The organism is Actinophytocola sp. (assembly GCF_049647105.1).
GTDB lineage: Bacteria > Actinomycetota > Actinomycetes > Mycobacteriales > Pseudonocardiaceae > Actinophytocola.
Window position 1 is genome coordinate 1 of record NZ_JBARWZ010000059.1, and the last position, 57,671, is coordinate 57,671.

Genomic DNA, 57,671 nt, shown 5'->3' on the forward strand with positions numbered 1-57,671 from the left:
GACCGCGGCCGCGGCGGTGGCCCACGGCGGGCAGCGGACGCCGACCGTGCCGGGCAGGTGGGGTGGGAGGCTCGCGGCGAGATCCTCCGCGCCGGGGCCGCCGAGCAGCAGCGGCAGATCGGCTGGCGCGGTCTTCGCGCGGTCGATGGCCTCGACCAGCGCACGGGAGTCGCGTGGCGTCTCGTCGCGCGGCCGGACCGGCACCTGCGCGACAAGGCGAAGGCTCGTCGGCACACCCGCGATCGTGGTGTGGCCCGAGGTCAGCCTCGGCAGACCCGCCGTCACCGCGCAGATCGAGAGGGCGGTGCCGTCCGCGCGGGTCAGCGCCACGAGCGCGTCCTGCTCGCCCGCGAGCTGTGCCGTGCCGCGGACCGTCGCGGCCGCCGCGCCGCCGTAGAGCGCGAGCGGGTGCGTCGCGGCGTAGTCGATGGCCATGATCGTGCCGTCGTTGCGGGCGAAGAAGACCTCCGCGTGCCCGAGGCCATGTGCGGCCAGGACGTTCTGCAACCGTTCCGCGTCCCGGCTGGCCGCCGGCGTCATCACCGCCTGGAGCACCGTGGCGTTCTCGCGTTCCAGCAGCCCGGTGCCACCGATCTCGTGGGACAGCACGATCCGGACCGTGTCGCCGAGCTCCCGCTCCAGCAGCACCGCCGCGGTCTGCTCGTGGTCGGGGGTGAGCGTGGCGAACACCCCGGTGACCGCCACGGCCTCGACCTTGCCCGCGACCGTGCGGGCGAAGTCGGCGAGACCGGCCTCGTCCAGCGGCTCCAGCTCGGTCCCGTCCAGCCGCGCGCCACCGGTCACGCACGTGCTGGCGAGCACGACACGATCCCGGAACTTGGGCGGCCACAAGGCAAGCGGGGGGACCGCGGTCGTCGCCGCGCCCAGCCGCACCACCGCGACCAGCCCGTGCCCGCCGGTCCAGGCCCCCGGCGGATCCGAGTCCGCGCCAGGGTCCACCACGAGGTCGTCCACCTCGCTGATCGCGAACAGCACGCGGTCGATGTCCTCGACCGTGCGGCCGTCGTCGGCCGCCAGGTGTGCCAGCAGCGGGTCCAGCACGGCGGTCAGCGTGGCGTCGGTCGTCTGTCTGCCCGCCAGCCGCAGGGTCTTCACGGCGACGACGGTGCCCTGGGCGTCCACCAGCGCCCCGGCGACCTCGTCACCGTCCAGCGCGATCCCGAGCCGGTAGCCGGTGGCCGGTGGTGTCGGGTCAGGCATGGTCGGCCGCCACCGGGGAGTAGTCGAGGGAGAGACCGAACGCGCGCGGCCCGACGAGCCGGAGTGCCTCCGGCCCCTGCCACTCGGGCGGGCACGGCAGCGCGAGCACCACGACACGGAGGCCGTACCGCAGCTCCGGCACCGGCACCGGCTCACCGCTGTGGACATCGAACAACGTGATGACGTCCGGTGTCGCGGCCCGCAGCTCGCCGTCCTCCAGCACCGCGTGGTACTCGTGCCCGGCCTCCAGCCGCAGCCACCGGCCCTCGTCGCGGTTGACCCCCTCCAGCAGGATCGTCCTGCGGCTGTTGGTGGCGAGTGTGGCGGTGGCCCTGTTCCTGATCGGGTGCACGCCGGTCACGCGGCACTCGGCCAGCCGGATCCCGCCGAACTCCTCGGCGAGCCTGCCCACGGCGGACCGCGTGGCGGCCCCGGCGGCCGCGGCTTCCTCCAGAACGGTGCCGATGCGCAGTGCCTTGGTCATCGACCCGTCGACCACGGCGCCATCGGCCTGTTCGACCGTCATCACGTACTCACTGCTCACGCCGCGGTTGCCGAACGCGGTCGCGACGTTGCGGGCGAGCCGTTCCAGCCATTCGCCGGACTCGGCCTGCACCAGGACCACGCGATCGTGTTCGTCCGCGAGCACCGACGGGCTCGCGGTGATCCCGGCGGCCTGCATGGCGACCTGCTCGATGCCGGGGAACGCGCGGCCCATGCCGTCGGCGTCCAGCAGGGGCAGGCCGGCGTGGGCCGCGAACGCGACCGAGATCGGACCGTTGCTGCCGCCGACCTCGGTGCACATCAGTGCCGCGACCGGGCGCTGGAAGTGGGCCTCGACCTGGTGGCGGATGACCACCGACTCGCGGCCGGTGCCGATGCGCTCCACGTACACGTCCGGCGCGCCGATCAGCGCGCACGGCATCACCAGTTCGCCGGCGGGAAGGTCGGACAGCGAGACCACTCGCACCGGTCCGTGTTCGGCCACCGCGTGCAGTGCCACCGGTAACGTCTGCCCGGCCGGGCCCCCTCCGCCTGCTCCCAGTACGTCGCATCCCCGAGCGAACGCGGCAAGGTCGGCGGTATCGAAAATCACCAAGCCATGCTAGTAGGCTGTCACGCAGCGTGTTTAGCTTCACACAACAGGAAATAGGCCGTGTTTATCGCGCAACCACAAACCGAAGGTCAGGCCGGTGCGACGAGCGTCCGCGAACTGCTGGCGGAGCCCGATCTCTCCTCGCTGACGCTGCTCGGCGGTGACGTGGCCAGGGTCGTGAGCTCGGTCCGGGTGGTCGCCGAGCTGAACGAACTACGCCTCCTCGGCGCCGGCGAGCTGGCGGTGGTGATGCCCTCGGCGTCCGCCAGGGCACAGGGGCACCTGTTCGACGTGGCGCTCCGGGACACGGCCGTCACCGGGGCGGCGGCGGTGGTCCTCACCGCTGTCGACGCCGACTCGGTCGAACCGACCGCGCGGCGCATCGCCGACCGCTGCACGCTCGCCCTCCTCACCGCGCCCTCCGCTGACCCGACCCGGCTGGTGATCGCCGTGGCGCGGGTGCTCAGCGGGGACACGGACAGTGCCCTGGCCAGGGTCGATGCCGCCCGCGGCCTCATCGCCTCGGCGGACACCGCCGACGCCGTTCTGGCCGCCGCCGCCGAGGCCCTCGCCACCGTGGTCACGGTCCGCGAGCCCGGCCACGCCGAACCCGCCGCCATCGTGGAGGTGGACGGTGTCGCCGACGGCTACGTCACGGCCGCCGTGCCCGAGGGGGCGCGGGGGGCGTGGATCGTCGCGGCACGGACCGTGGTGCGGCTCGCCGCGGACGCGTACGCACGGGTCGTCGCGGGGAACCGGCGGACCGACCTCGCGCCGATCCACGACCGGGGCCGCCTGCTCGGCGAACTGCTCCTCGCGCCGGAGCCGGAACGTGCGCCGCTCGTGGCACGGGCCAGGGCACTCGGTCTCGCGGTGGATGGCTGGCACCAGGTCCTGCGGTTCGAGCTGTCCTCGTCGCTGACCGAACCCGCAGGCGCGGCACCGGCGGGCATGGGCCAGACCGAGGCCGTCGCGAGCGTCGCGCTCGACGCGATCCTGGCCGGTGGCGGCGCCGATGCCGTCGACAGCTGGCACGGCACCCGGATCGGGGGCGACGTGCTCCTCGTGCGCACCACCGGTGCGAAACCGGAAGCGTCCGCCGCTCGCGTCGCACGCCGGGCGGCGACCACCGCGCTGGCCGCGGCCCGTGACCGGTTTCCCCGGCTCGTGATCCGGTGCGGGATCGGCGGGGTGTACCGGCGCGCGGAGGGTCTGCGCACCTCCGCCACCGATGCCAGGGCGGCACTCGCGGCCACCCGCCAGTCAACGCCACCACGCGACATCATCGCGATCGACGCACTCGGCCTGAACCGCATGCTGGTCGAGTGGTACGCCTCGGACACCACCCGCGCCTCGGTGGACGACATGCTCGCTCCGCTGGCCGACCTCGGCAGCCAGGCCGCCGAGGACGCGATCCGCACCCTTCAGGCCTACCTGGACCACCAGAGCTCACCCGCCAAGGCCGCGAAGGACCTCAACGTCCACCCGCAGACGATCGCCTACCGGCTACGCAAGATCACCGCGCTCCTGCACGTCGACCTCGACGACGCCGAGCAGCGGCTCGCGCTGCAACTCGCCTGCCGCGCCTGGCTGATGCGCTGACCGGGACACCGTGGATCAGGAGACGGTCTCCAGGTCCGGCAGGTCCGGCGCGGGCGGGATGTGGAACAGGTCGACGAAGGTGGCGAGCCGGGCGGGGTCGCCCTGTGGCTCGATCAGGCCGAGCCACAGCGCGTCGGTCGGGCTGAGCTCGGCGGCCATCAGGTGTTTGAGCACCGGGGTGTCGACGATCAGGTCGGCGCCGGGAAGCTCCCCTTCCTCGACGGTGAGGGCACCGTCGTCGACGCGGACGCTGACCACCAGGTCACCGAACCGCACCTCGAAGCTCGTGTGGACGCCGCGTGCGCGTTCCGGGCGGAACGTGGCGCGCAGCGCGAGGATCGCCATGTCCAGGGTGAACAGGTCGCCGAGGCGCGGGTCGCCCAGCGACCGGGCACCCCACCGGCCGAGCTGGAGCAGGATCGGCTCGAGGTCCTTGCCGTAGTCGGTCAGCTCGTAGACGGGCGAGGAGTCCGCGCCGCTCCGCGCGACCACGCCGGCGGCCGCCAGCTCGCCGAGCCGCTCGTCCAGGTCGGCGAAGGAGAGTCTGGGCAGCAGCTCCGCCAGGTCGGCGCGTGGTTTCGGACCCAGGAGCAGGTCACGGACGATGAGCGCCGACCACGGCGAGCCGATGATCTCGAAAGCCCGCGCGATGCCACAGAACTGCCGGTAGGACCGGCCGGGCGTGTCTGCGTCCTCTGTGCCCGGGTAGTCGTCGACCCGCATCGTCAGCTCACCTTCCGCCGTGTGTTCGCGACCGCGTCGGCCATGCGGTCGAGGATCTTGTGCAGCAGCGGTGCCGGGGTGGCGAAGTTGAGCCGCACGAAACCGTCGCCGCCTGGGTTGTAGCCGCTGCCGGGGTTGAGCTCGACCCGCGCGTGGTCCCGGAAGAACGACGCCGGATCGGGGCCGTAGCCAAGGCCACGGCAGTCGAGCCAGGACAGGTAGGTCGCCTCCGGCATGTGGTGGTGGACCTCCGGCAGGTGTTCCGCGACGAACTCGGTGACGATCCGCCGGTTGGCGTCGAGGTAGTCGACGACGGTGTCCAGCCAGCCGGCCCCCTCGGTCCACGCGGCGAGGCAGGCCAGCATGCCGAGGACGTTGACGCTCGGCCCGGAGGGCAGCTCGGCCAGCCTGTCCCGCAGCGCCGCGACGCCGATGTGGCCGACCGCGCAGCGGAGACCGGCCAGGCCGAACGCCTTGCTCGCCGAGTACATGGTCACGGTGCGTGCCTCGATGGCGGGATCGAGCGAGGCGAACGGCAGGTGGCGATGCGGTGCGTAGGTGAGGTCCGCGTGCAGGTCGTCCGAGATCACGACCAGGTCGTGGCGCTCGGCGGCCTCGGCGAGCGACAGCAGCTCGTCGCGGGTGAAGGCCCGGCCGGTCGGGTTGTGCGGGTTGACGATGATCAGCGCCCGGCAGCCGCCCTCGGCCACCCGGCGGGCGCAGTCGTCGGCGTCGAACGCCCAGCCGTCCGGGGTGTCGATCATCGGCAGCGGTACCACGCGCAGGCCCAGCTGCTCGATCGTCGCGGTGAGCGGACCGTGGGCGGGGGTGTGGATCGCGACGCCGTCACCGGGTTTCGTGCTCAGCTCCAGCATGGTGCGCACGGCGTGCACGACGTCGGTGAACTCCCGGACGTGCTCCGGGTCGGGCCACCAGCCGTTGCGCTCCTTCATGCGGTAGGCGAAGGCCGCGCGCAGCGGGCTCACGCCGTCCGGCCAGTCCGGGTAGCCGAAGTCGCCCATGTCGATGTACCGCCGCAGCGAGGACACCACCGGCTCCGCGACCGGGAAGTCCATGTCGGCAACCCATGCCGGCAGCACCCCGGGGGCGGGGGCGCGCCACTTCCGTCCCGGGCGGAACCGCAGCACGCGCTCGTCGAGCTGGTCGAAGACCACGTACCTGGGCCGGTCGGTCCGTGCGGCGGTCATGTCCGACCCGCTCTGGAGGCTGCGCGCATGGTGCCCAGCACAACGCACCGGCTCGATCGCTGTCTTCTCCGTGAGTGCTCATTCGCCGCATGGCACGTGGCCTGAGCGGGCAGACGTTTGATCTGCCCGCCATCCGGAAAACCCTGAGTAGTCGCCCTGGACCCGGTGATGTCGATTTCGACTGTTACCGGAGGTGTTGCGGCAAATGACCAGTACTCTCGAACGTCCTGTCAGAGAGCGGCGTGAAGCGCCGGAGCCGATGCTGGCGGGGGAGAAGTCCCGGACCCAGCTCAACCTGGTGAGGCTCTTCGCGATCGTGCCGTTGCTGGCGCTGGCCGCGGCTGTGCCGTTCGCGTGGGGGTGGGGCCTCGGGTGGGTCGATGCCGGGCTCGCCGCGCTCTTCTACACGGTGACCTGTCTCGGTGTGACGGTTGGTTTCCACCGTTACTTCACCCACGGGGCATTCAAGGCGAAACGTGGCCTGCGGATCGCGCTGGCCGTGGTGGGCAGCATGGCGATGCAGGGCCCGGTCGTGGGCTGGGTTGCTGACCACCGCCGTCACCATGCCTTTGCCGACCGGGAGGGCGACCCGCATTCGCCGTGGCGTTTCGGTACCACCCCGGCCGCGTTGGCCAAGGGTTTCTGGTACGCGCACATGGGTTGGATGTTCGAGCGCGAGCAGACCAACGCCGCCAGGTTCGCGCCCGACCTGCTGGCCGATCGGGACATCCAGCGGGTGGACCGGCTGTTCCCGGTGTTGACGGTGGTGACCCTGCTGGCGCCTGCGGTGCTCGGCGGGTTGATCACCATGTCGTGGTGGGGTGCGCTGACCGCGTTCTTCTGGGCGAGTCTGGTCCGGGTCGCGTTGCTGCACCACGTCACGTGGTCGGTGAACTCGATCTGTCACCTGATCGGTGACCGGCCCTATGAGGCCAGGGACAGGTCCGCGAACTTCTGGCCGCTGGCCATCGCCTCGATGGGCGAGTCGTGGCACAACTCCCACCACGCCGACCCGACCTGCGCGCGTCATGGTGTCCGCCGTGGACAGCTCGACATCTCCGCCCGTGTGATCTGGGTCTTCGAAAGGCTCGGCTGGGTGTCGAAGGTCCGCTGGCCGAAGCCGGAACGCTTCGCCGGCAAACTGAAGACCGCCCCCGCGCACGGAGGAGCACCGAGATGAACAACGAACAATCGGACGAGCCGCGCGTGGAGATGAAACCGGCGGGCGCCGCCACCGGTTACGTGGACGGCGGCTGGTGGCCGCGGTCCACCGACCCGGCAGAGGAGTTTCCCGGCCTGGTCGGTGCGCTCCACGGGCATGTGGGGCAGGTGAGCCGCGTGGCCTACAACCTCGACTTCTGGGCGCCGGTCCACCGCAAGCTGCTCATCGACGGCCGAGTCGTGCGATGCGAGGGCTTCCACACCATGAACCCGCACACCGTCACCGCGATCGGCACGAACTCTCAACGAGTGACGCTGCTGGTGACGCCCCCGGACACCCCCGAGGATGTCGCCAGGGCGGTACTGCGGTCCGCCGCGGACCAGGACAGCGTCGCCACCGTCGAGGACATCCTGGCGGGCAACGGCGGCCGAGCCGACTCGCCGCCGGTCACCCGGCGCCGGACGCCGGTTGCGGACGCCATACCCGGCCAGCGCTGGGAAGACGAGGGCGGCACCGTCAACAGGAACGACCAGGTCCCGACGAACTCGGTCCGATAGCCCGTGCTCGGCGACAACACATCAGAGGTTCACCATCGGAGGCAGACATGCTCGTTCTCGTCATCATCCTGCTCGTGGCGTGGCTCATCCTGTCGGTGATCGGGTTCGCCATCAAAGGGCTGCTGTGGCTCGGCCTGATCGGCGTCGTCCTCTTCATCGGAACGGTCGCGGTCGGCGCGGTCCGGCGCAGGTCCCTCCACCGTTGACCTGGCCTCGATGCGACGCCCAGGCCCCGTGGGCCTGGGTCAGGGGGCGCCGTGTGCCGTGATGGCGCTGACGTCGGCGGTGCCGGCGATGACCTGGCGGGCGAGGTCGGAGAGGCGGTGGTGGTGGGCACGAGCGTAGCCACGCAGCGCGGAGAATGCCTCGTCCGGCGTGAGGGTGCCGCTGTGTGCGGCGAGCATGCCTTTGGCCTGCTCGATGATGACCCGGGAGTTGAGGGCGGTCTGCAGCTGCTCGGTGACGACGGCGCTGTGGTCGATGCTGCGTTGTTGAAGAATGCCGATGGTGGCGACGTCGGCGAGGGCCTGACCGAGCTGTGTCGACGTCGCGTGCATGCCGTCAGGCCGGGTGTTGAGCAGCGAGAGGGCGCCGATCACGTCGCGGCGTAGCCGCATCGGCAGCGCGTGCACGGCGCGGAACCCGCAGGCGTCGGCAGCGGCGGCGTAGCGGGGCCACCGTTCGGCGTCGGCGGGCAGGTCGGTGCTGGTCACGACGTTGCCGGTGCGCACGCATTCCACACACGGTCCGCCGTCGGTCTCGGCGGCGAACACTTCGAGCAGCTGGGCCTTCTCCGAAGAGGCGGCCGCCATCCGGATCCCACCGCGCTGGTCGGAGAGCAGCACGCCAGCGGCGTCCACTTCGAGCAGGTCAACACAGTGGTCGACGAGCATGTGCAGGAACTCGGTGAGATCGAAGTCGTCGACCATCGTGTCGGCGAGGTTCACGAACGCCTGCGCGACCCTCAGCACCGCCGCGCCGCCCGTGTTGCCGGAATCGGCGGTCTCGGTGAGCCTGAGTGAAGCTCGTGAATCGCGTTCCAACCCGATCACTCCCCGCTGTCCAGCCGCAATCGGCGCTCGATGATCTCTTTCGCGACCTGGACCAGTGTCATGTGATGAGCGAACGCATGGCCGCGGATCCGCAGCAACGCCTCGGCCAAGCTCACCCGCATGTCCACTGCGACCATACCCGTCGCCTGGTGCACCTCGGCCTGGATGTCGACCAGCCCCGGCAGTGTCAACGGAGCCACCCCGTGCACGTCGTCGAAGATCGTGTCGGTGGCCGCGTCCGCGAGCAGAAACGCGTCGGTCAACTGGGATGGTGTCAGTGACCCGGCCGACCGCCGGTGCAGCTCCAGCACGCCCAGCCGTACCCCACCGACCTGCAGGGGAAACGAGAACACCGCGGCGGCCCCCTCGGTGACCGCGTCCGAGGAGAACCCGGGCCAGCGGCCACCGTCCGTGGCCAGATTCGAGACCAGCACCGGGCGCCCCAGCTCGAACGCGTCGATGCACGGCCCCGAGCCCGCGGTAGCGGCAAGATCGTCCAGTCGCGCACCGAGCTCGTCGGAGGAGTAGACCAACGCGCCGCCGTCTTCCACGCTCGTGACGCCCAGAACTCGCACTCGCGCACCGGAGACGGCCAACTGGACCACGCACAGGTCACAGATACCTCGTAGCAGATCCGCCGCGTCGGTGTGCGCCGCGAGTTGAGCTTGCAGGTGCCTGCGCCGATCTGCGCTCACGGCTCTGCCCCTTCTGCGCAGCCGACCCCGCGGCGGCGAGATCTGGCAGTCGACCGTACCCGGTTGGTGACAGGATGTCTTTGCGACGCTCGACGTGGACGGTGTCATGGCGGTCAGTGGTCGGGCTGCATGGCGGGGACCGACCGCCGGTGCGTCCTGCGCAGGGAGATGACGTCGGCGCCGTCTCGGGCGGTGGCGCCTGCGTGCCGGTAGGTGTTGAGGGTGTCGACCGCTATCTGGTTCCAGGAGTAGCGCGAGGCCGCCCGGTCGCGGGCGGTCGCGCCGTACTGCTGGAGCAGCACCGGGTGGGCAAGCAGTCTTCTCACGGCCTCGGCGAGCGCCCTCGGTCTGCGTGGCGCCACGAGCAGGCCGGTGATGCCGTCGATGACGGTGTCGGCGAGGCCGCCGATGTCGTTGGCGACGACGGTGACCCCGCATGCCGCGGCTTGGAGCGCGGTGATGCCGAAGCGGGGGCGCCATGGCGTGGCGAGCACGATGTGGGCCGATCGCAGCAACGGCGGTAGTTCGGATCTGGTGACGGAGCGGCAGATCAGCAGTCGATCGGCCACACCCAGACGACTGGCGTACCTCCGCAGGTCCTTGGCGTGCGCGCCGTGGGGTGGCGAGCCCACGATGACGAGTTCGGTGTCCGGGACGCCGGCGAGCGCGGCCACCGCGGTGGCGAAGCCGGTGCTGGGGGTCAGGTCGCCGACGGCGACCAGCCGGTGGCGGAGGCCGATCGGCGGGTGGTCGCCGTCCGGAGTGAAGTGTTCGGTGTCGACGCCGTAGGGCACGACGGAGCACCGGCTTCGCGGCACCTTCCCGGCGACCAGTTCGAGGAGTTCGGCGGGATGGCTCACGATGACGCGGTCGGAGCGCAGGGCGATGTCGCGCTCGACCGTTCCGGTCGGCGTGTCCTCGGCGCCGCGGGCGCTGTGCACGACGGGGATCGCGAGGCCGCGGGCGGCCGTGACCGCGGCGACGCCCAGGCTCCGCGACCTGTTGTGCACGACCGCTGGCCGGGTGATGCGCCACTGGTCGGCGAGCCACGTGATCGCGTCGGTCTTCCTGCGATGGCCCCCATGCGTGTTGTCGTGGACGACGACGTCGTGCCCCAGCCGGGTGAGGGCGGTCGCCAGGTCGGCGCTGTCCTGCCCGACTGTGGCGCCATCGGTGATCATCGCTATGCGCATGGGCGAGGCATCCTTGTCCGGTGCCCGTTCGGTCAGGTCCGGGTGCGGCACAGTCTCACGCTGAGAACCGCTGTGGACACACTGTGCCGTGATCGCCTGGCAGGCCGGGGAACGACGTGCGGGGATCGCATCGGTGCCGATGCGCCGGGGGGCCTTGTCGGGTTCCGTCGCTGGCGCGGGATCTGGGCACGTCCCGACGAACGTCGTCCCAGCGTATGCCCGCTCGAGCGGGCGCGCACGGCCGCGCGGGCTGCGGCCCGTCAGCCGTTACTGGGTTTCGGCTTCTGGGACATGGACTACCAGTAGCGCTATGTCGTCGGGGTGGGTCGGGTGCGTGGTTTGGCGCAGGATGGTGTCGGCGACGTGCTGGGGATCCTCGGTGGTTGGCATGTCCGCGACCAGGGCGGCAAGGGCGTTGATCATGTCGTCGATGTCGACGCGGGGGCGCTCGACGAGTCCGTCGGTGTACAGCAGGACCGTGGTGCCGGGGGCGAGATGTACGCGATGGTCGGTCCGTGGCCGGGGGAAGGTGCTCGCGAAGCCGAAGAGGTGGTTGTGCGGGTGGAGGACCTCGGTGCGGTGGCCAGGATGGATCACAATCGGTGGTGAGTGCCCGGCGTTGGTCCAGGTCATGTCCCAGCCGCTGCCGGCCGGGGTGAGGTAGGCCAGCAGAGCGGTACCGGACGCGCCGATGTCCAGTCCGCTGACGGCGTGGTCGAGTGCGCTCATCGCCGAGGCGGGGGTGGTGTCCGGCTGCCCTTGCCAGCACGCCTGACGCAACATGGCACGGAGCTGCCCCATGTCGGTGGCGGCCTGGATGTCGTGGCCGGTCACGTCGCCGACGACCACCGCGACCGTCGAGGCCTGCTCGGTGAGCGTGAACGCGTCATACCAGTCCCCGCCGACTCGTTCGTCGGTGTCGGCCGGGATGTAGCGGGCCGCGAGCCGCAGTCCCGGCAGTTCCGGCAGGTCGGTGAGCATCGCCTGCTGCAGGTCCTGCGCGACGGTGATGCGGTGCTGCACGAAACGCGCCCGCCGAAGGGCGGAGGCGACGTACCCGGCGATCGTCGCGACGACGGCCTGCTCGAACTGGTCGTGGTCGTGCGGCTGGCCCCAGGCCAGTTCCAGCACACCGAGCACGCCGGTCGAGTCCGCGATCGGCGCGCAGGTCACGGCCACCAGCCCGGCATCGAGGTACTGGGCGGCGTAGTCGTGCCCGGCCTGCGCCGAGCGCAGATCGGGCACGTGCACCAGCCGTCGTTCCCGCACCACGCGGGCGGCGAGGGTCGCGCCGTCGGCGTCGAACTCGTTCCACTGACCGTCCGCGACCTCCGGGACCTCCTCGTCGTTCCCGGTGTCGCGCCGGTCCTCGGTCCGGGTCTGTTTCCCCAGGTCCTGGGTGACGACCAGGGTGACCCGAGAGGGTTTCAGGTCCCCGGCGACCAGGTCGTGGATCTGGGTGCGCAGATCGTTGACGCTCGTGACGTCGCTGAGTGCCTGGGAGGCGGTGTGCAGCAGCTGGGAGCGGAGCAGCGACTGGGCGAGCCGGTCCTGGAGCTCCTTGGCGCGGACGCGTTCGATCCGCGCGTCGTGGAGGGCGAGTCGCAGGCGCAGTTCAGTGGCGCACGCGCGGGCCATGTCGCGCAGGATCGCCACCTCGGCGGCCGACCAGGCATGCGGCGCGGTGTCGATGGCGCACAGCGACCCGAGCACGGTGCCGTTGGCGTCGATGAGTGGCATGCCCGCGTAGCCGACGACGCCGAGGTCGTCGATCGCGAGGTTGTCGAGCAGTGCCGGGTCAGCCCGGACGTCCTCGACCACCAGCGGCTCGCCAGAACTGACGACGTGCGGGCAGAGGGAGTGGGTCAGCGGCGTCTCCCGCGCACTCGCCTACGGCTGCGCCAACCCGCACTGACCGGGGAACACCTGCCGGTCCGCCTGGACGAGGGACACCACTGCGACCGGCACACCCAGCAGGTCACGCACCCGGTGTGCGAAGTACTCCATGTCGGCGTCCGGTCGTGGCCCGAGGCCGAGGTCGGCCAACGCGCGTAACCGGTCGTCGTGTCCCGAGGTGCTGGTTCCCAACAGTCGACCCGTCCCAATCGGCTCGAGCTGAGCGTCATGTGTCAGCTGCGGCATGTCGTGCCTCAGACGTTCTGACATCGACAGATTGGTCAGGGATCCGTCGCTGGCGCGGTGTCTGGGCCCGCCCCGACGAACTCCGTGTCATCGTAGCTCGCCGGGCCGGGGGTGCGGGGTTATGGTGAGTTTCTGTTCGTCCGGTGGTGCCCAGATCCTGCGCTCGCGGCGATTCGTCCGTCCTTCCGTCCTGGTGTTCGTGGACGGAAGGTGAGGAGCCGATCGGTGTGGCTTCGAACGTCATTCACTTTCCGGGGGACGACGGTTCCTGGAGTGGGGGGTCGCATGTGCCGCCCGCCGGTGACGGGCAGTTCGTTCGCCTGCTGAGCACCCAGCGGTTGTGCCGGGGCGGGTCGGAGTTGGTCGTCCGGGTCGCGGGCAATGTCGATGTCACCACCGTGCCGACACTCGCCGAGGGGTTCGACCGCGCGCGGCACCAGGTCCGCGCTGTCGATGACGGCCTCGGCATCGTGGCCGACCTGCGTGCGGTGGGTTTCCTGGGTGTCGCGGGATTGTGGGCCCTCGTTCGTGCCCGCGAGGCGTGTCTTGGCGACGGGCTGGACCTTCGAGTCGTCGCCGAACACGCGGCGGTGGTCTCGCCGTTGACGCTGACCGGCTTGGATCGTGTCCTCAACCTGCGGTCCGGCACGGGGATGGGTCCCGGTTAGTGCTGGTTCCCTTGTCCTCCAGCGCCTCGCCGGAGGCAAACCGGCGAGGCAAACGCGACCGGTGGAGCCACGTCGAGCGTCCCGAAAGCGCCCTTCGCGGGCACTGGCTGGGATGCGGACTGCTCGCGGCGGCGCCCAATCGCGAAGGTTCGGGGTTGCCGCCGCGGTCCGGTGGGGTGTGCCGTGTCGTGGCGGCACACCGCGCGGGGTCAGTCGGAGGGGTGGAGCTCGGTGTTGCGCCGCATGGCTTCGTGGAGCTGGTCTTCGAGGGTGATGATGCGGCAGGCCGCATCGATGGGGGTGCCCTGGTCGACCAGTTCCCGCACCCGTGCGGCGAGGCGCAGTTGGTGGCGCGAGTAACGGCGGTGTCCCCCGGCGGAACGCTGTGGGTGGATCAGCCCGTTCTCGTCGAGGCTGCGCAGGAATCCCTGGGTGGCGCCCAGTATGTCCGCGGCCCGGCCCATCGTGTAGGCGGGGTAGTGCTCGTCGTCGAACTTTTCGCCCGCGTTTGGCGGGGGCAGGTTGGGTTGGTCAGGAATCACTCGACCTCCACATCACAAGGGACCCTGGTGCCGTGCACGGCACCAGGGTCCCAGGGGTTATGGGTTTACCATTGTCAACCGACCATGAGATCGGCTTCCTGTACCCGCATCGTCCGGTCGAGACTCGGATCGTGCGGGGATCGCTTAGCTGTAACCGAGAACCACCTGCCAATCTGATGGGCCTTCGGTACCCGCCCGGCCTGACACGGCCGCGACGGGCGATCCAATGATTCGCCCTCTCCCTTCTGTTCAGCGTTTCTTGACCTGGTACCGCTGCGAGCGTCACGTGCAGGCACCCTGTGCCTTGACCGGTCCCTGCGCACGTGACCTCGTTGATCAGGAGTGCCGGCACTCCACTGACACTGACCGGCTCCGGCACACCTGACCGCCTTCATTCCTGTCCGGAGCCCGCACTGCGACCCCGGTACTGCCCGGTCACCAACTGGAGTCTCGTCTGTTACCTGACTCCAGGCGGTCTGACCGTCTTGTCTCACCTCGCGGGTAGTTCGTCATCTCCCGCGCCTGCGCGACGTTGTCTCTCTCGGTACGAGGAGAACACTACACACACCCATCGGCGAATGTCTACCTCCGCCACCACAGATTTTCTCCGCCCTCAGGCGGTGGGGAGGTACCTCGGCGGGTGGCGGACGGGGTTCGCGGTCTCGTAGGCGGCGGCCAGTGCCAGCACGGTGGCGTCGGACCAGCGGCCGGCGAAGAAGGAGACGCCGATCGGCAGTTCGCCCGCGTAGCCGGCCGGTACGGCGATGTTCGGGTAGCCGGACACCGCGGCGGGGCCCGACGACTCGAGCAGGAAGCCGTCGTCGCCGTGGCCGTAGGTGGTGCGCCACGCGGGGCCGTTGGTTGGGGAGACGATCGCGTCCAGGTTGTCGGCGGCCATTGTCTCGTCGATGGAGCGGCGGGCGAGCGAGGTGGCGGTGGCCCGCCACTGCTGGTAGGCCGGGTCGTCCGTGCCGGGGGCGGTCAGCGCCTGTTCGAACAGTTCCTGGCCGAACCTGCTCAGTTCCACCGGGTCCTGGCGGTTGAACTCGACCAGCTCGGCGAGGGTCTTCTGGACACCGGGCCTGCGTGCCAGGTACGCGGGCAGGTCCCGGGTGAACTCACTGATCAGCGCGGGCAACTCGACCGCCCCGAACTCCTCCCGGTAGGGCAGGTCGACCTCGACCACGGTCGCGCCCCTGGCACGCAGTGTGGCCACCGTGCCCGCGACGACGCGGTCCACGTCCTGATCGATCCCGGCCTGCCGCCAGACGCCGATGCGGGCACCGCGCAGCGCGCCGGGCCGCAGGAGTTTCGCGTAGTCGGCAGGCTGGCTCGCCGGGTAGTTCGCGGTCGCCGGGTCGGCGGGGTCGCGGCCCTGGAGCACCGACATGGTGATCGCGACGTCCACCACGTGCCGCGCCATCGGACCCGCCGTGTCCTGCTCGGCGGAGATCGGCGCGATGCCGGTGCGGCTGACCAGCCCGAGCGACGGTTTGTGCCCCACGACGCCGTTGTTGCCCGCCGGGCAGACGATCGACCCGTCGGTCTCGGTGCCGATGGCGACCTGGGCGAGCGAGGCCGCGACGCCGGCCCCCGAACCCGACGACGAGCCGCACGGGTTGCGGTCGAGCACGTAGGGGTTGTTGGTCTGCGCACCGACCCCGGACCAGCCGGAGGTGGCGTTGGTGGAGCGGAAGTTCGCCCACTCGGACAGGTTGGTCTTGCCCAGGATGACCGCGCCCTCGGCACGGAGCCGGTGAACGATCGTGGCGTCCCTGGCGGGCGCCTTGGCGAGCAACGCCCGCGAGCCCGCGGTCGTCGCGAGCCCCCGGGTGTCGATGTTGTCCTTCAGCAGCACGGGAATTCCGTCCAGCGGACCCCGGGTATGGCCGGTCCGCCTGCGGCGGTCGCTGGCCGCGGCCTGCGCGAGCGCACTCCTGTCGACCGTGAGCACGGCGTGGATCTTGTCGTCCAGTGTGCGGATCCGGCCGAGGTAGGTTCTGGTGAGCTCGACCGACGTGAGCAGACCGCGGTCCATCAACGTCTGCAGTGTGGGGATGGTGGCCGAGTCGAGGTCGAGACCCGGCCGTCCGGTGCCCGCCGCCGAGGACGGCACCGGCACGGCCACCGCGATGGCGAACACCACCAGGACTGAGAACATTCGTGAGACGCGCACACCGCACCTAAGCGCGTACCCATCCGGCCGTCAACCGAAGTCCGGCCGGTCTCAACACAGTCAGCCGCTGACCGACGCCGTGAAGTTCTCCGCCGCCAGACCGACGCCGCCGTTCCACGGTTCGAAGCCGGCCTGGATGCTCGTCAGGTACCACGATGTCGTGATCGCGCCGCGAGCTCGCACGTCGTTGATGAAGTCCAGCACGCTGAACGACCACGAGTTGATCGGCGAGGGAGCGACGTAGGAGATGACGTTGTTGGCGCCGTTGCTGCCGCGCCACACCTGCCAGGTGCGCCCGCCGATCGTGGTGGTGCCGACGACACCGCCGATCGGCTGTATCGACCCCTGGCGGTTGAACCAGATCATGATCTCCATCTGGTTCACGCCGTTGGTCTTCGGAGTGGGGTCGAGCCAGATGTCGTACGAGGCGTTGTAGGTACCGCCGACGTACTGGTAGTTGATCGACGATGTCGCGTTGCGGATCCTGCTGACCTGCATCGGCAGGTTCGAGCCGGGTGAGCAGTTGCCGTAGTGGCAGCCGAGGAACGCCGACGGGTACGACAGCGGTGCGCCGTTGGTCGGCGCGGAACCTTGCTGTGTGGTGATTCGGAACCCGGTGGAGGTGACGTAGACGCACTGCGTCGCAGAGCTTCCCCACCGGTTGTTCTGGACGACGTAGCGACCCTGGATCGTGGTGGAGCCGTACTGGTCGCAGATGGTGACGTCCGCCTTGGCGGGCGCCACCGGCGCGACGAGGACTCCCGCGGTCACGAGCAGGGCGGCGCCAAGGGCACGGATTCGCATGGAACTTCCTTCAGTCGACGGTGACTGGGAGCGCTCCCAATTAACTGTACGTTGACGATGGCGGCAATGCGCCGTGATGTCAAGTGGGGACATGACCCGGTTCCGCCACCGGGACTCCATTGTGGACGATCAGGTCGCCTTCACCGGGGCCGAAACTTCCGCCGGTGCCTGACGCACTCCCGGATGGATGAACACGAAGACAACCAGACCCGTGAGCAGGCCACAGCCGAGGAGGTAGGGGGCGATGGGGGTGAGCTGGTACAGGCTGGTGCCGAGGAGCGGTCCGAGCATGTAGGTGATCGCCATGGTGGAGCCGATCACGCCGGCCACGGCGCCCTGTTCCTCCCGCGTGGTCAGGAGGGTCGGCGCGGACATGAAGCCGGGAGTGCCGAAGCCAAGGCCGGCCCCGAGCATGGCGACGCCCGCACCGACCCCGATCCCGTTCTGGGCGACGGTCACGACGATGGTACCGGCGGCCATGAGGGTCGCACCGGTCCGGATGAGGCGCAGCGGTGCCCACCCCAGCCGAGGGACGGCAACGGCCTGGACGACCACGATCGCGCCCGCCCCGGCCAGCATCACGAGACCGGTCGCTCGCCCGGTTTCCTGCGCGGCGAGGTGCAGCCGGTCCTGCAGGAGGAAGCCGAGCGTCATCTGGACGACCGTGAAGCCGAGGCTCATCCCGAACCCGGTGACCAGGAAGGGCAGAACGCGGTGGTCGAACGGGCTGACCTTCTTCGACGGGGGTCGCGCCAGGTGGGTCCTAGGCTTCGGCAGGCCGAACCACACCAGTACCGCGATGACGGCCAGGATGACCGGTGCGACGTAGATCGGTGCGAGCAGGCCTGCGAAGCTCAGCAGGCCGCCGAGGGCGGGCCCGACAGCGGAACCGAGCCCCGATGCCGCGCCCAGCATGGACATGCCCCGCACCCGCTCGGCCGTACCGGCGGTCACGTCCGCCACGTACGACTGCGCGGTGACCCCGATCCCGGCCCACGCGAAGCCGAACACGACGCCGCGGGTGAGCAGCACCAACGTGAACAGCAGCGGCACGGCGAGCGCGCCGGTCAACCCGATGTTGGCGACGACCGCGAACGCCAGCAGCCCGGCCATCGCCCCGGAGAGCGCGATCAGCAGGATCAGCCGGTGGCCCCAGGTTCCGTTGCGGCGCCCCCAGAACGGGCTGGCCAGCACGACACCCGCCGCACTGACGGTCCACACGATGCCCAGTGCCAGTTCGCTGAACCCGAACTCGCGGGCGAGTGGGGCGAGGATCGGGTTGACCATCTGCTGTCCGGACACCAGGCCGAAAATGGCAAGGCAGACCAGCAGAATCGGGCGCCTGGCAGCGGTGTTCTCCCCAGTGCTCACGAGTTGCCTCCATGGTCGACAGCGACGACCATAGTGGTTCTGCCCTCTTAATCGAGATGTAACTTTGCTTGCCCCACCTCTGCGATTACTGTGCGGCTGACCCACAAGGCCGGGGGGCCTGTCAGTCGGGGAGTGATCCAGTGGTATCGGTGATTGTCGCCGCGCCTCCGGTGTTCGGGGAGACGGTGCCCCTCCTGGAACTCGCGGCCAGTCTCGTGCGGCGGGGCCACTCGGTGACCGCGCTGCTCGGGTCCCGGTTCGCCGGGTCGGCACGGGCGGTCGGCGCGCACTTCGTGCGATTACCCGACGGCGCCGACTACGACGACCGTGTCCTCCTCGGCGCCAACCCCGAGCGGCTCGCACTGCCGCCAGGTCCCGAACAGTACAACTGGGACCTCGTCAACGTGTTCCTGAACGGCATGAAGGGCCAGCACGAAGCGCTGCAGCGCCTTCTCGACGAGGACCCCGGCGCCGCACTGCTCAGCAACTCGCTGTTCTGCGGCGCGTGGCCGGTCATGCTCGGCGCTCCCGGCAGGCGGCCCCGCAAGTGGGTGTCCGTGGTGGCCGCCGCCATCACCGCTGAGGACGACGCGACCACCGTGTTCGGCCCCATCCCGGGCCTGACCGGCGAGGAGGCGGTCACGGCGCACCGTGCCGCCAACGCCGAGTTCCACGCGATGCTGGAGCCGGCGAGGCGTGCGGCGCAGGACAGGCTGACCGAGATCGGTGGCACCGAACCCATGCCGCCCTTCTACACAGCGGTTTACCACCTGCCAAACACCATCGCCGCACTCACGGTGCCCGAGTTCGACTTCCCACGCGCCACCCCGCCGTCCACACTCACCTACGCGGGCATCCTGCCGCCCCACCCCGGCAACGAGTCACGGAAGCCGGACTGGTGGGACGAGCTGGATGCCGGGCGCCCGGTCGTCGTCGTCACGCAGGGCACCACCGCGAACGGCGACCTCGGCCAGCTGGTCGAACCCACCCTGCTTGCCCTCGCGGACAAGGACGTGCTGGTCATCGCCACCCTCTGCCAGGACCTGTCCGCGCTGGGCATCGTCCCACCCGGCAACGCGCGGGTGGCGGACTACATCCCCTTCGACGAACTCCTGCCAAGGGCCGACCTGCTCATCACCAACGGCGGCGCGGGCGGCACGCAGACCGCCCTCGCCGCCGGCGTGCCGGTCGTCATGTGCGGGACCACGGAAGAGAAGCCGATGAACGCCGCCCGCGTCGCGTACCACCGCGTCGGCATCGACCTGGAGACGGCGACCCCCTCCCGGGAGCAGATCGTCGACGCGGTCACCACGATCCTCGGTGACCCCTCCTACCGCGAGGCGGTGGGCCGGGTGCGCGCCTCCTACGCCGCGCACGATCCGATCGCGACGGTCGAGGCTCTCCTGAGCTGAGCGGGGTCACACCCCTCGCTCGGCGGCTTGCTCGAGTGGCCAGGTCGCCAGAATGCGTGCCAGCTCGGTCGAGTCAGGACATGGGAAGTACAGCAGTTCGCGCCGTGTCGCCACCGTCTGCACCAGCGCGCGGAGCTCCGGATCGGCCAGGTGGTCGATGATCAGCAGGTCCGTGTCCGCCGCGTGCTGCTCCACGAAGGCCACGGCGGCGTCCCGGTCGCCGTGGTCGACCTCGATCAGCCGGTACCGCACCCAGGGCAGCCGGCCGCGCACTGCCCGGACGGCGAACTCGAGACGCAGAGCGCACTCGACCCAGCTCAACTGGTCCGCGGCCGGGTCGACCGACGGCTCGATGACCCACTGCGCCGCGACGTCGGGTTCGGGATGCTTCGCGACGAACCGGGTCAGGTTGCGGCGCCACTCGGCGTGCATGCGGGCGTCGATGGCCTGGCGGTGCTGGTGGTAGATGACCGCGTCCGGCACGTACGCGAAGGCGATTCCCCGCCGGTGCAGGCGATAGCCGAGTTCCGAGTCCTCAAGTCCCCAGCCGGTGAAGTCCTCGTCGAAGCCGCCGACATGGAGCAGGTGCTCGCGCCGCACCGACGCGTTGCAGCTGAACATGTGGTGCCAGCCGGTTGCCAGGTTGTTGAAGTTGTGCGAAAGCACGGCCAGGAGCGCGTCACGTGAGTCCCGTTTCGCGACCAGCGCGTCATGGTCACCGTTGAACAGGCTCGTGAGGTCGTCCGGGCCGAGGCGCCGGCCGGCCAGGTGGTGACGCGGCCCGACGACCACCAGGTCGTCGCGCCGCCGGTGCGGCCGTGCGTGCTGGGCGAGAAACCCCGGCGGGACGATCTCGTCGGCGTCGACCATGACGATGACATCGCCGGTCGCGGCGCGGATACCGGTGTTGCGTGCCCTGGATCGCCCGGACTGCTCGGTTCTGGGCAGGTGGAGGTAGTGGACGGGGAAGCGCCAGCCGGGGTCCTCCACCACCGCACCCGTGTCATCGGTGGAACCGTCGTCCACGACGATGACGTCGTAGGAGTCCTCGGGGGACAGGACCTGCGATTCCAGTGACCTCAAACAGGTCCGGAGGCCGTCGGCGGCGTTGTAGGCGGGAATCACGACGCTGAGCCGCGTCAATTCGCTTCTCCTGCCTCCGATGCTGCCGGCCGGGTCGGCGGCGATCGTAGGGTCGAGGAGCGAAACGCGTCAACCACTCTCGGCGGTTCAGAGGCCGATGAGGGCGAACCCGCCGCCACCGGGGTTGGGCTGGGCGCAGGCGTTCTTGACCCAACTCAGCACTGGTTCGGTGATGAGCACCGCCCTGCGCAACTCCTGCGCCTCGCGGGACACGTGGATGCCGCGCTGCGCGATCTTGTCCGTCACGGAGTCGTACGTCCACACCGGTGACCCGCTGTTCCCGCTCCAGGTGTCGTGGGTGTAGACGAGGGTGTTGGTGTCGATGTGGACACCGGCCACCTGGTCGACGTCCATGTACATCTCGCCTCGATGGACGCCGGGATAGCCGGTGAGCGTCACGTCCTCGCCGACGATCTCCTCACCGGTCACGGTGGGCTGGAAGTACGCGAACGGAGGCCCGACCTGCACGGGTTGGGCCAGGCGGCACACCCCGACGTCCCAGGCGTCCTGGCCCTGGGAGAAGTTCACGTTGTAGTAGCCGGTCGACACCGCAGCGCCGCCGGGTGGCGGGCTGGCGGGACGTTGCTCGTTGTACGCGCGGTAGAAACGGACCTCTGTCGCCTGCCCCAGTGGGGGCCTGTCCGTGACGGGATCGACGAGGTTGTGGGAGCACGTGAGAATGTGGCGGTCGTCGATCAGCGCGCCGGAGCCGTAGGCCCATCCTCCTGTGCTCCAGCGCATGGCGAGATATCCGACGGCGCTACGTGGCGGTATGTCGGAGTTCTGAACACGCGTCGCGGGCATTTCCTCATGCCTTTCGTCCACGCATTCACTGACGCGGCTCGAAGCCGCGTCAGTGAATGCTTCGATGAATCAGCGTGGGCGTGTCAGCGAGGAGAGACCAGTTGCTGGATGTCGTCGTTCGACGCCTTGATGTCCGCCGCCAGCGGGTCGTACAGCATGTAGTTCTTCGACTTGGTGAACTCGCCGGACGCCGTCGCGGGAACGAAGTATCCCTTGCTCCGGCTGTACTTGAGACCGATCGTCGTGACCCCGTCGCCGTAGGTGGCGATGGCCCGTTTGCTGGTCACCGACGTGATGACCGTGCCGCTCATCAGATTGGACTCCAGCCACACCCAGACACTGGTCAGCGGGGTCATCGTCACGGCCTGCATCGTCGGGACGACGGCGGCGCTGATCGGCGCGTTCAACACCGACATGGGCCCGATCGTCGCGGACTGGGTCAGACCGAAGGTCAGGTACGGATACAGGGGGTTGTCGTTCACATTGTTGACCGCAAAGGTCCCGTTGGGGACCGGCGGGACGGGCGATGGATCGCCGAAGGTGTTCGTGGCCTTGAAGGGGTAGGTGTTGCCGTCGTCGGCAACCTCGACGTTGGCGACCTTGTAGATTTTGGCGCCCGCCTGGATGCTGCTGTTGGATGCGTAGAGACCGTAGATCTCTGACCACTCGATCGTGTTCTGCGCGAAGGGATCGATGGTCAGCCAGCTGACGTTGGGACTTCCACCTCCCACCGGCTTCGCGATGATGATGTTCTGCTGGGCCGCCTTCAGGATTTCAAGATCTGACGAGTCAATCGTGAGTTGGAGTGTGTAGTCCACTTCGGTCCCCGATCTCGTGCCGGTGCAATGTGACGGCACTGTTGTCTGCTGTCGCCTGACATTGGGGTTGACGATTTCCCGGGATCCCAGCAAAAGGATCCCTGCGCGAAGCTACAGACAATCTGAATGGGCGGGCAAGATCGCTACGTCAGCGGTACACGAAGTAGCTACGCCACCGTCACCTGAAAGTATTTCGGCTACCGCGCGTCAGATGACTTCGAATTTGTTGCGGCGCAAGCAGAAACGAACGCGTCGACAACCGGGACCACGTTGGCGGTGGTCCCGGTTGTCGTGTGCGCCGTGGGGGTCAGTGGCAGTTGGTGAGCCGGTGCGCGCCGGTCGAGTGGCGGTAGATGAAGTTCCTTGCGGAGTGGCCGGTGCCGTGACCGACGGCCCAGTTCTCGAGGGTCTCCATGCTGTCGATGCGGATCGGCTCGCCCGCCTGGACGGTGTAGCTGGGGGTGTTGTAGTCGTTGGCGTAGAACTGGATGTTCTCCATGGCGTAACAGAGCTGGCCTGCCCTCGGCACGTCGGCGTGCGCCACACCCGCGCCGAGCACCAGGCTCGTGCTCGCGAGCGCGGCGGCACCAAGGCCGACGGCCGCCCTGCGGACGACACCCCGGCTCCCCGAAATCGGCAGGCGGACTGAGGTTCGGTTCATCGACATCGCACTCTCCTCGATCTTCTCAACTGGGTTGCTACTCACAGGCCGCCACATCGGTCGGCCACCGGTTAGGCTGGGGAAAGCTGGCCGGCACCGACAGCTCGGTGGCGGCGAGGGAGGCATCGTGTTCGTCGGGGTTCTCGGTGCGTTCGAGGCGATGGTCGCCGGTGCGCCGGTGCGCCTCGAACGGCGGCAGCAGCGCCTGTTGCTGGCACTGCTCGCACTCAACGCCAACGTGCCGCTGCCCGCCGACCGCATCGCGGAACTGCTCTGGGACGACGAACCGCCGCCGACCGCCCGCAACCACGTCCAGGTGCTGGTGTCCGCGTCGCGCAAGGCGGTGCGGGCGGCGGGGGAGCCGGAGACCGTCATCGGGACCTCCGGGCTCGGCTACCGCCTCGACGCCCCGCCTGCCGAGGTGGACCTGCTCTCGTTCGAGCAGGACGTGGCACGTGGCGACCGGGCGGTGGCGGCGGGTCGCCTCGACGAGGCAGCCAACGCGCTGCGCTCGGCGCTGTCCCGGTGGCGCGGGCGTCCCCTCGGCGACCTGACGGGCCGGTTCGCCGAGTCGGAGTCGGCCCGGCTGACCGAACGGCGGCTCGCGATCAACCTGCGGTGGCTGGACGTCGAACTGGTGCGGGGACGGGCTGACCACCTCGTCGCCGACCTGACCAGGCAGTGCGCCGACTGGCCGCTGCACGAGGGCCTGCGGAGCAGGCTCGTGGCGGCGCTGTACGCCGTCGGCAGGCCCGCCGACGCGCTCCACGTCTACCGGACCGGCGCAGCCCTGCTCGTGGAGGAGCAGGGCATGGCGCAACCCGGAGAACGCCTGCGTGCCGCGCACGAGGCGGTGCTGCGCGGCGATCCGGTCGAGCAGGTGGTGGCGGCGGTGGTGGCGCTGCCGTCCGGCATCCGCGTGCCCGCGCAGGTGGCGGCCCGTCCCAGCCAGCTCCCACCGGACGTCACCGACTTCACCGGTCGCGAGGACTGCGTGGCATGGCTCGACCGGGCCGGGCCCGGGGTCAGCCTGCTGTCCGGCACCGCGGGCGTCGGCAAGACGGCGGCGGTGCTGCACTGGGCGCACCGGGCCCGTGATCGGTTCCCGGACGGCCAGCTCTACCTCGACCTGCGCGGGTTCAGCGCCGACCCGCCGATGCCGGTGGGTGAGGCGCTCGCCAGGATGCTGGTCGCGCTCGGGGTGAGCACCTCGGACCTGCCTGCCGGTGTCGATGCCCAGGCCGACCTGTTCCGGTCGCTGACCGCCGACCGGCGCGTGCTGGTGGTGCTGGACAACGCCGCGACCCCGGCGCAGGTGCGGCCTCTGTTGCCCGGCGGCGCCACCAGCCAGGTGGTGATCACCAGCCGTGGTCTCCTGTCCGGACTCGTGGTGCGCGAGGGTGCCCGTCGCCTCGGGCTCGAGCTGCTGCCAGAGCACGACGCGGTCCGCCTGCTGAGCAGGGTCATCGGTGCCGATCGGGCGCGCGGCGAGCCCGCGGCGGTGCGGGAGCTGGTCCGGCAGTGTGCCCGGCTGCCGCTGGCGCTGCGGGTGCTGGCGGAACGGATCGCCTCCCGGCCCGGCAGGCGGCTGGCGGACCTTGGCGCCGAGCTCACCGTGCAGCGGCGCAGGCTCGACGTGCTGACCGCTGCCGACGACGAGACCGCCGCGATGCGCCCGGTGTTCTCCTGGTCCTACCGCTCGCTGGCGCCCGACGCCGCGCGCCTGTTCCGGCTGCTGGGCCTGCACGTCGGCCCGCACGTGAGCGGGCCGGTGGTCGCCGCGCTCGCCGGTGTCCCCGACGCGGGCGAGCTGCTCGACCGGTTGACCGGCGCGCACCTGCTGACCGCCGTCGGCCATGACCGCTACCAGTGTCACGACCTGCTGCGCTGCTACGCGCGTGAGCTGGCCGACGCGCAGGAGCCCGACGTGCGGGAGCGCGCGGTGCGCGACATGCTCACCTGGTACCTGCTGACGGCGGACGCGGCCAACTCCGTGCTGATGCCGCAACGGATGGCCGTGCCGATCACCGCCCGGCCGGGTGCGGCCGCGCCGCTGCGGTTCGACGGCCCGGACCGCGCGCGGACCTGGTTCGAGGCCGAGCACCCCAACCTGGTCGCGGCGGTCGGACAGGCCGCCGACGCCGGTCTGCACGACATCGCGTGGCAGCTGCCCGCGACGCTGTGGTCGTTCTTCTACCTCAGCAAGCGGTGGGCGGACTGGACCAGCACCCACACCATCGGCCTCGCGTCGGCACGGCGGTGCGCCGACGAGCACGGCGAGGCGCGGATGCTGCACAGCCTCGGCACCGCCGCGTGGAACCAGGGGCTGCTCGACGAGGCACGCGGCCACTACGACCAGGCGCTCGCCATCTGGCGTCGCCACGGGGACCGGCTCGGCGAGAGCCAGACCCTCAACAACCTCGGCGCCGCCCTGTGCGCGCGGCAGGAGTTCGACGAGGCACTGGTGTGCTACCGCCGGGCGCTGCGGCTGCGCACGGAGATCGGCGACCGGCGCGGCCAGGGCCAGACACTGAACAACCTGGGTGAGGCGCATCGTGAGCTGTCCCAGTTCGGTTCGGCGATCGAGTACTTCGAGCAGGCGCTGGAGATTCACCGCGAGGTGGCCGACTCGTTCGGCCAGAGCGAGACGCTCGCCAACCTCGGCGTACTGCACCGGGAGGTCGGCAGTGCCGACGAGGCGGCCGACTACTTCAGGCGGGCGCTCGCGGTCTGCCGGGGGATGGGCGACTCACTCGGGGTGGCGGCGAACCTGATCGAACTCGGCCGCACACTCCGTGAGACCGGTGAGGCCGGTCCGGCCCGCGACAGCTGGGCCGAGGCGTCGGCCGTGCTCGCCGGGCTGCCAGGTACCGACGCCGACCGGCTGCGCGCCGACCTGGCCGACCTCACCGGGGTCCGGGCGTACGCCGGACCCCGGTGAGATACCCCTCGATCAGTACGAGACGGTGGTCGCCCGGTAGATGGTGAACCCGGTGTCGACCGTGCCGGTGGCGTGGGAGGAGTACCCGGCGTCGTTGAGCATCGCGGTGCTGCAGGAGGAGGCCTTGCCGGAGTTGCAGCGATCCGCGGCGCCGTCCTGCTCGCGGTAGATCAGGGCCGAGCCGCCCGCGTTGTCCTGGCTGCTCGGCGGCGCGCCGCTGATGTGGGCCCAGATCGTGCGGCAGCTCGGGCTGTACCGCAGCCAGATGTCCGCACTGCCCACGATCGACTTTCTCTCGATGGTCACCGCGTCGTCCGCGCAGCCGGTGATCTCCGGGTTGAGCCCTTCGAACCTGTTGACGCCTGCGTCGGCCGACGCAGGCCCCGCGCCGAGCATCAGGGTGGCGGTCACGCCGGCGACGCCGGCCATGACGGCCGCCATCCGGTGCAGTCGGGTCATCGCTGACTCCTAGTCGGGATTGGTTGAGACGGTCCCGAGCTTGCCGACGACCGCTGACCACGCCCTGAACAAACCCCTGAACACCGCCGCCCAGGGTGCCTTCAGTGCGCGGTGTCGCTGACCAGCCGGACCTTCTCCTCGCCGACCGCGATCACGTCCCCGCCTTCGAGCTGGCGGCCCCTGCGGACCTCGACGCGGCCGTTGACGGTCACGTCCTCGGCGTCGATCAGCATCTTGGCGTGCGCGCCGTGTTCGGCCAGCCCGGCGAGCTTGAGGAACTGGCCGAGCCGGATCGACTCGTCGGCGATCGGTACCTCACGGATCTGCATCCGCCCATTCTCTCCATCGCCCGGCGGGACGTGCTGGGCGGAACCTCGGCAACGCACTGAGGTGCGCAGGCGGTCACCTCCGGTCCGGCAGGGGGTGGGCGTGCCCGTCGACCTCGTACCGGCCGTGCCCGTCGTCCGCCGGACGTAGTGGAACGGTGCGGAGGGCGCCCGGGTGGGGCCGCGGTGCGTCGGTCATGGCGTGCAGCCGTCGACCGGCGGACGCCGGCCGCACGTTCGGGCCTGCGGCGGCCAGTGCACCCGGTCGGTGGGTGGCTGCTCGGATCAGGTCCTCGTCGATGCGGATGCCGATGCCGGCCGAGTCGCCGAGGATGAACTCGCCTGCCTCGACGTGCACGTCGATGACCACGCCGCGTGGTGCGGTGAGGTCCTGCAGTTCGCTCGCCAGGTGGTTGGGTGTCGCGGTGGCGGCGTGCAGCAGGCCGATGGGGGTGTTGCCGACGGGGCTGACCGGCAGGTCGTGGGCGTGAGCCAGCGTGGCGACCCGCAGGAAGTGGGTGATCCCCCAGACCGCGCTCGTCTGGACGATGTCGATCGCGCCCTCGGCGAGCAGCGGGCGGAACTGTTCGAGGCCGGTGAGGTTCTCCCCGCTGGCCACCGAGGCCCGGATTCCCCTGCCGACGACGGCCATCCCTTCCGCGTCCCATCGCCGGACCGGTTCCTCGACCCAGGTGAGGTCGAGGGTGCGTTCTAGCTCGCACACGTGGCGAACGGCCTGCTTGCGGGACCATGCCTCGTTCGCGTCGAGCATCATGGCGGGACGTGCTCCCCGGGCGGCGCCCGACAGGACCTCGCGCACCATGGTCAGCCGGTGCCGGTCCCGCTCGACGTCCATGCCGCCCTTGAGCTTGGCGGCGCTTATCCCGTGCGCCGCGTAGGTCTCATACACCGCAACGAGTTCGTCGTCGGTGAGGGCGATGTCCAAACCGGACGCGTACGCGGGCAACCGCCGGTCCCGACCGCCCAGCAGCCGCCAGAGTGGTTCCCCGGCGGCCTGGGCCTTGATGTCCCACAACGCCGTGTCGAACGCGCCGATGGTGCCGAACACCGCGCCGGCGTGCCCGGTCTTGAACGTGTGCCGCAGCATCCGGTCGTAGAGCGCCGTGACGCCGCGCGGGTCCTCGCCGTCGATGGCGGCGAAGACCGCATCGGCGCCCGCGTGCGGTCCGAGACCGACGCCGGTGATCCCCTCGTCGGTGTCCACGAGGACGATGGGTACTGGGATGCGCCCGTCGGCGAAGACACCGTTGGCGTCACCGACCGGTCGCCCCCATTCCTGGACCGTGTCGAGGGTTCGGAACCCGGTGATCCGCATGGTCAGCCCTTCGTGGAACCGGCGGTGACGCCTTCTGCGATGTGGCGCTGGAAGAACAGGTAGATCATCAGCACGGGCACGGCGGCGATCAGGACGCCGGCGGCGAAGGTCGGGATGTCGTCCGAGTACTGCCCCCGGAGCGAGGTGACCCCCACCATCAGGGTGCGGTTGTGCGCCGACGGCATCATCAGCAGGGCGATGAGCACGTCGTTCCAGCAGAACAGCGCGTTCAGGATGCCGACCGAGATCAGTGCCGGGGTGCCCAGCGGCAGCATGATCCGCCGGTAGACGCCGAACAGGGTGTTGCCGTCGATCCTGGCCGCGTCGACGATCTCGGCCGGGACGTGTGCGTAGTAGCTCGCCATGAGGAAGATCGTGAACGGGAGGAACTGCGCGACGTAGGCGAGGATCAGCCCGGGGTAGGTGTCGATCAGACCGAGGGCGGCCATCGTCCTGGCGAGCGGGACCATGATGACCTGGAACGGGACGAACAGCGCCGCGAGGCAGCCGAGGTAGAGCGCTCGCGAACCACGGAACCGCAGCCTGCCAAGGGCGAAGCCCGCCATCGAGCCGATCACCAGCAGCAGCGCGACCGAGCACGTCACGACGATGAGCGAGTTGGTGAAGTAGCGGGCCATCCCGACGCTGTGCCACGCGGTGCCGAGGTTGTCCAGCCGAGGGGAGTCCGCGGGGGAGAGGCGGTCGAGGACGTACTCGTGCCGTGTCTTCAGCGCCACGTTGGTGGTGAACACCAGCGGGTAGATCGTCGCCAGCGCGAGCGCCGCCATGGGAACGGCGACCAGCCACCTGCCCATCCTGGTCGCGGCCATCAGTCCGCCCTGCCGGACCGGCGGAGCACGCTGATCTGCAGCAGCCCCACCACCACCATGACGAGGAAGAGAACGGTGGACGCGGCCGAGGCGAGTGCGGGGCGGTTCATCTGGCCCTGCTGGATCCAGATGTAGTACTCCGGCAGGTAGGTGGCGCCACCCGGGCCGCCGCTGGTCATCACGTAGAGCAGCCCGAACATCGACGTCAGCATCCCGATCATCGTGGTCACGAAGACGAACTGGATGGTGCGCGACAGGCCCGGGATGATCACGTGCCAGATGATCCGCGGCAGAGCCGCGCCGTCGATCCGCGCGGCGTCGAGCAGTGCGGAGTCCAGGGTGGCGAACCCGGCGAGGAACACCACCAGCGCCATGCCGAACGTCGCCCACACGTGGACACCGACGACCGCGTAGATCGCGACGTCCGGATCGCCGAGCCAGTCGACCGGGCCGAGGCCGACGGTGCCGAGAAGGGAGTTGACCGGACCGTCGAAGGCCAGCAGGAGATTGAAGATCGCACCGACGATCACCGGTGACAGCACGGCGGGGAAGAAGTAGACGCCTCGGAACAACCGGTGGCCCGGCACGCGCAGGTAGATGAACGTCGCGAGCAGTCCGGGAATGGCCACCGCCACCGGGAGCAGCGCCACCAGCAGCCCGACGTTGCGCAGGGCGCCGAGGAAGAGCGGATCGCTCAGCAGCGTGACGTAGTTGTCCTGCCCGACGGCCGTTCCGTCGCGGTCCCCGTCTCCGGTGAAGGAGAAGTTGACGCCCAGCACCAGCGGGTACAGCCGCAACACGACGAGGACCAGCACGGCAGGAGCCACCAGGACGTACGGTGCGAGGCGTTCCAGGCCGGCGCGGTGGAACACCAGGTCAGCCTTCCCGGTCCGCCGCGGCGAGCTGCGTCAGCGCCTCGTCGACGGTGACAGAGCCGCTCAGCAACTGCTGGGACAGCCGCCCCATCAGGTCGAGGGTCTTCGAGGACAGTGCCACGTGCAGGGCCGGTTGCCCGGTCTCGATCCCGTCGACGATCTCGGCGACGGCCGGGCCCGCCTTCGACACGTCGATGCCGGTGTCGGCGGCGATCGCACCGGCGCCCGCGTGGAAGGCCGCCAACGCGTCCCGTGAGGTCAACGAGCGGACCAGGTCGGCGGCGAGCTCGGGATCATCGGTCCACTTGGCGACCGCGTACCCGATGCCACCGTCGTAGGGCAGGCTCGGTGTCGCCCCGGAGGTGATGACCGGCGCCCGCATCACGCCGATGTCGCCGGGGTCGAGGAACTCGCCGAAGTCCTTCCAGTGCCCGACATCCGACATCAGCCCGATGACGTGGGCGGCCCTGCCGGAGGAGAAGATGGCGAAGGAGTCGTTGAACATCGCCGTCGAGTTGGCCCCCTCGTTGTTGAGGCCCGCGCCGTCGGTCTCCTTCCACAGCTCGAAGATCCGCCGCACGTTCCGCGAGGTCCAGTTCCGCTCGCCTGCGATCCAGTCCTCGTACTCCTGGCCGGTGAGCGCGCCGGAACCAAGGCCGGAGAGGAAGAACTGGATGCCGATGCCTTCCTTGTTGCCGAGCGCCAGGCATTTCGTGCCGGTCTTCGCCATGATCGTGGCGCACCCGCTGACGAAGTCGCGCCACGTCGCGGGTGGGCGGTCCGGATCGAGGCCCGCCTGCTCGTACAGCTTCTTGTTGTAGTAGATCGGGTGGCCCTGCAACGTGACCGGCGCGGCGTAGGTCCTGCCGTCCTCGCTGAACGCGTCCCAGCCCGCCAGCCGGCCCCGGTCCCCGGCCACGTAGGAGTCCAGCGGAACGAGCGCGTCCACCCGGTCGCGGAGCTGGCCGCCGCCGTTGAACAGCATGACGTCCGGGCCTTTGCCTGCCTGGATGGCCGCGCCGAGCAGGGTGTAGTACTGGTCGAAGGGCTGGGCGACGAACTCGATGGTGATGTCCGGGTGCTTCTCCGCGAAGTCGGCCTTCGCCGCCTCGACGTAGTCGGCCGCGCCGTCGTCCCCCGACTTCCAGTCCCAGACCACCAGCGTGTCGCCGCCGCCGGACGACGATCCCGGTCCCGAGGCACTGCCACACCCGGCCGAGATCAGTACCGCGGCCAGGACGACCGTCCACAATGCACGCCTCATCGCAGGCTCCACTGCTGGTTCGTTCCTCCGTGGCACGACCAGAGGTGGATCAGGGTGCCGTTCGCGGTCCCGTTGCCGCTGGCGTCGAGGCACAGTCCGGACTGCACCCCCGTGATCGTCCCGTTGGCGCCAAGGTTCCACTGCTGGTTCGTGCCGCCGTGGCAGTCCCAGATGATCGCCGCGGTGCCGTTGGCGGTGCCCTGCCCGGACGCGTCGAGACACTTGCCGCCGTACACGACGAGCTGCCTGGCGGCGGTGTAGGTCCACCGCTGGCCGGTGCCGCCGTCGCAGTCCCACAACCGTGCCTGGGTGCCGTTGGCCGTGCTCCCGAGATCGACGCAGCGGCCCGACTGGCCACCCACGAGCGTGCCCGCCCGAGGGTCACCACCGCCGCCGGGCCCGGCGTTCGCCATCACGGCCTGGGCGCCGGATGGCCAGTTTCCGCCGGTCACCGTGACGTTGCCGGACACGACGTTGCCGCGGTCGCCGTTGGTCACATTGGTACTGCCGTTGGTCGACCAGTTGTTCGTGACCGTCCAGTTGCCCATGTTCTCCCCGCCCCAGTAGTTGGCGGTGGCCCACGTGCCGGTGGCGGAGAAGACGTTGCCGGTGGCGGTGTAGTACTTGGAGCCCTCGTCGAAGTAGAGGCCGAAGTAGCCGTTCGTCCGCAGGCAGTAGTTGCCGCTGATCGTCGCGTTCGGGTTCCACCCCAGCGTGTAGATGCAGGCACCGTCGTTCATCTGCTGCATGACGTCGTGGATGTGGTTGCCGACGAGCCGGTTGCCGGACGCGGTGGTCGGCGTCGAGTACCGCGGCTGGTAGTTGTACAGGCCACGGCCCGCGTAGTGGTTGCTGCCGCCCGCGTCGTTGCTGCCCCAGCCGTAGCCGATCGACATGCCGGAGTACGGCATGTTGTAGACCTCGTTGTGGGACACGTCGGTCGTCGTGACGTAGGTGGTCAGTACCGAGACGTTGCCCCGGTACTCCACGCCGAGGTCGTGGATGCGGTTGCCGCTGACGGTGATGTTCCTGTTGACCATCCGCTGGTCGCCAGGGTGGTGCGCGTCGGAGCGGACCCCGCCGACCACGATGCCGCCCGCGGAGCTGTGCGCGATCTCGGACCCGGTGACCGTGATGTCGCTCGCCCCGAGACCGACGCCGCTGGCATGGGCGTTGGCGTCGTTGCCGATGCCGATGGCCGTCTGCCCCAGGTTGACGAACCGGGAGTCGCCGAAGGTGATGCCGCGGGCGGCGGAGACCTGGACGGCGGCGGGCATCTGGAACCAGTGCGGTCGAGCCGCCTCGAACTGCGTGCAGCCGTTCTGACAGGACGTCAGCCGGTCGCCGGGCCAGTTCCAGGTGCCTGCGATGTAGGAGCCGGTCTGCTGGTCCACGAACCCCTGGTCGCCGCTGGGGCCGAGCCAGCTCGTGCCGGTGAAGGTGATTCCGCTGAACGTGATGTCGTGCGCGGGTGCGTCGTAGGTGCCTCCGACGTTCACCAGCGACTGCGACACCGGCAGTTCCACGCTGACGTTGTTCATGTTCTGTCCGGCGAGCGGGATGTAGTACAGCGTGCCGGTGCCGGGGTTGACGTACCACTCGCCTGCCGTGTCGAGGAACTCGTACGCGTTGGCCAGGTAGAACGGCCCGGCCCGGTGGGGGGCCGCGAGCGTGTCGTACCCGAAGGTGTTGTTGTTCCACGCGGGTTGCCGCATCGTCATGACGTTCCCGCTGATGCTCTGCACCGGCGAGTACCGGTCGGTGAACGAGTTGACGCTCTCCACCTCGACCCGGTTCTGGTTGGCCAGGTTGTTCAGGTAGCTCAGCGCGGAACTGGAGAACGTCATGCCCGAGTTGGTGAAGGTGAACGAGGAACGGTTCACCTGCGTGCGCGCGCGGGTGGCGATCGCACCGTCGACGTACAGCTGCCTGCTGTCGATCCCGGCGCCGACGTTCGCGCGCCAGATGTTCTTCCCGGAGTCGGCGACCGACCAGCCGGTGACCGCGCGGGCGCCGCTGAGTACGGGACGTGCCGACGTGGCCGCCCGCCACACGACCCGGTAACCGTTGTTGCCGGAGTCCGCCGAGGTCAGCCGCAGCGGCGCGGCAAGCCGGTACACCCCGTCGGCCAGCTCCACGACGATGTCACCGGACATGGCGCCGGTGAGCGACCGCACCGCTGCCTGTGCCGAGGACAGCGAGCACGGATCGGCGGCGGAGCAACTGGTGCCGGTACCGGACGGGGAGGCGTGCAGGGTGGTCTCCTCGGCGGAGGCGGCAGGAGCCGGAACCACGATGGCCGCGGCGGTGGCCAGTGCGACCGCGGCGGCCCGAGCCGACCGCGGTCTCCTCGGTAGGGACGCGAACACGGGATCTCCTTACGTGGGGAGGTGCCGGCGTACGCCTGCCGAGGCTCGACCGCCGACGGCACCGAGCCGGTGCGCCTTGGGGTGACGCCCCACTGGACAGTTCCCGCGCGCGCGGATCAGGTCGCGAAGATCGCGTCGTATGACTGGTGATGACAGCAGGGACACACAGCGGACATCAGTGCACCATAGGAAGGACACATGCACAAGCAGCTGAACGATGTATAGGACTCATCGGTCTGTTGTCCGCGTGTGCCAGCGAGTTCGCGTCCCGTTGTGCCTTGACCACGTGCCAACGGGCCGTTGTATGGTGTGAGCTGGCGACCCGCTTCGCGCGGGATGGATCCGATACATCTGCTGGCCGTGCACCAGACCCGGTGCGCGGTCAGGGTGGCGTACGCCCATTTCCGAGGAATGTGGATAACGACGAGAATCGTTCTTCGGCAATCGGTGGGAGCGCTCCCGATTCGAATTGCCTGCCGCCACCTGCGGCAATGTTTGCGCTCACTGTCCTGAGAAGTCGTCGACCGAAACTTTCGCCCTGTACCAGCGTCTTGCGGGGTTGTCGTAGCGTCCGGCCGCATGTTAGCGTTCACATGAATAACGGTTACGAATAGCAGGAATCAGGTGGCAGGGCCGCGTGATCTCCTGATTCCTCTGACCCGACGAAAGGGGCAACGATGCCCGCGCGATCCCGCACGCGCTCATTTCGGCTGCTCGCCGCGACGCTCATCGGGGTGACGGCGATGGCCGTGTTCGCCTCGGCGCCGCCGTCACCGGTGGCGGAAGCCGCGCCTGGCAGCCCGGCGGTCACGCCGCCACTGGGATGGAACAGCTGGAACAGCTTCGGGTGCGGTGTCACCGAGTCGGCGGTCCGTCAGGCGGCGGACGCGATGGTCAGCTCGGGGATGCGGGACGCGGGGTACCAGTACGTGGTGGTCGACGACTGCTGGTTCGACCCGCAGCGCGACGGCCAGGGCAACCTGCGCGCGCACCCGTCGAAGTTCCCGAGCGGCATGAAGGCGCTGGGGGACTACATCCACAGCCGTGGGCTGAAGTTCGGGATCTACCAGGTGCCGACCGAGCGCACCTGCGCCCAGCGGGTCGGCACGCATCCTGGTTCGACGGGCAGCATGGGGCACGAGGTCCAGGACGCGCGCGCGTTCGCGTCGTGGGGCGTGGACTACCTGAAGTACGACTGGTGCTCGCCGAACGGGACGCGGGACGAGCAGGTCGCCCGCTTCACGATCATGCGGGACGCGGTGCGGGCGACCGGTCGCCCGATCGTCTACAGCATCAACCCGAACAGCTTCCACGCGATCACCGGCGACAAGTACAACTGGGGCGAGGTCGCCGATCTGTGGCGCACCACCGAGGACCTGCTCGACATCTGGCAGAACGGCAACACCAACAGCTACCCGATGGGTGTCGGCAACGTCGTGGACGTGAACGCGCCCCTGGCCGCGCAGGCGGGGCCCGGCCACTGGAACGACCCGGACATGCTGGTGGTGGGCAGGCCGGGGCTGACGCTGACCGAGTCGCGGTCGCACTTCGCGCTCTGGGCGCTGATGGCCGCCCCGCTGATGGCGGGCAACGACATCCGCACCATGTCCACCGACGTCTCCGCGATCCTGCGCAACCCGAGACTGCTCGCGGTGAACCAGGACGGGCTCGGAGCGGGCGGGCGCCGGGTGCGCGACGACGGCAACACCGAGGTGTTCGCCAAGGCGCTGTCCGACGGCTCGGTCGCGGTCGGACTGTTCAACCGCGGCGGTGGCACCGCCACGATCAGCACGACGGCAGCCCAGATCGGGTTGTCCGGTGGGTCGTTCACACTCACCGACCTGTGGACCGGAGCCACGTCGAGCACCACCGGCCAGGTCACCGCCAGCGTCCCGGCGCACGGCGTCGCGGCCTACCGGGTCACCGGTGGTGCTCCGCTGGCAGGCACGACGGCCCGGTTGCGTGGTGAGGGGTCGGGCCGGTGCCTGGACGTGGACAACGCGTCGACCGCCGCAGGCGCGGCCGTGGTGATCTGGGACTGCCACACGGCGGCGAACCAGTCGTGGACCACGTGGGCGAGCGGCGAGATCCGCGTCTTCGGCGACAAGTGCCTCGACGCCTACAACCAGGGCACGACCAACGGCACCCAGGTGATCACCTGGTCCTGCAACGGCCAGAACAACCAGCGCTGGACCCTCGGCGCGGACGGTTCGGTCACGAATGTCCACTCCGGACTGTGCCTGGACGTCGACCAGGCCGCCACCGCCAACGGGTCGCGGCTGATCCTCTGGAGCTGCAACGGCCAGCCCAACCAGCGATGGACGCGCGCGTGAGGGAGGCAGTCGTGAGATCGGTGTTCTCGGTACTGGCACGCAAGTCCCGGCGCGTGACCGGTTGTGTCGTGGCTCTGCTGTGCGTGCTCGTGCTGGCGCCAGCCGCCGCGAGCGCGGACAACCCCATCGTGGGGCATGTCTACACCGCCGACCCGGCGCCGTTGGTGCACAACGGTCGCGTCTACCTCTACACCGGACACGACGAGGACGGCTCGACCTACTTCACCATGCGCGAGTGGCGGGTGTGGTCGTCGGCGGACATGGTCAACTGGACCGACCACGGCTCGCCCATGAACCTGTCCACTTTCAGCTGGGCCAGTGCCGACGCGTGGGCGGGCCAGACCGTGTACCGCAACGGCAGGTTCTACTGGTACGTGCCGGTGAAGAACCGCGCGACCGGCCGGATGGCGATCGGGGTGGCGGTGGCGGACAGCCCCACCGGGCCGTTCCGGGACGCCATCGGACGGCCGCTGGTGGAGAACGGCGAGATCGACCCGCACGCGTTCGTCGACGACGACGGACAGGCCTACCTGTACTGGGGAAACCCGAACCTGTGGTACGTGCGGCTCAACGCGGACATGATCTCCTACTCCGGCGGCCCCACCCAGATCCCGCTCACCACGGCCGGGTACGGCACGCGGGTCGGCAACGCGAGCAGGCCGACGCTGTACGAGGAAGGGCCGTGGGTGTTCAAGCGCGGCGGCCTGTACTACAACGTGTTCGCCGCCGAGTGCTGCTCGGAGTTCATCGCCTACTCGACCGCGCCGAGCCCGACCGGGCCCTGGACCTACCGAGGGACGGTCATGCCCCGGCAGGGCAGCAGCTTCACCAACCACGCGGGCATCGTGGACTTCAAGGGCGGCAGCTACTTCTTCTACCACAACGGCGCACTGCCGGGCGGCGGCGGCTTCACCCGCTCGGTGGCCGTGGAGCGGTTCACCTACAACGGCGACGGCACGATCCCCGCGATCACCATGTCCACCCAGGGCCCGCCCGCCGTGGACGTGCTGAACCCCTTTGTGCGCCAGGAAGCCGAGACGATCGCGTGGGGCTCGGGCATCGAGACCGAACCCGCGGGTGAGGGCGGGATGAACGTCGGCTGGATCGAGAACGGCGACTGGACCAAGGTCGAGAACGTCGCCTTCGGCTCCGGCGCCCGGTCCTTGCGCGCACGGGTCGCCTCGGCCTCGAGTGGCGGCACCGTCGAGGTCCGCCTCGGCAGCGCCACCGGCACCGTGGCCGGCCGGTGCGCGGTGCCCGGCACCGGCGGCTGGCAGACCTGGACGACCGTCTCCTGCTCGGTGAGCGGCGTGACAGGAACACAGGACCTGTATCTGCGGTTCACCGGCGGCAGCGGCTACCTGTTCAACGTGGACTGGTGGCAGTTCACCGCGTGAAGCGTCCAGTCGGGACGCGTCGATAACCCGGACCTTCAACGACGAAACGAGGGTTGCAATGTTCACACGTTCACCCGTGCGACGGCACGGTCTCGTCAGGTCGGCGGTCGCCGCCCTGACGACGACGGGCCTGGCGGCGACCGGACTCGTGCTGTCCTCGGGCATCGCCAACGCCGAGGACACGCTCGGCGCCGCGGCGGCCCAGAGCGGCCGCTACATCGGCGCCGCGGTCGTACCCAACCTCCTCAACGACTCCTCGTACTCGTCGACGCTGAGTCGCGAGTTCAACAGCGTCGTGCCCGAGAACGCGATGAAGTGGGACGCCACCGAGCCGAACCGGAACCAGTTCTCCTACGGCGGCGCCGACCAGATCGTCAGCTACGCCCGCGCCCGTGGCATGAGCGTCCGGGGGCACACCCTGTTGTGGCATGCGCAGCAGCCCGGGTGGGCGCAGGGGCTTTCCGGCAGCGATCTGCGCTCGGCGGCGCTCAACCACGTGACCCAGGTGGCCACGCACTTCCGCGGCCAGATCCATTCGTGGGACGTGGTGAACGAGGCGTTCGCCGACGGCAGCGGTGGCGGGCGGCGGGACTCGAACCTGCAACGCACGGGCAACGACTGGATCGAGGCGGCGTTCCGCGCCGCCCGCTCAGCCGACCCCAACGCCAAGCTCTGCTACAACGACTACAACACCGACGGCATCAACGCGAAGAGCACCGGCATCTACAACATGGTGGCCGACTTCAAGAGCCGTGGTGTGCCGATCGACTGCGTTGGTTTCCAGAGTCATCTCAGCTCGAACTCCAACCTCAGCAGCTACCAGGCGAACCTGCAGCGCTTCGCGGACCTCGGGGTGGACGTGCAGATCACCGAGCTGGACGTGGGTGGCTCCGGTTCCGGGCAGGCGAACGTGTACCGGCAGGTGACCCAGGCGTGCATGGCGGTCGCCAGGTGCAACGGCATCACCGTGTGGGGCGTCACCGACCGGTACACCTGGCGGCCCAACGACACCCCGCTGCTGTTCGACTCCAACTACCAGAAGAAGCAGGCGTACCAGGCCGTCCTCGACGTGTTCAACTCCGGCGGCGGTGGTGGCGACGACAGCGGCGCACTGCGGGCCGTGGGGGCGAACAAGTGCCTCGACGTGCCGAACCAGACCACCGCGACCGGGACACAGCTGCAGATCTGGGACTGTTCGAGCGGCGCCAACCAACAGTGGACCCACACCTCCTCCGGCGAGCTGGCCGTCTACTCCGGCGACTCCCGGCGCTGCCTTGACGCGTCGGGCAACGGGACCGTCAACGGCACGGCGGCGATCATCTGGACCTGTCACGGTGGCGCCAACCAGAGGTGGAACCTGAACGCGAACGGCACGATCACCAGTGCCCAGTCGGGACTCTGCCTCGACGTCAGCAACAACTCGACGGCCAACGGCGCACTGGCGCACCTGTGGGCCTGCACCGGCGGCGCCAACCAGCAGTGGTCGCTCCAGTGAGCACGCGCACCGGGGCTGACGGGGGAGCGAGATGCCGGACCTGACGCGACGGCAGGTGATGAGGCTCGGCGCGGCGGGCGCCGTACTGGCCCAGGCAGGCTGGACGGCGACCGCCCGTGCCGACTCGGCCGCGCCCCAGGAGGTGCGGGCGGCGAGCGACCTGGCGCTGTGGTACGACGAGCCCGCCGGGTCGGACTGGCTCCGCGCGTTGCCGGTCGGCAACGGCAGGCTCGCCGCCATGGTGTTCGGCAACACCGACACCGAACGCCTGCAGCTCAACGAGGACACGGTCTGGGCAGGTGGCCCGCACGACTACAGCAACCCGAGGGGCGCCGCGGCGCTGGCACAGATCCGGCAGCAGGTGTTCGCGAACCAGTGGACGCAGGCGCAGGACCTGATCAACCAGACGATGCTCGGCGTCCCCGGCGGGCAGCTGGCCTACCAGCCCGTCGGCGACCTCCGGCTCACCCTGCCATCGGCGGGCGGGGTGTCGGGCTACGAGCGATGGCTGGACCTCACCACCGCGACGACGGTCGTGACCTATGTCGCGAACAACGTGCGCTACCGGCGGGAGGTGTTCGCGAGCGCGCCGGACCAGGTGATCGCCGTGCGCCTGACGGCCGAGACGCCTGGCGCGGTCTCGTTCACGGCCGCGTTCGGCACCCCGCAGCGCGCGACGGCGTCCAGTCCCGACAGCACGACGATCGCGCTGGACGGCGTCTCCGGTGACATGCGGGGCATCGCGGGCTCGGTTCGGTTCCTCGCACTGGCCAGAGCCGTGGCACAGGGCGGCAGTGTCACCAGCTCCGGCGGCACGCTGCGGGTGTCGGGTGCCACCAGCGTCACCGTGCTGGTGTCGATCGGCACCAGCCACGTCGACTACCGGACCGTGAACGGCGATTACCATGGCATCGCCCGTACCCGCCTGAACGCGGCCCAGAGCATCACCCACGACGCCCTCCGCGCCCGGCACGTCGCCGACTACCAGGCGTTGTTCGGGCGGGTCACCATCGACCTCGGGCGCACGTCCTCGGCCGACCAGCCGACCGACGTCCGGATCGCGCAGCACAACAACGTCGACGATCCACAGTTCTCCGCGCTGCTGTTCCAGTACGGCAGGTACCTGCTGATCTCGTCCTCGCGACCCGGTACGCAGCCCGCGAACCTGCAGGGCGTCTGGAACGACCAGATGGCCCCGTCGTGGGATTCGAAGTACACCATCAACGCCAACCTGCCGATGAACTACTGGCCTGCCGACACGACCAACCTCGCCGAGTGCCTCGAGCCGGTCTTCCGCATGATCGACGACCTCACCGTGACCGGCGCACGCACCGCGAGCGTGCAGTACGGCGCAAGAGGATGGGTCACCCACCACAACACCGACGCGTGGCGCGGGTCGTCGGTCGTCGACGGCGCGTTCTGGGGGATGTGGCAGACCGGCGGCGCCTGGCTCGCCACCATGATCTGGGAGCACTACCGGTTCACCGGTGACGTCGAGTTCCTCCGGCGGAACTACGCGGCGATGAAGGGCGCGGCGCAGTTCTTCCTCGACACCCTGGTGACCGAGCCCAGCCTCGGGTACCTGGTCACCAACCCGTCCAACTCACCGGAGCTGGCCCACCACTCGGGGGTCAGCGTGTGCGCCGGGCCGACGATGGACTCACAGATCCTGCGCGACCTGTTCGACGGCTGCGCCGGTGCCTGCGCGGCGCTCGGCGTGGACGCCGGTTTCCGGGACCAGGTCCTGGCGGCCCGGCAGCGGCTTGCCCCGATGAAGGTCGGCTCGCGCGGCAACGTCCAGGAGTGGCTGTACGACTGGGTGGAGACCGAACCGAACCACCGGCACATCTCGCACCTGTACGGCCTGCATCCCAGCAACCAGATCACCAGGCGCGGCACGCCCCAGCTGTACACGGCCGCCCGCCGCACCCTGGAGCTGCGCGGGGACGCGGGCACCGGCTGGTCGCTCGCCTGGAAGATCAACTACTGGGCGCGGATGGAGGAGGGAAGCAGGGCCCACGACCTGATCCGCTCCCTCGTGACGCCGGACCGGTTGGCGCCCAACATGTTCGACCTGCACCCACCGTTCCAGATCGACGGCAACTTCGGCGCGACGTCCGGCATGGCGGAGATGCTGCTGCACAGCCACAACGGCGAGCTCCACGTGTTGCCCGCGCTGCCGTCGGCGTGGCAGGCCGGGAGCGTCGCGGGCCTGCGCGGACGCGGTGGGTACACCGTGGGCGCGGCATGGAGCGGCGGGCGGCTCACCGAGCTGTCCGTGGTTCCCGACCGCGCGGGCACCGTGCGGATCCGCGGCCGCGTGTTCACCGGCACCCACGAGCTGCGTGACACCACGAGCGGTGAGGTGGTGCGGGCCGCCAGGCCCGAGGCCGACGTCGTCGAGTTCACCGGCCAGGCCGGCCACACCTACCGCGCCACCGGTCAGGGCTCCGCGCCGGTGGTGGAGACCGGCGTGTACTACCGGCTGGTCGCCCAGCACAGCGGGAAGCTCGCCGACGTCAGCGGCGGGTCGACGGCCGCGGGCGCCCTTCTGCACCAGTGGCAGGCCACCGGTGGGCAGAACCAGCAGTTCGACTTCCTCGACTCCGGTGGCGGCCACTACCGGATCCGGGCGCGGCACAGCGGTCTGGTCCTGCAGGTCGCGAGCGCGAACAGCGGCGCGGACATCACCCAGCAGCCGGACACCAACGCGTCGAGCCAGCAGTGGCTGGTGGCCGACCACGGCGGCGGCGTGGTCAGCATGGTCAACCGGCAGAGCGGGCTGGCCATGGACGTGTGGAACGCGTCCACCGCCGACGGCGCCCGCGTCTCCCAGTGGACCCCCGGCACCGCCGCCAACCAGCGGTTCCAACTTCAACGCGGATGATGGAGGGAGTTGTGTGATGGTGAGGTATCGATCCTACTTCGGATCTGTCGCGGTCGCGGCACTTCTCGTCCTGGCCTCGGGTGGTATCGCGCAGGCCGCGCCCGCGGATGCCGGCACGGCCGCTGCATCGGCGGGGTGCGGCAAGGCCCCGACGTTGACCAGCGGCAACCACACGATCCAGAGCAGCGGCAAGAGCCGCAACTACATCCTGAGGTTGCCAGACGGCTACGACCGGAACCATCCCTACCGGTTGATCTTCGGGTACCACTGGCTGGGTGGCACCGCGAACGACGTCGACTCGGGCGGCACCGACGGGGCGAACTGGTCCTACTACGGGCTGATGCGGTTGGCGGACAACAGCGCCATCTTCGTCGCGCCCCAGGGCTTCAACAACGGCTGGGCCAACTCCGGCGGCGAGGACGTGACCTTCACCGACGACATGATCAGGCAGCTCGAGGCCGATCTCTGCGTCGACACGACACAGCGTTTCGCCCTGGGCTTCAGCTACGGCGGCGGCATGAGCAACGCGCTCGCGTGCGCGCGTGCGAACGTCTTCCGTGCGGTCGCCGTCTACTCGGGCGCACAGCTGAGCGGCTGTGCCGGTGGCTCAGACCCGATCGCGTACCTGGGGATCCACGGCATCGGTGACACGGTGCTCAACATCTCGCAGGGACGGGCCCTGCGTGACAGGTTCGTGCGGAACAACGGCTGCACGTCCCAGAACCCACCCGAGCCCTCGGCGGGCAGCCGGTCGCACATCGTCACCGCCTACTCCGGGTGCCGGTCCGGATACCCGGTCGTGTGGGCCGCGTTCGACGGCGGCCACACCCCGGGTCCGATCGATGGCGGCGGCGATGGCTGGCGGACCTGGACATCGGGTGAGGTGTGGCGGTTCTTCACCCAGTTCCAGGGCACCGACCCGGACCCGGACCCTGAGCCTGGGACGTGCCGGGTCACCGACACCGTCAGCGCCTGGAACACCGGTCTGACCTCGGAGATCACCATCGTCAACACCGGCACCGCCTCGGTCGACGGCTGGTCCCTGGTCTTCACCTTGCCTGCTGGCCAGACCATCACCTCCGGCTGGAGCGCAGGCTACTCGCCGACCTCCGGGCAGGTGACGGCCAGGAACGTCGCCTACAACCCCGGAATCGCCGCGGGTGCGTCGGTCACCATCGGGTTCCAGGCCACCCACACCGGCAACACGGGTGAGCCGACCTCGTTCACCCTCAACGGCGCGGCCTGCACGGTCGCCTGAGAAATCATCCTGTGGTGGTACCGGACGCCGGCCCGTCGACGGGCCGGCGTCCGGCCTTCTCCAGGACCCGCATGAAGGCGCGGGACCACTCGGGCAGGTCAGGCCAGCCACGGCAGGACACCATCGTGCCGTCCACGACGTCAGGCGCGTCGACGAAGACCGCGCCCGCCTGCTCCATGTCGGTCCTCAGTGGCGGGAACGCGGCCGTGGTGCGGCCGCGCAGGAGGCCGAGCGCGGCAGGCACCTGTGGGCCGTGGCAGATCGTGCCGACCGGAAGCCCTTGTTCGAAGAAGTGGCGCACGATCCGGGCGACGTCGGGGTCGGCGCGGAGGTACTCGGGTGCCCGGCCGCCGGGGATCACGAGTGCGTCGTAGCGCGATGGGTGCACGTCGGCGAAGGCCAGGTCGACGGGTAGCTGGTGGCCGGGTTTCTCGGTGTAGGCGTCCCAGCCGGGTTCGAAGTCGTGGACCACCAGCTTCACCGGCCGTGTGGTTGGGGCCGCCACGATCGCCTCGTGCCCGCCTTCCCGCAGGCGGAACACCGGGTACATCGAGTCGAGTTCCTCGGCGGCGTCGCCGGTGAGGATCAGCACTCGCGCCATTGCTCGCTCCTTCGCGCGTCAGGGCAGCGTCCATCGCTGGTTGGTGCCGCCGTGGCAGGTCCAGATGATGAGTGGGGTGCCGTCCGCGGTGCTCGCGCCGTTCGCGTCGAGGCACTTGTTCGACTGCGGGTTCACGAGTGCGCCACCAGCGCCGGTGGTCCAGTTCTGTCCCGCGCCACCGTTGCAGGTCGACAGCTGGACGGGAGCGCCGTTGGCGGTGCCCGCGACGGTCATGCACTTGCCGAGGGTGCGCCAGGTGGTGCCATCGCGGGTCCACTGCTGGTTGGTGCCGCCGTGGCAGGACCAGAGCTGGAGCTTCGTGCCGTCGGCGGAACCGGCGCCGCTGACGTCGACGCACTTGCCGCCCGCGCCAACGATGGGGCCGGTGGTGGGGGTGGAGCCGCCCAGCTCCCTGATCCGGATGTTGCGGAACGACACGTCGTCGCCGGTGCCGTGGTTCTGGATGCCGACGTGCCCGGAGACCAGGGAGCGGGCCGGGTCGGTGTTGGTGAAGTCGTTGATCTTCACTCCGTTCAGGAACACCTGGACGCGCTCGCCCTCCACCAGCACCTCGAAGGTGTTCCACTCGCCAGGTGGGTTGAGTGCCGCGTCGCGGGCGGTGGTGTCCGGCGCCTGGAAGCCGTAGATCGAACCGGTGGTCCGCTCCGGTGAGTCCGTGGCGTCGATCTGGATCTCGTGGCCCTGGCCGAGCGACGCGTTCGGATCGGAGCCGGGCGGGAAGCCGATCACCACGCCCGAGTTGTCGTCACCGGCCACCCGCCAGTCCAGCTTGAGCGAGTACGCACCGAACTCCTTGGTGCTGTACCAGAGCATGCCCAGTCCGCCGGACGAGGACAGCGTGCCGTCACCGTTGGCGAACCCGCCGGGCCCGGACTGGGACCAGCCGGTGGTCGAACCGTTGTAGAGGGTGGTGTAGCCGTTCTCCGGCCGGCAGTCCGCCTTGGTCCGGCCTGCCGTGTACCGGATGCCACCGAGCACCAGCGCCCGGAAGTTCGCCTCGGTATAGCTCGCCTGGGTGTGCCCACCGCCGGTGTAGAAAGACCGGCCGCCCTGGTAGGTCTTGCACCAGGTGTGCGGGTGGTCGGCGCCCATCGTGCCGCCGGAGTAGGTCGACTCGTCCAGTGTGGCCAGCACGCGGGCACTGGACCGGACGCCCGCGCGGAAGTTGTACCACTCGTCGGTGCGGACCCAGGCCGGGCCGAGGTGCTGGGTGGCCTGGTGCGCCCGGTTCTCCACCCGGACGGTGGCCTGCTGGATGGCCGGGTGGGAGGCGAAGTACGCGCCGGTCAGCTCGCCGTAGAACGACCAGTCGTACTCGGTGTCGGCGGCCGAGTGGATGCCGACGTAGCCGCCCCCGCCGCGGATGTAGGACTCGAACGCGCTCTGCTGGCCGGCGTCCAGCACGTCGCCGGTGGTGTTGAGGAACACCACCGTCTCGTACTGGGCCAGGTTGGCCGTCGTGAACTGGGCCGAGTCCTCGGTCGCGGTCACCGTGAAGCTGTTGGCGCCGCCCAGTTCCCGGATCAGCTGGATGCCAGAGGGGATCGCGTCGTGCCGGAAGCCCGCGGTCTTGGAGAACACCAGGACGTCGTAGGGTGCGTCGGCCGCGCCGGCCGGTGGGCTCGAACCGAAAGCGAGGACGGTGACGGCGGTGGCGATCACGCCGAGCACGCGCCGGGTGAACGAGCGCTTCATCTCTTGACCTCCTGGGACAACGTCCACTTCTGGTTGGTGCCGCCGGTGCAGGTCCAGATGATCAGCTGCGTGCCGTCGGCGGAGCCGGCTCCGTTGGCGTCCAGGCACTTGCCGCTGATGCGGATGGTGCCGTCCGCCTGCACGGACCAGTTCTGCGCGGAGGATCCGTTGCAGGCCCACAACTGCACCTGGGTGCCGTCGGTGGTGCCACCGCCTGCCGTGGCCATGCACTTGCCCAGCGCGGCCAGCGTGCTCCCGCTGACCGTCCACCGCTGGTTGGTGCCGCCGTTGCAGGTCCACAGCTGGATCTTGGCGCCGTCGGCCGAGCTGGCGCCGTTGACGTCGACGCATTTGCCGCCGATACCGGTGATCCGGGAGGTGCCGCCGCCCGTCGACGTGCCGAACGTGAAGGCGTCCAGGTCGAACAGGAAGCCACTGCCACCCGAGAACGTCAGGTACAGCGTGGTGGTACCGGACGGAACCCCGGCCAGGGTGGTGGACACCTCGGTGAAGGTCTCCCAGCCACCGGTCACCGGCACGGCGACCGAGCCGAGCACGGGCCCGGTCGGCGAACCGGTCCGCACCGACAGCGTGCCGCCCGAACCGGCGGAGGACACCCGCGCCGTGAACCTGGTCTCTCCGCCGAGTGCGTAGGGCTGGAACGCGATCCAGTCGCCGTTGTTGATGTCGCCGACGGTCCTGCCGCCCTCGGCGGCCGACTTGTCGAACAGGCCCGTGCCCGACTGTGCGGTGTGGTGCTCGGCCTGCCGGTGCCGCAGCTGGAGGGTGTGCTGGGTGTGCGTGGTCAGCGCGGGCTGGCCGCCCGCACCGAGGTCGGTGTACTCGGCGTCGAACACCGCGAACAGGTTCGCCGCGGTGTCGTGCTCGCCGTCCACCGGGATCTGCAGCGTTCCGGTGCATCCGGTGCGGGAGGTGATCGTGTGGCCGTGGTCGTCGTGGCCCAGGATGTAGGACAGCTTCACCCTGCCGCAGTCGATCGTGCCGTCCTCCGGGTCGGACACGGTGATCGTGTACGGCACGGTGTCGCCGAAGCTGAACAGGGCGCCGTCGGCCGGGGTGTTCATGCTGACCGTCGGTGCCGTGTTGCCGACCGTGATCGTCACGTTCGCGGTGGCCGTGCGGCCGCCGGTGTCGGTCACCGTGAGGGTCGCGGTGCGCTGGCCGTTGCCGGTGTAGGTGTGGCTCGGGTTGGCCGACGTGGACGTGGTCCCGTCACCGAAGCTCCACTGGTAGGTGAGCGCGCCGCCCTCCGGGTCCGATGAGCCCGCCGAGGAGAACGCGACCGTCAGCGGTGAGGTCCCGGAGGTGCGGTCGGCGCTCGCGCGAGCGGTGGGCGCCTGGTTGCCTGCCGGGTTGTACTCGATGCGGTAGAGCGCGGACTCGGCGTTGCCGCTGCCCCATCCGGTGCCGTAGTCCAGCACGTACAACGCGCCGTCCGGGCCGAACGCGGTGTCCATGACCTGGGTGCCGCCCCACGGGAAGTCGTTGACCTGTCCGGCCGACCCGTCGCTGTTGACCTCGACGGTCTTGAGCCAGCGCCGGCCGAACTCGGACACGAAGACGTGCCCGTCCAGTGCGGCCGGGAACTTGACCGTCGACGGGTTCGCGGCGTCGTAGCGATACACGACGCCGCCCATGGGCGACTCGGACCCGCAGCCGAACGCCGAGAACGAGCAGTTGTCGTAGTTGATCCACGCCGCGCGCGCGGCGGGCAGGGTGGTCAGCCCGGTGTTGCGGGGCGAGTTGTTGACCGGCGCGGCGCAGTTGAACCGGTTGCCGGACGGCCCGGACGGGAACGTGTAGTCCACATAGGTCTCGGCGGTGGTGTTCTTGCCGGTGCAGTAGGGCCAGCCGTAGTTGCCCGCCGAGGTGATCCGGTTGAACTCCACCTGCCCCGAGGGCCCTCGGCTGTTGTTGGTCGTGCCGGCGTCCGGGCCGTAGTCGCCGAGGTAGATCGCACCGTTGGCCTTGTCGACGCCGAACCGGAACGGGTTGCGGAAACCCATCGCGTAGATCTCCGGCCGCGTGCCCGCGGTGCCGGACGGGAACAGGTTGCCGGTGGGGATCGAGTACGTCCCGTTGGCGTTCACCTTGATGCGCAACACCTTGCCGCGCAGGTCGTTGGTGTTGGCCGCGCTGCGCTGGGCGTCGTAGGCGGGGTTGCGGTTGGTGCGCTCGTCGATGGGCGTGTACCCGTCGGAGGCGAACGGGTTCGAGTCGTCACCCGTGGACAGGTAGAGGTTGCCCGCCGCGTCGAAGTCGATGTCCCCGCCGACGTGACAGCACATGCCCCGGCTGGTCGCCACGTCCAGCACGGTCACCTGGCTGGCCGTGTTCAGCGTGTAGTCGGCGTTGAGAGTGAAGCGGGACAACCGGTTCACGCCGTTCCACGCGGAGAAGTCCGTCCCGGTGTCCGGGGCGTCACCGCCCGGTGTGGACAGTGGTGGCGCGTAGTACAGGTAGATGAACCGGTTGCCGGCAAAGCCAGGGTCCACCCCGACGCCCTGCAGGCCCTCCTCGTCGTGTGTGTAGACGGACAGGGTGCCGATCACGCTGGTGACCCCGTCGGCGGTGGTGCGCCGCAGCACGCCGTTGCGTGCGGTGTGCAGCACCGACCGGTCCGGAAGCACGGCGAGCGACATGGGCTCGCCCACCTCCGAGACGCCCCTGGCCAGCTCGACCTGCTGGAAGTCGGCGGGGTTCACCGCGTGCGCCGCCGCGGGCACGGGTGCGGCGAACGCTGGTAAGACCAGGGTGGCCGCGACCAGCACGGCCACTGCGAACATTCTCATCAGGACTCCGTTGTCTGCGCGGGGCGGGGCGCGTCGTCCTGGGAGCGCTCCCAGGACGACGCGAGCAGAAGCAGTCGCCGTGGACGTTGGGCATGCGAGGGTCACTGCGACCTGTTCGGCGCCGGGCAGTGCTGGAGATCAGCCTGGTGATATGTGTCCGGCTTATATTTGGGTCGACAAGGCCGCCAGAATCACACTTTAGCCTAGGGTGGTACAGAACCGTCAAGACTGACCGAGAATGGATCATACTTATCCGTCGTTGTTCTCCTTTCGGTACCGGATCCTCCGGTTGGGTCGGCGGATCCGGTCGTACTCTTCCGGGGTGACCCATGACGAAGGAGACAAGGCCGTGCCGGGCACGTCCCTCCCGACCATGACCGGCGAACCGGCTCGGGACCAGGAGGTCGCGCCCTCGGCGGACGCGTACCGGCCCGGGTACGAGCTGGTGGCCGAGCGGATCCTGTTGTTGATCTCCGAGTCGGGGTTGCGGCCGGGCGACCGGATGCCGACCGAGAACGAGTTGGCCGCCCGGTTGGGCACCAGCCGGAGCATGGTGCGTGAGGCGGTGAAGATCCTGTCGGCGATCGGGCGGGTGCGGGCGCAGAAGGGCCGCGGCCTCTACGTCGCCGACGACGAGGGCATGCTGGGTTCGGCGCGGTGGGGTGGGTTCTTCCTGCCGACCGATCTGGACCACGTGTACATGTTGTTCGAGTTCCGCCGGGTGCAGGAGACGGCAGCGAGCCGGCTCGCTGCGACGTGTGCGACGCCGGCGGAGCTACGCGCGATCGAGACCGCGGCCGAGACCTGCAGGCAGGGTCACGTGACCGGGGAGGCGACACTGTTCGACCGCGGCGACGACGAGTTCCACCTCGCGATCGCGGCCGCCTCGCACAACCAGTTCCTGGTCGCGGCGGTGCGCGAGGCCCGCCGCCTGCAACGTCAGTCCAACATCATCGGCATGCACGGCACCGTCGGCGGTCACGCACCGGAAGCCATCGAGGAGCACGCGGCGATCCTGAAGGCCATCCGGGAGGGCGACCCCGACAGCGCGGCCCGCGCCACGGCCACCCACCTGGACAACACCCTCGAGGACTACCGGCACGAGATCCAACGCCGCCTCTTCGGCTGACCGGCTCACGCGTCCGGTCAGGGCCGGAGCCAGCGATCGAACCAGGCCCGGGTCCGGCGCAGGTCGTCGAGTCGATGGTGGCGTTCCTGGCATCCGTGGCCCTCTCTCGGGTAGATCACGAACTCGTGCTCGACACCGAAGTGGCGCAGCGCCCGGTGGAGGTACACGGCTTGGCCGAGTGGGACGTTGGTGTCCTCGGCGCCGTGCAGGATGAGTACCGGGGTGGCGATGTTGCCTGCGAAGGAGATCGGGCTGACCGCGTCGTGGGGGTGCGGGCCGATGCCGGACCAGCCGGTGCTGCCGCCGAGTGCGGTTTCGAACTGGCCGTTCTCCCCGGTCGCGGCGAGCATGCCCCAGTCGGTTACGCCCGCGCCGACCAGCGCGGCGCGGAACCGGTCGGTCTGGCCGATGGCCCAGGCGGCCATGAACCCGCCGTGGCTCCAGCCTGCGATGCCCAGCCGGTCGGGGTCGGCGATGCCCTCGGTGATGAGCAGGTCGATGCCGGTCAGGATGTCGGTCCATTCCTCTTGGCCGACCCGGCCTGCGACGCTGGCGGCGAACTGGTGGCCGTGGCCCTGGCCGCCGCGAGGGTTGGGCAGGAACACCGCGTAGCCGGCGGCGGCCAGCCACTGTGCGCTGGGGAACGAAAACAGCTGGCAGTGATCGGCGTAGCGATCGTATGGGCCGCCGTGCACGACGGTGACCAGCGGGAACGGTCCTTCCGGAGCGGTCGTTCCGACCGGTAGTACGAGCAGGCCGTCCAGGTCGAGGCCGTCGGCGGCACGGTAGGCCAGCGGTCGCTGCGTGCCGAAAGCGATGCCGTCCAGTTCCGGGCGGGTGTCGGTGATCCTTCGCAGTGGCCCGGCCGGTGGCCCGATGTGCACGTTCGCGGGTCGGTACCGGGTCCCGGTCAGTGCCGCGATCTTCTCGCCGGTGGGGGTGGTGGTGAGGCCGTCGAGGCGTCCGGGGTGCTGTGAAAGGGGTGTCGGGCCGGCGGGGTCGAGCCGGGCCAGGGTCGTGTTCAGGCCGTTGGCGAACACGATGAGCGGGGCGGCGTCGGTCTGGCGCAGTTCGGTGGGGCACATGGGGAGACCGGAAGTCCGGTTACGCAGGACGCGGCTTCCCACGGCCAGGTCGAAGACGGCGGTGCCGGCCTGCAGAACCGGTGGGGTGAGGGCGATGTAGCCGAGGTGCCAACCGTCCTCGTCCGGCCACCAGGCCAGCGAATGTGCTTCGGCGCCGACTGGTCCGAGGTCCGCCGCGGTCCCGGTCGTGGGGTCGAACAGGTGCAGCCGGCCGGTGCGTGGGCCGTAGTCGTGGTCGGCGCAGGCCTGGGTGAGTACGGCGAGAGGGCCGTGGCCGGGGCGTTGCCGCAGTTCCACGACGTGCCGGTCGCCGAACACAGCCGGTGTGGTGACCCGGCCGGTGCGCAGGTCGAGCAGGCGCAGCCGGGCACGTGGTTCGCGCTCGCCGACGACGATGGCGTCATCGCGGTCGTGGGCGCGGCGCGCTTCCTGCTCGGACGGTTCGTCCTCGGCGAGCAGCGCGACCAGGTCGGGGTCGGCGAGCGACAGGTGGTCGGTGATGCCCGCGCGCCAGTCGGTCACCGCGGTCACCGTGCCGTCAGCGAGGGTGAGCCGGTGTACCTGCGCGATACCCCGGTCCGCGCGGTCGGACAGGAAGAACAGCGTGCCCGAGTCCGAGGACCAGAGAGGTCGGGACTCCGTCGCGGTGTCGGCGGTCAACCGGCGCGCCTCGGCGGCGTCGTCGGTGTCGACGAGCCAGAGCTCGGTGTCGAAGTGGTCGCCGGTCCGGCTGTTGGGAGCGAGGACGTAGCAGAGCAGGCGCCCGTTCGGGGCGAGGACCGGGGTCCGCGGTGCACGACCATCGACCACGAGTTCGGCGGTCAGACCTGTCATGCGACCAGTCTGCCGAAACTCGTAGGCTCACGAAAATGGTGCGCTCCCATGATCTTCGGGTTCGGCACGCGCTGAGCAGCGATCGAGAGTTCCTCTTCGAGGTGCGGCGGGCGGCCCTGCGGGCATACGTCGAGCAGACGTCGGGGTGGGATGACCCTGAGCAGCGCGCAACCGCCGACAGGGAGTTCGGCGATCTGCCATTCGCCGTGGTCGAGGAGAGCGGGCGACCCGTCGGCTACGTGTGTGTCATTCACCGGAGTGAATGCGACTTCATCGAGGAGATCGCGCTGCTCCCCGAGGCGCAAGGCCGCGGCATCGGCACCCAGCTGTTGCGGGGCGTTCTTCTGGCCGCTGCGCGGCGCGGCGTTCCGGTCCGGCTGAGCGTCTTCGTCACCAATCCCGCGCAGACCCTCTATGCCCGCCTCGGGTTCGAAGTCCTGCGGATCGAGGCTCCGCGCATGTCGATGCAGTGGACTCCTACCGCTACTCGGTGATACCGTGTACCGGTACTCAGTGCCGCTGAGTACCGGGATCGAAGGACTCGCGATGGACGACCTGACGGAGATGCTGAAGGGCACGCTCGAGGGCTGCGTGCTCGAGATCGTCGGCAGCGAGGAGACGTATGGGTACGCCATCACGCGTCGGCTGAACGAACTCGGCTTCGCCGATGTCGTCGAGGGGACGGTGTACACCATCCTGCTGCGGCTGGAGAAGAACGGGCTCGTCAAGGTGACGAAACGCCCGTCCGGGCTGGGCCCGCCGCGCAAGTTCTACGCACTCAACGACGCGGGGCGCGAAGAACTCGCGACGTTCTGGGCGAAATGGGAGTACGTCACCTCGCGGATCGACAAGCTCAAGGAGGGTGGGAGATGAACTTCTGGGAGACCATTACCGGCAGCGATCTCGCCAGGGAATGGAAGGCGTTCGAAGCCCGGGCCGAGGCATTGCCTGCCGACCACCGGGCGGCGTGGGAGAAGATCAAGGTTTGTCTTTTCTCCCTACTCGGACTTCACCGGCCGCAACCTGATGCCGATTGTCGACGGTGCCCTTGGGCTGCTCGAAGAGACGGCGGCCGATGGACAGAGCATCCGCGAGGTGCTGGGTGAGGACATCGAGGGTTTCTGCGCGGCACTGGCAGGCGGAGAAAAACGCAGGACCTATCGAGACCGGTGGCGCGAGCAGTTGAACAGGAACGTCGCGAGAAAACTGGGCAGGCTGGGAGGCTGACGTGGGCATCCAGGACATCATCGAGGGCAAGAAGCAGTGGCGGGCGCACGTGGCGCGGGTCAAGGCGTTGCCGCAGGACTACCAGATCGTCTACAAGGAGATCGAGAGGTACTTCTTCAAGGTCGTACCGATCGACCTACCCGACGGATCCCTGCTCTCGGTAATCATCGATTTCTTCGCGGAGGGTGCCGCGTCCGGCAAAGGCGTTCTGGAACTCATCGGCAACGACGTCGCCGCCTTCTGCGACGACCTGATCAAGGACTCGCGCACCTACGCGGACATCTGTCAGGAGTCCAGGACCCATTCTAGGGACGCTCCCTAGCGCGGCTCAGGTCCGCAACGCCAGGGAGTGCCTTGGGCATCGGAGTGGCCGCCGACTGCTCCGCGATTCGCGTCGCGTCGTCGACCAACGTGTGGTTGAGCTTGCTCTCGATATCCTGCGCGACGAGGTCGCCGTCTTTTGCCCATTCTCGCAGTCTGCGCAACGCGGATTCGGCGTTTCCGTTGCAGAACTCGCGGATGGCGAGCATGTGCCCGGCGGGCCGGACACCATCGGCATCCTTCTGTCTCAGAATGCGGTCCGCTTCGAAGGATCTGTTCGACTGGTCGAGCAGATTGACCAGGCTGCGCACCGCGTCCGGGCTGCCGGCCTCGGCGCCGTCTCGGAGGACGTGCTCCACCTCGTTGGCGCGTCCGGTGGAGTCGAGCAGCTTGATCAGACGGAAGATCGCGTAATAGTTGCCGGTCGACACAGCGCGGCGCAGTGTCCGTTCGGCGTCCGCCACGTTCCCGGCCCGGAACTGCAGCTGAACCAGCTTCTCGAGGTACTGCACGTAGCCACAGTTGACGGCTTCCTGAAGCACCACCTCCGCGTGCCGGAGCAGTCCGATCTCCTCGAGGTATCGCCCCCGCTGACAGACTCCTGGCCCGATCTCGGCTCCCGGCGGAACCGCCGTCGGGACAGCTGCGTCGGCATTGTCACACTGTTCGTACAGCGGGGGGCCTCTTGTCTCACAACCGATCACTCGTCATGGCCGCGGTCGTGGCCGCCGTGCTCACGGTCAGCGCGCCTGCCCAGGACGCTTCCGGCGCGCCGCTGCGGCCGGGGCAGCTCGTCGTGGTGGCCGGGCTCGGCGAGGCCGGATACTCCGGAGACGGCGGGCCGGCGCGGGAAGCCAGGATCGTCGCGGAGCGGATCTCGGTCGGCCAGGACGGCTCGGTCTATCTGAACGACCGGGAGCGGGTGCGGCGGGTGGCGCCGGACGGGGTGATCAGCACCGTCCTCGTCGCGGGCTCCGGCAGCGTGGCCCGCGAGGTCGTGACCGCAACCGCGGTCGGCCCGGACGGCGCTCTGTTCGTGACCTTCGAGGACGGCCACGCGCGGCAGCTCCGCCGGATCGACCGTGGTGGCACGGTCACGGTGCTCGCGGGTGAGAGCGCGCTCGGCGCGGCAGGGCCAAGCGAAGGGAGCGACGACGTCGCCGTCGACGGCGCGGGCAACGCCTACCTGTACAACTCGGCCACCAAGCGCGTGGTCCGCGTCGACCCGTCCGGCGCTGTCGCTCCCGTGGGCGACGCGGTGCTCGACTTCGCCAGAGTGCACCTGGCGGTCGGCGGCGACGGAACCGTGTACCTGTCCGAGGACGACGAGGTGGGTGGCGATCGAGGCAGCGGCTCGGTGTACGTCCTCGGCGCGACCGGCCCGCCACGCGAGATCGTCACCATGGAGCGCGCGCCGAGCGGGCCGGCCGTGGCGCCCGACGGGACCGTGTACTTCGTCGACCAGGAACGCAGGCAGATCATGCGTGCCGGCAAGAACCGCACCGCCGTGCCGGTCAGCCAGGCCCTGGCCGGCATGTTCGACGCCGACCTCGCCGTAGGGCCGGACGGCGACCTGTACTTCACCTACGCCAAGTCGCGCACAGGGATCAGCGACCAGGTGCTCCGCCTGGTCCTGCACGGCCGATCGACGGCGGCCGAGCCGGTGGCGCCGGCACGATCGGCGTGGGCGGAGGACAGGCCCGGCACCGTGCACACGGTCGCGGGCTCCGGTGAGCGCCCACCGGCCGCCAAAGCCGCTCCGGTCCAGGATGGCGAGGAGGGAGTCGGCGGGATCGCGCTCGGTGGGGACGGCACGGTCTACGTCACCGAGCCTGCCGGGAACCAGGTGCGCGCGGTCGCGCCGGACGGCACCGTCCGGCGGTTCGCCGGTACCGGAGCGGGTGGCGACACCGACGGGGAGTATGTGGACGAAGCGGCGGACGAGGTCGTGCTGAACAAGCCGTCCGGGGTCGCGACCGCGCCGGACGGCTCGGTCTACCTCACCGCCAACGGCAGGCTGTACCGGGTGGATGCCCACGGAGTCATCAGCACGATCGATACCGACGTGCGGACGGCCTCCCTCGAGGCGCCGCGGCTGGTGGCCACCGACGCCGAGGGCACCGTCTACGTCTCCGACTACGAGGCCATCCACAGGATCGACGCCGATGGCCGGCGGCTGGTGGTCGGATACAGCATGGAGGCGGAAGAGGACACCGTCCCCGCGCACCAGGCGCTGATTCGTGACGTGCGTTGGTTCGCGGTCGGCGCGGACGGCTCGGTCTACTTCATCCAGGACGCGGGCAACACCGTCGAGGTGGCGCGACCGGATGGCACGCTGGGCGTTGTCACGGGTGGCCGGACAGCCGGTTTCGCCGGCGACGGCCAACGCGCCGACCAGGGCGTGCTGAACAACGCCTTCGGTGTCGCCGTGGGCCGGGACGGTGTGCGTTACATCGCCGACACCTACAACAACCGCGTCCGCCGCGTCGACGCGCGCGGCGTCATCAGCACGGTCGCCGGCACCGGGCAACACGCCGACACCGGCGACGGCGGGCCCGCGACCAAGGCCGCGCTCACCGACCCGACCGGTGTCGCGGTCGGCGAGGACGGCACGGTCTACGTCCTGACCGCCTCCGACCTGGTTCGTGCCGTCGCCCCGGACGGCACCATCCGCACCGTGGCCGACCTCGGTCCGACGTCGCCGCCGCGGCGGGCGACCGACGTTCCCTTCGCCAGTCTCGACTCGTTCGCGGTCGGTGCGGACGGCACGATCCACATCGCCAGTGTGACCGGGCTGTACTCGACCCGGCCGAACGGCGATCTGCGGCCGGTCGAGCTCGACCCACCCCTGGTCACCTACGCCGAGTACGGTCCGACTCTCCCGCCGGGGGGCGCGCCGCTCGCCTCGGGCTCGGATGGCTCGCTCTACCTGGTCCCGAACGCGGCGTTGCGGGCCTATCCAGACGGTTCGGTGGTGACGCTGCTCGGCGGTGGCATGACCAACCGGGTCGCCGGCCTGCCGCCCGAGGACTGGTCCTCACCGACGCAGTACACCTTCCGCGAGGGCGACCCGGCGGATCTCGCTGTCGCGGCGGACGGCACGTTGTACCTGAGCACCGAGCACGGTCTCTATTCGCTGAGCCAGGACGGCACCCTCGACGTGGTGCTGAAGCCGGACGAATACCAGTCGTTCCGCGGCATCGCGCTCGATCCGGACGGAGAGCTGTACGTGGTCATGACCTACGGCGGCGTGCACCGGGTGGTGGAGGGAAAGACCGAACCCGTTGTCCGCAAGTCCTACAGCCAGGACCAACAGCGACCGAAGTTCGACACGACGATCGAGGATCCGAACGATGTCGCGTTCACCTCGGACGGGGTGATGTTCGTCAGCGCGGGCCGGGAGATCCGCCGATTCTCCCCGAACGGCGACATCACCACTGTCCATCGCAGCGACCACGGCTCGGTGACCGAGCTCGTCGTCGGACCGGGCGACGACCTCTATTTCCTGCAACCGGACAACGACCAGGTGCGGGTCCTGGTCAAGGCCGCCGACGCGCCGGAGTTGCCCGCACCGGGTCCATCGGGGTCCGTCACGCTCGGCATCGTCATCTGTGGCGCGTTCGTCGTCCTGATCGGCACGGGTGTGTTCGTGATGCGAGCGAGGAGGTCTGCAAGCCGTCGGGCAACGCCTTGAGCCGGCACCCAGCCGCGTTCACCGAGTGGCGGCCAGCACCGCCGCGAGGACGGGGCCCTGCTCGTGCGGCCGGACGCGATCGTCGCGATGCGGGTCACGGCACCGGTCCCCGACCCGGCACGGTTCCTCACCGACGTCCTGGACCAGGTGCTGGCAAGGCCGGTCGCGGTGCCGAGTGCCCTGGCACGGGAGCGCGGTGGTCGAGCACGTGTGGGAGCAACCGGTCGAGCCGGCGCGGGAGCCACCAGTTCCAGCGGCCCAGCAGGACCATAGTGGCCGGCACGAGCAGGCAGCGGACGATGGTGGCGTCGACGATGATGGCGGTGGCCAGGCCGAGCCCGAAGATCTTCACCGTCGGGTTGTCCACCAGGATGAAACTGGCGAAGACGCACACCATGATCAGGGCGGCGGAGGTGATCACGCCGCCGGTCTCGGCGAGGCCGCGACGCACGGCAACGTGGTTGTCACCGGTGCGGACCCAGTGTTCCTGGATCGCCGACAGCAGGAACACCTCGTAGTCCATGGACAGTCCGAACAGGACGGCGAACAGCACCATGGGCACGTAGCTGTCGATCGGCACCGGTCCGTCGAGGCCGAGCAGGCCCGCTCCCCAGCCCCACTGGAACACCGCCGTGACCACGCCGTACGCGGCGCACACCGACACGATGTTCATCAGCGCAGCCTTGACCGGCAGCAACACCGACCGGAACGCCAGCAGCAACAGCAGGCAGGCCACGCCGATGACGGCCAGGATGAGCCACGGCAACCGATCGGTGATGCGGTTCGCCAGGTCGATGCGGGTAGCGGTGCCGCCACCGACGTGAGCCTCGCCGAACCTCGGCAACACCTCGTCGCGCAACCGTTCGACGAGGTCGTCGGTGGTGGGGTCCGACGGCGCCGTGGACGGGACGACCCGCAGGGTCACCGCCCCGGAGGGCAGCGGACGTGGCGGCGACACCGACGCGACGCCGGTGGTCCCGTTCAACGTGGCCGCGGCGGCCTCCGCCTTGGCCGGGTCGGTCAGCACCACGCTGAGCGGGCCGTTCTCACCTGGCCCCCACGCCGCCGAGGTGGCCAGGTAGTGCAGCACGGTCTGCTGGTCTGTGCCGCGGTCGCCCGCGTCGGACTGCCCGAGCCGCAACGCGAGCGCCGGCGCGCCGAGACCGAGCAGCACGACCGTGCTGGCGATGGCGACCGTCACGGGGCGGCGGGCCGACCATGACGCGAACCGGCCCCACACGTTCTCGTCCAGGGCCTCGTCGACGGCCGCCGCCGGACGGCCACGACCGAGCCGCTCGCCCGCCATGGTGACCACCGCGGGAGTCAGGGTGACGGCGGACAGCACGGCGCCGGCGACCAGCAACGCGCTGCTCCAGCCCAGCCAGGACACGAAATCGACGCCGGTCAGCATCAACCCGCTGACCGCGACGA

48 protein-coding genes (1 of these 48 running past the window's edge) are annotated in these 57,671 nt (G+C 69.7%); 18 read left to right on the top strand and 30 right to left on the bottom strand.

Annotation, left to right across the window (positions count from 1 at the left end; translation table 11 throughout):
• On the bottom strand, positions 1-1,221 hold a 1,221-nt coding region (locus WBA97_RS07615), incomplete at its 3' end, for a hydantoinase/oxoprolinase N-terminal domain-containing protein (RefSeq protein WP_424230002.1).
• Positions 1,214-2,317 (bottom strand): DUF917 domain-containing protein, encoded by a 1,104-nt coding sequence (locus tag WBA97_RS07620; RefSeq protein ID WP_424230003.1) that lies wholly within the window; start codon positions 2,315-2,317, stop codon positions 1,214-1,216. The genes WBA97_RS07615 and WBA97_RS07620, both read right to left, overlap by 8 nt.
• A 60-nt stretch (positions 2,318-2,377) precedes the next feature.
• Here WBA97_RS07620 and WBA97_RS07625 point away from each other — a divergent pair, with 60 nt between their 5' ends.
• Positions 2,378-3,919, top strand: a complete 1,542-nt coding sequence (locus WBA97_RS07625; protein ID WP_424230004.1) for a PucR family transcriptional regulator — start codon at positions 2,378-2,380, stop codon at positions 3,917-3,919.
• A gap of 15 nt (positions 3,920-3,934) precedes the next feature.
• Here WBA97_RS07625 and WBA97_RS07630 read toward each other — a convergent pair whose 3' ends face one another.
• A complete protein-coding gene (locus WBA97_RS07630) occupies positions 3,935-4,642 on the bottom strand; it encodes a winged helix-turn-helix transcriptional regulator (RefSeq protein WP_424230005.1) in 708 nt (235 codons plus the stop codon).
• Positions 4,643-4,644: 2 nt separating this feature from the next.
• Positions 4,645-5,850, bottom strand: a complete 1,206-nt coding sequence (locus tag WBA97_RS07635; RefSeq protein WP_424230006.1) for a MalY/PatB family protein — start codon at positions 5,848-5,850, stop codon at positions 4,645-4,647.
• 205 nt (positions 5,851-6,055) lie between these two features.
• On the opposite strand from WBA97_RS07635, the gene WBA97_RS07640 reads away from it, so the two are divergent.
• Genes WBA97_RS07640 through WBA97_RS07650 form a run of 3 tightly spaced genes read left to right on the top strand, consistent with a single transcriptional unit; the run spans position 6,056 to position 7,775 of the window.
• Positions 6,056-7,030: an acyl-CoA desaturase gene (locus WBA97_RS07640; protein ID WP_424230007.1), complete on the top strand. Its 975-nt coding sequence runs from the start codon at positions 6,056-6,058 to the stop codon at positions 7,028-7,030.
• Entirely contained in the window at positions 7,027-7,569 is a 543-nt protein-coding gene (locus tag WBA97_RS07645; RefSeq protein ID WP_424230008.1) for a DUF5994 family protein, read from the top strand. The genes WBA97_RS07640 and WBA97_RS07645 overlap by 4 nt, the downstream gene beginning before the upstream one ends.
• A 47-nt stretch (positions 7,570-7,616) precedes the next feature.
• Positions 7,617-7,775, top strand: a complete 159-nt coding sequence (locus WBA97_RS07650) for a hypothetical protein (RefSeq protein ID WP_424230009.1) — start codon at positions 7,617-7,619, stop codon at positions 7,773-7,775.
• 39 nt (positions 7,776-7,814) lie between these two features.
• Here the strand turns inward: WBA97_RS07650 and WBA97_RS07655 are convergent, their stop codons facing one another.
• The 5 genes from WBA97_RS07655 to WBA97_RS07675 all read right to left on the bottom strand — a co-directional run bounded on the left by WBA97_RS07655 (position 7,815) and on the right by WBA97_RS07675 (position 12,597).
• Entirely contained in the window at positions 7,815-8,612 is a 798-nt protein-coding gene (locus WBA97_RS07655) for a GAF and ANTAR domain-containing protein (protein WP_424230010.1), read from the bottom strand.
• Between the two features lie 5 nt (positions 8,613-8,617).
• Positions 8,618-9,316 carry a GAF and ANTAR domain-containing protein gene (locus WBA97_RS07660; protein WP_424230011.1) on the bottom strand — a complete coding sequence of 233 codons (699 nt, stop codon included), beginning with the start codon at positions 9,314-9,316 and terminating at the stop codon, positions 8,618-8,620.
• 113 nt (positions 9,317-9,429) lie between these two features.
• Positions 9,430-10,560, bottom strand: a complete 1,131-nt coding sequence (locus WBA97_RS07665; RefSeq protein WP_424230012.1) for a glycosyltransferase — start codon at positions 10,558-10,560, stop codon at positions 9,430-9,432.
• 216 nt (positions 10,561-10,776) lie between these two features.
• Complete coding sequence (locus tag WBA97_RS07670) at positions 10,777-12,378, bottom strand: SpoIIE family protein phosphatase (RefSeq protein ID WP_424230102.1); 1,602 nt, start codon at positions 12,376-12,378, stop codon at positions 10,777-10,779.
• 21 nt (positions 12,379-12,399) lie between these two features.
• Positions 12,400-12,597, bottom strand: coding sequence for a hypothetical protein (locus WBA97_RS07675; RefSeq protein WP_424230013.1), 198 nt, complete (start codon positions 12,595-12,597; stop codon positions 12,400-12,402).
• Positions 12,598-12,938: 341 nt separating this feature from the next.
• Here WBA97_RS07675 and WBA97_RS07680 point away from each other — a divergent pair, with 341 nt between their 5' ends.
• Positions 12,939-13,319 (top strand): STAS domain-containing protein, encoded by a 381-nt coding sequence (locus WBA97_RS07680; protein ID WP_424230014.1) that lies wholly within the window; start codon positions 12,939-12,941, stop codon positions 13,317-13,319.
• A gap of 209 nt (positions 13,320-13,528) precedes the next feature.
• Here the strand turns inward: WBA97_RS07680 and WBA97_RS07685 are convergent, their stop codons facing one another.
• The 4 genes from WBA97_RS07685 to WBA97_RS07700 form a co-directional block, all read right to left on the bottom strand.
• Positions 13,529-13,861, bottom strand: coding sequence for a MerR family transcriptional regulator (locus WBA97_RS07685; protein ID WP_424230015.1), 333 nt, complete (start codon positions 13,859-13,861; stop codon positions 13,529-13,531).
• 613 nt (positions 13,862-14,474) lie between these two features.
• Positions 14,475-16,022, bottom strand: a complete 1,548-nt coding sequence (locus WBA97_RS07690) for an amidase (RefSeq protein WP_424230016.1) — start codon at positions 16,020-16,022, stop codon at positions 14,475-14,477.
• A gap of 75 nt (positions 16,023-16,097) precedes the next feature.
• The gene (locus tag WBA97_RS07695; RefSeq protein WP_424230017.1) at positions 16,098-16,841 is read right to left on the bottom strand and encodes a GH12 family glycosyl hydrolase domain-containing protein; all 744 of its coding nucleotides are present in this window, start codon (positions 16,839-16,841) and stop codon (positions 16,098-16,100) included.
• 129 nt (positions 16,842-16,970) lie between these two features.
• Positions 16,971-18,212 carry an MFS transporter gene (locus WBA97_RS07700; protein ID WP_424230018.1) on the bottom strand — a complete coding sequence of 414 codons (1,242 nt, stop codon included), beginning with the start codon at positions 18,210-18,212 and terminating at the stop codon, positions 16,971-16,973.
• A gap of 140 nt (positions 18,213-18,352) precedes the next feature.
• Between WBA97_RS07700 and WBA97_RS07705 the strand changes: the two genes are divergently transcribed.
• Positions 18,353-19,624, top strand: coding sequence for a nucleotide disphospho-sugar-binding domain-containing protein (locus tag WBA97_RS07705; RefSeq protein ID WP_424230019.1), 1,272 nt, complete (start codon positions 18,353-18,355; stop codon positions 19,622-19,624).
• Between the two features lie 6 nt (positions 19,625-19,630).
• Here WBA97_RS07705 and WBA97_RS07710 read toward each other — a convergent pair whose 3' ends face one another.
• The 4 genes from WBA97_RS07710 to WBA97_RS07725 all read right to left on the bottom strand — a co-directional run bounded on the left by WBA97_RS07710 (position 19,631) and on the right by WBA97_RS07725 (position 23,050).
• Positions 19,631-20,767, bottom strand: a complete 1,137-nt coding sequence (locus WBA97_RS07710) for a glycosyltransferase family 2 protein (protein ID WP_424230020.1) — start codon at positions 20,765-20,767, stop codon at positions 19,631-19,633.
• Between the two features lie 87 nt (positions 20,768-20,854).
• Entirely contained in the window at positions 20,855-21,508 is a 654-nt protein-coding gene (locus WBA97_RS07715) for a trypsin-like serine peptidase (RefSeq protein ID WP_424230021.1), read from the bottom strand.
• Positions 21,509-21,654: 146 nt separating this feature from the next.
• The gene (locus WBA97_RS07720; protein WP_424230022.1) at positions 21,655-22,389 is read right to left on the bottom strand and encodes a hypothetical protein; all 735 of its coding nucleotides are present in this window, start codon (positions 22,387-22,389) and stop codon (positions 21,655-21,657) included.
• Positions 22,390-22,696: 307 nt separating this feature from the next.
• Positions 22,697-23,050 (bottom strand): hypothetical protein, encoded by a 354-nt coding sequence (locus tag WBA97_RS07725; protein WP_424230023.1) that lies wholly within the window; start codon positions 23,048-23,050, stop codon positions 22,697-22,699.
• Between the two features lie 127 nt (positions 23,051-23,177).
• Here WBA97_RS07725 and WBA97_RS07730 point away from each other — a divergent pair, with 127 nt between their 5' ends.
• Entirely contained in the window at positions 23,178-25,991 is a 2,814-nt protein-coding gene (locus WBA97_RS07730) for a tetratricopeptide repeat protein (RefSeq protein ID WP_424230024.1), read from the top strand.
• Positions 25,992-26,003: 12 nt separating this feature from the next.
• Here WBA97_RS07730 and WBA97_RS07735 read toward each other — a convergent pair whose 3' ends face one another.
• From WBA97_RS07735 to WBA97_RS07765, 7 genes are all read right to left on the bottom strand, one after another.
• Positions 26,004-26,450 (bottom strand): DUF2690 domain-containing protein, encoded by a 447-nt coding sequence (locus WBA97_RS07735; protein WP_424230025.1) that lies wholly within the window; start codon positions 26,448-26,450, stop codon positions 26,004-26,006.
• 101 nt (positions 26,451-26,551) lie between these two features.
• A complete protein-coding gene (locus WBA97_RS07740) occupies positions 26,552-26,779 on the bottom strand; it encodes an RNA-binding S4 domain-containing protein (RefSeq protein WP_424230026.1) in 228 nt (75 codons plus the stop codon).
• Positions 26,780-26,852: 73 nt separating this feature from the next.
• On the bottom strand, positions 26,853-28,112 hold the full coding sequence (locus tag WBA97_RS07745) for a mandelate racemase/muconate lactonizing enzyme family protein (protein WP_424230027.1): 1,260 nt from the start codon (positions 28,110-28,112) through the stop codon (positions 26,853-26,855).
• Positions 28,113-28,114: 2 nt separating this feature from the next.
• Entirely contained in the window at positions 28,115-28,942 is an 828-nt protein-coding gene (locus tag WBA97_RS07750) for a carbohydrate ABC transporter permease (RefSeq protein WP_424230028.1), read from the bottom strand.
• A complete protein-coding gene (locus WBA97_RS07755; protein WP_424230029.1) occupies positions 28,942-29,814 on the bottom strand; it encodes a carbohydrate ABC transporter permease in 873 nt (290 codons plus the stop codon). The genes WBA97_RS07750 and WBA97_RS07755 overlap by 1 nt, the downstream gene beginning before the upstream one ends.
• Before the next feature lie 4 nt (positions 29,815-29,818).
• On the bottom strand, positions 29,819-31,081 hold the full coding sequence (locus WBA97_RS07760) for an ABC transporter substrate-binding protein (protein WP_424230030.1): 1,263 nt from the start codon (positions 31,079-31,081) through the stop codon (positions 29,819-29,821).
• Positions 31,078-33,450 carry an RICIN domain-containing protein gene (locus WBA97_RS07765; protein WP_424230031.1) on the bottom strand — a complete coding sequence of 791 codons (2,373 nt, stop codon included), beginning with the start codon at positions 33,448-33,450 and terminating at the stop codon, positions 31,078-31,080. The genes WBA97_RS07760 and WBA97_RS07765 overlap by 4 nt, the downstream gene beginning before the upstream one ends.
• A gap of 677 nt (positions 33,451-34,127) precedes the next feature.
• Between WBA97_RS07765 and WBA97_RS07770 the strand changes: the two genes are divergently transcribed.
• The 5 genes from WBA97_RS07770 to WBA97_RS07790 are packed head-to-tail and all read left to right on the top strand — an operon-like array spanning position 34,128 to position 42,820.
• Positions 34,128-35,783: a glycoside hydrolase family 27 protein gene (locus WBA97_RS07770; protein ID WP_424230032.1), complete on the top strand. Its 1,656-nt coding sequence runs from the start codon at positions 34,128-34,130 to the stop codon at positions 35,781-35,783.
• A gap of 53 nt (positions 35,784-35,836) precedes the next feature.
• On the top strand, positions 35,837-37,180 hold the full coding sequence (locus WBA97_RS07775) for a glycoside hydrolase family 43 protein (protein WP_424230103.1): 1,344 nt from the start codon (positions 35,837-35,839) through the stop codon (positions 37,178-37,180).
• A 58-nt stretch (positions 37,181-37,238) separates the two neighbouring features.
• Positions 37,239-38,675 carry an endo-1,4-beta-xylanase gene (locus tag WBA97_RS07780; RefSeq protein WP_424230033.1) on the top strand — a complete coding sequence of 479 codons (1,437 nt, stop codon included), beginning with the start codon at positions 37,239-37,241 and terminating at the stop codon, positions 38,673-38,675.
• A 31-nt stretch (positions 38,676-38,706) separates the two neighbouring features.
• Entirely contained in the window at positions 38,707-41,562 is a 2,856-nt protein-coding gene (locus WBA97_RS07785) for a glycosyl hydrolase family 95 catalytic domain-containing protein (protein ID WP_424230034.1), read from the top strand.
• Positions 41,563-41,578: 16 nt separating this feature from the next.
• On the top strand, positions 41,579-42,820 hold the full coding sequence (locus tag WBA97_RS07790) for a cellulose binding domain-containing protein (RefSeq protein WP_424230035.1): 1,242 nt from the start codon (positions 41,579-41,581) through the stop codon (positions 42,818-42,820).
• 4 nt (positions 42,821-42,824) lie between these two features.
• On the opposite strand, the gene WBA97_RS07795 is transcribed toward WBA97_RS07790, so the two are convergent.
• Genes WBA97_RS07795 through WBA97_RS07805 form a run of 3 tightly spaced genes read right to left on the bottom strand, consistent with a single transcriptional unit; the run spans position 42,825 to position 47,950 of the window.
• Positions 42,825-43,421 (bottom strand): DJ-1/PfpI family protein, encoded by a 597-nt coding sequence (locus tag WBA97_RS07795; RefSeq protein WP_424230036.1) that lies wholly within the window; start codon positions 43,419-43,421, stop codon positions 42,825-42,827.
• A gap of 18 nt (positions 43,422-43,439) precedes the next feature.
• Complete coding sequence (locus WBA97_RS07800) at positions 43,440-45,137, bottom strand: ThuA domain-containing protein (protein ID WP_424230037.1); 1,698 nt, start codon at positions 45,135-45,137, stop codon at positions 43,440-43,442.
• On the bottom strand, positions 45,134-47,950 hold the full coding sequence (locus WBA97_RS07805) for a PQQ-dependent sugar dehydrogenase (RefSeq protein WP_424230038.1): 2,817 nt from the start codon (positions 47,948-47,950) through the stop codon (positions 45,134-45,136). The genes WBA97_RS07800 and WBA97_RS07805 overlap by 4 nt, the downstream gene beginning before the upstream one ends.
• 322 nt (positions 47,951-48,272) lie before the next feature.
• Here WBA97_RS07805 and WBA97_RS07810 point away from each other — a divergent pair, with 322 nt between their 5' ends.
• Entirely contained in the window at positions 48,273-49,079 is an 807-nt protein-coding gene (locus tag WBA97_RS07810) for a FadR/GntR family transcriptional regulator (RefSeq protein WP_424230039.1), read from the top strand.
• Between the two features lie 17 nt (positions 49,080-49,096).
• On the opposite strand, the gene WBA97_RS07815 is transcribed toward WBA97_RS07810, so the two are convergent.
• Positions 49,097-50,998, bottom strand: coding sequence for a prolyl oligopeptidase family serine peptidase (locus WBA97_RS07815; RefSeq protein ID WP_424230040.1), 1,902 nt, complete (start codon positions 50,996-50,998; stop codon positions 49,097-49,099).
• Positions 50,999-51,033: 35 nt separating this feature from the next.
• On the opposite strand from WBA97_RS07815, the gene WBA97_RS07820 reads away from it, so the two are divergent.
• The 4 genes from WBA97_RS07820 to WBA97_RS07835 all read left to right on the top strand — a co-directional run bounded on the left by WBA97_RS07820 (position 51,034) and on the right by WBA97_RS07835 (position 52,547).
• Positions 51,034-51,492, top strand: coding sequence for a GNAT family N-acetyltransferase (locus WBA97_RS07820; protein ID WP_424230041.1), 459 nt, complete (start codon positions 51,034-51,036; stop codon positions 51,490-51,492).
• A gap of 52 nt (positions 51,493-51,544) precedes the next feature.
• Positions 51,545-51,871 carry a PadR family transcriptional regulator gene (locus tag WBA97_RS07825; protein WP_424230042.1) on the top strand — a complete coding sequence of 109 codons (327 nt, stop codon included), beginning with the start codon at positions 51,545-51,547 and terminating at the stop codon, positions 51,869-51,871.
• Between the two features lie 153 nt (positions 51,872-52,024).
• Positions 52,025-52,225 (top strand): DUF1048 domain-containing protein, encoded by a 201-nt coding sequence (locus WBA97_RS07830; RefSeq protein WP_424230043.1) that lies wholly within the window; start codon positions 52,025-52,027, stop codon positions 52,223-52,225.
• 1 nt (position 52,226) lies between these two features.
• On the top strand, positions 52,227-52,547 hold the full coding sequence (locus WBA97_RS07835; RefSeq protein WP_424230044.1) for a DUF1048 domain-containing protein: 321 nt from the start codon (positions 52,227-52,229) through the stop codon (positions 52,545-52,547).
• On the opposite strand, the gene WBA97_RS07840 is transcribed toward WBA97_RS07835, so the two are convergent.
• Entirely contained in the window at positions 52,531-53,088 is a 558-nt protein-coding gene (locus WBA97_RS07840; RefSeq protein ID WP_424230045.1) for a hypothetical protein, read from the bottom strand. The two genes, WBA97_RS07835 and WBA97_RS07840, sit on opposite strands and share 17 nt — an antisense overlap.
• Before the next feature lie 167 nt (positions 53,089-53,255).
• Between WBA97_RS07840 and WBA97_RS07845 the strand changes: the two genes are divergently transcribed.
• Entirely contained in the window at positions 53,256-56,240 is a 2,985-nt protein-coding gene (locus WBA97_RS07845) for a hypothetical protein (protein WP_424230046.1), read from the top strand.
• Positions 56,241-56,367: 127 nt separating this feature from the next.
• Here the strand turns inward: WBA97_RS07845 and WBA97_RS07850 are convergent, their stop codons facing one another.
• Positions 56,368-57,671: the 3' portion of an MMPL family transporter gene (locus WBA97_RS07850; RefSeq protein ID WP_424230047.1), read on the bottom strand. The gene runs 832 nt beyond the window's last position; the window shows 1,304 of its 2,136 coding nt (coding positions 833-2,136); its start codon lies off the right edge, out of view; its stop codon occupies positions 56,368-56,370.

Coding starts and splice junctions, on each gene's coding strand:
- WBA97_RS07830 (WP_424230043.1), top strand. CDS start 52,025: ATGCCGATTGTCGACGGTGCCCTTGGGCTGCTCGAAGAGACGGCGGCC.
- WBA97_RS07820 (WP_424230041.1), top strand. CDS start 51,034: ATGGTGCGCTCCCATGATCTTCGGGTTCGGCACGCGCTGAGCAGCGAT.
- WBA97_RS07640 (WP_424230007.1), top strand. CDS start 6,056: ATGACCAGTACTCTCGAACGTCCTGTCAGAGAGCGGCGTGAAGCGCCG.
- WBA97_RS07825 (WP_424230042.1), top strand. CDS start 51,545: ATGGACGACCTGACGGAGATGCTGAAGGGCACGCTCGAGGGCTGCGTG.
- WBA97_RS07725 (WP_424230023.1), bottom strand. CDS start 23,050: ATGAACCGAACCTCAGTCCGCCTGCCGATTTCGGGGAGCCGGGGTGTC.
- WBA97_RS07740 (WP_424230026.1), bottom strand. CDS start 26,779: ATGCAGATCCGTGAGGTACCGATCGCCGACGAGTCGATCCGGCTCGGC.
- WBA97_RS07845 (WP_424230046.1), top strand. CDS start 53,256: ATGGCCGCGGTCGTGGCCGCCGTGCTCACGGTCAGCGCGCCTGCCCAG.
- WBA97_RS07770 (WP_424230032.1), top strand. CDS start 34,128: ATGCCCGCGCGATCCCGCACGCGCTCATTTCGGCTGCTCGCCGCGACG.
- WBA97_RS07795 (WP_424230036.1), bottom strand. CDS start 43,421: ATGGCGCGAGTGCTGATCCTCACCGGCGACGCCGCCGAGGAACTCGAC.
- WBA97_RS07735 (WP_424230025.1), bottom strand. CDS start 26,450: ATGACCCGACTGCACCGGATGGCGGCCGTCATGGCCGGCGTCGCCGGC.
- WBA97_RS07695 (WP_424230017.1), bottom strand. CDS start 16,841: ATGCGAATCCGTGCCCTTGGCGCCGCCCTGCTCGTGACCGCGGGAGTC.
- WBA97_RS07760 (WP_424230030.1), bottom strand. CDS start 31,081: ATGAGGCGTGCATTGTGGACGGTCGTCCTGGCCGCGGTACTGATCTCG.
- WBA97_RS07635 (WP_424230006.1), bottom strand. CDS start 5,850: ATGACCGCCGCACGGACCGACCGGCCCAGGTACGTGGTCTTCGACCAG.
- WBA97_RS07650 (WP_424230009.1), top strand. CDS start 7,617: ATGCTCGTTCTCGTCATCATCCTGCTCGTGGCGTGGCTCATCCTGTCG.
- WBA97_RS07715 (WP_424230021.1), bottom strand. CDS start 21,508: ATGCGCTGGAGCACAGGAGGATGGGCCTACGGCTCCGGCGCGCTGATC.
- WBA97_RS07790 (WP_424230035.1), top strand. CDS start 41,579: ATGGTGAGGTATCGATCCTACTTCGGATCTGTCGCGGTCGCGGCACTT.
- WBA97_RS07800 (WP_424230037.1), bottom strand. CDS start 45,137: ATGAAGCGCTCGTTCACCCGGCGCGTGCTCGGCGTGATCGCCACCGCC.
- WBA97_RS07815 (WP_424230040.1), bottom strand. CDS start 50,998: ATGACAGGTCTGACCGCCGAACTCGTGGTCGATGGTCGTGCACCGCGG.
- WBA97_RS07690 (WP_424230016.1), bottom strand. CDS start 16,022: ATGTTCTCAGTCCTGGTGGTGTTCGCCATCGCGGTGGCCGTGCCGGTG.
- WBA97_RS07805 (WP_424230038.1), bottom strand. CDS start 47,950: ATGAGAATGTTCGCAGTGGCCGTGCTGGTCGCGGCCACCCTGGTCTTA.
- WBA97_RS07745 (WP_424230027.1), bottom strand. CDS start 28,112: ATGCGGATCACCGGGTTCCGAACCCTCGACACGGTCCAGGAATGGGGG.
- WBA97_RS07780 (WP_424230033.1), top strand. CDS start 37,239: ATGTTCACACGTTCACCCGTGCGACGGCACGGTCTCGTCAGGTCGGCG.
- WBA97_RS07750 (WP_424230028.1), bottom strand. CDS start 28,942: ATGGCCGCGACCAGGATGGGCAGGTGGCTGGTCGCCGTTCCCATGGCG.
- WBA97_RS07645 (WP_424230008.1), top strand. CDS start 7,027: ATGAACAACGAACAATCGGACGAGCCGCGCGTGGAGATGAAACCGGCG.
- WBA97_RS07785 (WP_424230034.1), top strand. CDS start 38,707: ATGCCGGACCTGACGCGACGGCAGGTGATGAGGCTCGGCGCGGCGGGC.
- WBA97_RS07630 (WP_424230005.1), bottom strand. CDS start 4,642: ATGCGGGTCGACGACTACCCGGGCACAGAGGACGCAGACACGCCCGGC.